Here is a 42809-nt window from a genome sequence, read left to right as displayed (position 1 = left end):
CAAAAGCTTCCAGAGAAGCTATCAAACTCAACAACACCTGACTCGCCCCGAAGCGTTGATCGCTGCGAGGTGGCGAATAATACGCGGTTTAAATTGGGAGTCAACACCTTGATCTGAAAAAACTTTTGCAGTGCCCGGGCACTTGCGCGGCAACTAAATGAGGGCCCGGTGGATCTGTAGAGAAACCCACCACGGAGCGTAGCGGCGATGAGCGACGCGCACAGCGATAAAACCCCGGGCTTGTCTGCGGATGAACAGCAGGAAGTCAGCGTAAACCAGCCGCCCAGGGCGGCGGTGCTGCACGAAACCATACGCCTTCAGGGCGACCAGGAGCTGGAACGGACCTTGGCTGCGCTTTGGTGGTCTGCCCTGGCAGCCGGGTTGTCCATGGGCTTGTCGCTGATGGCCATGGGGCTGCTGTATTCCCGCCTACCCGACGGCGAAAGCGCCCAGGTCATTGCAAGCATCGGTTACAGCGCCGGGTTCCTGGCCGTCATCCTGGCGCGGCAGCAGTTGTTCACCGAAAACACCCTTACCGCCGTCCTGCCGGTAATGACCACGCCCACCCTGGCGAACTTCGGTCGCCTGCTGCGCCTGTGGGGGGTGGTACTGGTGGGCAACCTCGCCGGCACGCTGCTGGTGGCATGGGTAATGCTGGAGCTGCCGATCTTCGACACCAAGACCGACCTTGCCTTCCTGGAGGTGGGGCACAAGGTGATGGAGAACGACATCGGCCAGATGTTCGCCAAGGGCATTGTGTCGGGCTGGATGATCGCCACCATGGTATGGATGATCCCCTCCATGGAAAATGCCAAGATCTGGATCATCCTGCTTATTACCTACCTGATGGCCCTAGGCGACTTCACCCACATCGTGGTGGGTTCGGTGGAGGTGTCCTACCTGGTGTGGGCCGGTGAAGAAACCTGGAGCAGCTTCTGGCTCCATTTTGCACTGCCTACATTGGCAGGCAACATCATAGGTGGCAGTTTTATCTTCGCCCTCATCAGCCACGCGCAAGTACGCAGCGACAGCGGCAAGCCGCCGTCGAAACTGCTCGAGGACGAAAAAGCGTCAGAACAGGACCGCGCCACTCACTAGCGCTGACCATCGCCCACCTGGCCCTGCCCCACATCAGGACCAGGTGGCCCCCCTCCTCCCGAATCCCCCGCGCCCCAAACCCTTGCACTTGGCAGCCGTTGCCGACAGCCCAGCCCTGCACCGCCCGGCCAGTGATCGCATCAACCTTGAATTGGCCTGTAAGGCCAGTGTTCGGAGGCGAGACACTGTTTCACAATATTCATGCGATTTATGCGATAAACGGTTACCTGACAGGGATTCCACAGCATGAACACACGCTCCGGCAAGGGCCTTTCATTCGCCAAGCGCATCTACCTGCCGCGTGTTTTTGGCATGGGCATCGGCTTATTGTGTGTGATGGCAGGCACGGCGCCGCTCTCGCCCCCTCCCTGGGTGTGGGCTTTCATGCTGTTCAATGGCCTGGTATGGCCCCACCTTGCCTACCAGTGGGCTGCACGCTCCGAGGCGCCGTACCAGGCAGAACAGCGCAACCTTGTGCTCGACTCGCTGATGGGCGGGTTCTGGGCCGCAGCCATGCATTTCAACCCACTGCCGACAGTTACCGTGCTGTCGATGATGACCATGAACAACGTGTCGGCCGGCGGGAAACGCCTGGTGTTGCGCGGCGCACTGGCGCAATTGGGCGGCATGGCCGTTGCTGTACTGTTGCTCGGCCCCGGGCTGGAGCTTGAGGCCACCACGCTGCAAGTCTACGCCAGCCTGCCCATGCTCACCCTCTATCCAATGGCGCTGGGCTGGGTCTGCTATCAGTTGGCAATCAAGCTTGCCGAGCACAAGCGAAGGCTTGGCGCGCTGAGCCTTACCGACAGCCTGACCGGGCTGCTCAACCATGGCGCCTGGAAGGACCTGCTGATGCTGAATTTTCAGAAATGCAGGAAACACCGCAGCGACGCAGTCATTGCACTGATCGACATCGACCACTTCAAGGCAATCAACGATACCTTTGGCCACGTCATCGGCGACTGCGTACTGCGTCAATTGAGCGCCGAGCTGCGTCGCACCCTGCGCGAAGGCGACCAGGCCGGGCGTTACGGGGGCGATGAGTTCTGCGTGATCCTGCCAGACACCAGCGAGGCGCAGGCCTGCCAGGCGATGGAACGCTTGCGCGAGCGGGTTGGCAGCTACCGCAACCCGCAGCTGCCCACCCTGCGCATCAGCCTCAGCATTGGCCTGTGCCCGTTCGGCGCCCACCTTGATACCTCCGACACCTGGCTGGAACAGGCAGACCGGGCGCTGTACACGGCCAAAGGCGCCGGCCGCGATCAAGTCATGGTCGCGCACCGGTTGCATGCCGGCACGCAAGGGCTGCACGAAATGCCAGACCTCATGTCCCTTGCCCGCTGACCTGGGCAGCCACCTGCAACTTGCGCTCAGCCACAATCTCGGGCAGGTCACTGCGGCGCAGGTAGGCCCGTAGTGGCTCACTGATATTCAGGCGGTCATCCACATGCTGCGCCAACAGCAGGGCAAGCCGTTCACGGCAAAGCGCCATGCGCTGCCCCTGCTCGTGGCGCCAGATGAACTCGTTGCACGGCGTGATACTGGCGTCGGCGACATCCATGCCGAACGAATCCTCGGAAAAGCGCACAATGTGGCAGCCGCGCTTGCCATGGAACCCGACAAAACCCTTGAGCTGTTCGGCAGCGCTGCAGATGTCCTGCGATGTGATGGCCATCACCTAACCTCCCGATGAAGTTGAAAGACACGTACGCCAAGCGACGCTGAGCGCGCGCTCTTGAATACAAAGCGTCAAGGCAAAAAAAATGGGCGACCGAAGTCGCCCTAAATGCCTTGCGTGCTCGTGTACCTGAAAGGTCAGCGCCCTTTGCGCTTGTTCGAGTCCTTCCAGATGAAAATGCCCAGACCGGCAAAGAAAGCCACCATCAACCCAACCGTTACCACGCCTGCGATAACCACGTTGTCGAAGAACATGCTGGCCTCCATTCGTGTGCCGTTGTCCGATGGGGCTAAGTTAACCAATCTGCGGGCGGGGAAAATTGACCGGTGTCAATGGGTATGGAGGGTGCCCGGGGGCGGGCACACGAGGCGGGCGCAGGCTTGACCTGCGTCAAGTTTCAGCGCTTCTTGGGCTTGCGCTTGGGCTTCTTCTTGGAGGCATTCAACGGCAAGGCCTGCTCGAACGCGTTGCGCATCTCGTTCAGGCGCTTTTCTTTGAGGTCATGCACGCGCTTGGCGCGCTCGGCATCGAAATCGATGAGGTTGTCTTGGCTCATGCTCGGGCTCGACGATCTACGGAGATTGCATGATGACGCCAGGGGCAGGCGCTGACCAGCCCTGCCTCAGACTTCGATATCAACCAGCAGGCCCTGACGCACGGGCTCCCCCATCAACGGTGCTACAGGCACCGTGTTGTCGGCATTGACCTCGTCACCCGGCAGCGCACTGAAACGCTGCTGATCGCCCTGACGCTGGCGCTGTTGCTGCCGGCGCTGCTCTTCACGCAGCAGCAGCTCCTGCTCCTGGGGGTCGCGCTGCTGCTTGAGATCGATGGCGCTTTCGCCGGAAGCCGGCTGCGCCGGCACCACCGGCTTGATATCCGGGGTAGGTTTTACCGGGTCCTGTTGCGAGGTCACCGGTACGGCACTGAGCGGGATGATCGGTGGCAGCATGGACGTTCTCCTATGCTCCTGTATCGGCAGGCGCGAATTGACCTTGATGTCATGGACAACAATTATTCGGCTTCGTCATCCGGGTCGTCGTCGGCTGGGGGGCTGACTTCGCTCCAAGGCCGCTTGTACACCTGCTGCCACACCGCATCCATATGGGCTCGAACCTGCGCCGATGCGGCCTTGAGCGAAGCGCTGTCCACGCGTTCGCCGCCTATCGGCTCCTCGCCGGCCGGGGTAATCAGCGACTGCCCGGTGATGGTGTACACGGCCTGCCCCTCGCGCATCTCGATGGCGATGTCATGGGGGTCGATCCCCCCGCCGCAGTATGCATGGCTGGCGACGGTCACTTCGGCAACGCCATCGCCATTGAGGTCGCCGACATCGCTGACGTCGGCGTAGAAGTCCACATCCAGGTCGAGGCCTGGGCAGGTGGTTTCCTGTTCGATCTGCCAGCGGGGCTTGAATGCCTCGCGCTCTGCACTGCGCCCGTACAGGGTGGCTTTCAGCACCACCTTGTCCACTTCCTGTTCGCTGTCCGGGTCGCTGGCCTGGCCATCGCTGCGGCTCAGCACCAGCAAGCCTTCGCCATCACGGTCGCGAAAGTGCACGCTCTTGATCGGCGCCTGCACCCCCAACACCTCCAACTGCTCGACGGGGATGGCAGGCAGTGTCTCGAAGTTCTTCTGCTGGCACGCGGCCAACAACAGGCAGCCAGCCACCAGGCCAGTGCTTGTCCAGTGATGCTTGGCAGACATGTTGATGAACGACCCTCGAGCAGCACGGCATGAGGCGATGAAACGGCTAGAATGACGCATTTGCCATCACCGTTCGGCGCCAGAAGGTGCACTCGGCACTTTGGTCTGGCCGGCCGATCCGTTAACATAATCGGCTTTTTCATCGCGGGAGTTCAGGCAGTATGGCGCAGCAGTATCAACCGGGGCAACGCTGGATCAGCGACAGCGAAGCAGAGCTCGGCCTGGGTACCATCCTGGCGCAGGATGGCCGCCTCTTGACCGTGCTCTACCCGGCCACTGGCGATACCCGTCAGTACTCCCTGCGCAACGCGCCGCTGACCCGCGTGCGCTTTTCTCCGGGCGACCAGATCACCCATTTCGAAGGCTGGAAGCTGACCGTTCGGGAAGTCGAGGACATCGACGGCCTGATGGTCTACCACGGCCTGGACGGCCAGAACCAGCCGCGGACGCTGCCAGAAACCCAGCTGTCCAACTTCATCCAGTTCCGCCTGGCCAGCGACCGCCTGTTCGCCGGGCAGATCGACCCGCTGCCCTGGTTCAGCCTGCGCTACAACACGCTGCACCACACCAGCAAGCAGATGCAGTCAGCGTTGTGGGGCCTGGGCGGTTGCCGCGCGCAACCGATTGCGCACCAATTGCACATTGCCCGCGAGGTCGCCGACCGCAGCGCCCCTCGGGTTCTGCTGGCCGACGAAGTGGGCCTGGGTAAAACCATCGAGGCCGGCCTGGTGATTCATCGCCAGTTGCTGTCTGGCCGTGCCAGCCGCGTGCTCATCCTGGTGCCGGAAAACCTCCAGCACCAGTGGCTGGTGGAAATGCGCCGCCGCTTCAACCTGCAAGTCGCCCTGTTCGATGCCGAGCGCTTCATTGAAAGCGATGCCAGCAACCCCTTCGAGGACGCGCAGCTGGCATTGGTTGCCCTGGAATGGCTGGTGGAAGATGAAAAGGCCCAGGACGCGATGTTCGCTGCCGGTTGGGACCTGATGGTAGTCGACGAGGCTCACCACCTGGTCTGGCACGAAGAACAGGCCAGTGCCGAATATGCCTTGGTCGAACAACTGTCCCAGGTGATCCCGGGTGTGTTGCTGCTCACCGCCACGCCGGAACAGCTGGGCCAGGACAGCCACTTTGCCCGCCTGCGCCTGCTGGACCCTGACCGCTTCCATGACCTGGCCGCCTTCCGCGCCGAAAGCGAGCACTATCGGCCCGTGGCCGAGGCCGTTCAGGAATTGCTGGACGAAGGCCGCCTGTCGCCCAAGGCCCATGCCACCATCCAGGGCTTTCTCGGGGCCGAAGGCGAAGCGTTGCTGGCTGCCGTCAGCGATGGCGACACCCAGGCCAGCGCCCGCCTGATCCGCGAACTGCTGGACCGCCACGGCACCGGTCGCGTCCTGTTCCGCAACACCCGTGCGGCAATCCAGGGCTTCCCGGAGCGGCAGTTGCATGCCTACCCGCTGCCCGCCCCAGAACAGTACGGCAACCTGCCGGTCGGCGAGCACGCCGAGCTGTACCCCGAAGTGGCCTTCCAGGCCCAGGGAGAGGTGGCAGACGATGAGCGCTGGTGGCGCTTCGACCCGCGGGTCGACTGGCTGATCGACACCCTGAAAATGCTCAAGCGCACCAAGGTGCTGGTGATCTGCGCCCACGCCGAAACCGCGATGGACCTGGAAGATGCCCTGCGCGTGCGCTCTGGCATACCGGCATCGGTGTTCCACGAAGGCATGAGTATCCTTGAGCGTGACCGCGCCGCTGCGTACTTCGCCGACGAAGAGTTCGGCGCCCAGGTGCTGGTATGTTCGGAAATCGGCAGCGAGGGGCGCAACTTCCAGTTCGCCCATCACCTGGTGATGTTCGACCTGCCAGCGCACCCTGACTTGCTGGAGCAGCGCATCGGGCGCCTGGACCGGATCGGCCAGAAGCACACCATCGAGCTGCATATTCCCTACCTGCAGGGCACGCCGCAGGAGCGCCTGTTCCAGTGGTACCACGAAGGCCTCAATGCCTTCCTCAACACCTGCCCCACTGGCAACGCCCTGCAACACCAGTTTGGCCCGCGCCTGTTGCCGTTGCTGCAAGGCCAGGACAACAAGCCCTGGGATGCCCTGGTGGCAGAAGCGAGCACAGAACGCCAGCGCCTGGAAGCCGAGCTGCACACCGGGCGTGACCGCCTGCTGGAACTCAACTCCGGGGGTGCCGGCGAAGGCGAAGCACTGGTCGAAGCAATTCTGGAACAGGACGACCAGTTCGCCCTGCCTATCTACATGGAAACCTTGTTCGATGCGTTCGGCATCGACAGCGAAGACCATTCCGAAAATGCACTGATTCTCAAGCCGAGCGAAAAAATGCTCGACGCCAGCTTCCCGCTGGGGGACGACGAGGGTGTCACCATCACCTACGACCGCGCCCAGGCCCTGTCGCGCGAAGACATGCAGTTTCTTACCTGGGAGCACCCGATGGTACAGGGCGGCATGGACCTGGTGCTGTCCGGCTCGATGGGCAACACCGCCGTGGCGCTGATCAAGAACAAGGCCCTCAAGCCCGGCACGGTGTTGCTCGAACTGCTGTTCGTCAGCGAGGTGGTGGCTCCGCGCAGCCTGCAGTTGGGCCGCTACCTGCCACCCGCCGCCCTGCGCTGCCTGCTGGACGCCAATGGCAACGACCTGGCCACCCGCGTGGCCTTCGAAACCCTGAACGATCAGCTCGAGAGCGTGCCGCGCGCCAGCGCCAACAAGTTCGTGCAAGCGCAACGTGACGTACTGGCCAAACGCATCAGCAGCGGCGAAGAGAAAGTGCTACCCAGCCACGTTGAGCGCGTAGCCGAAGCCCAACGCCGTCTGGCGGCTGAGGCAGATGAGGAACTGGCGCGCCTGGTAGCACTGCAGGCGGTCAACCCGAGCGTGCGCGAAAGCGAAGTCGAAGCCCTTCGCAAGCAACGGGAACAAGGCCTGGCCATGCTGGAAAAGGCGGCCTTGCGTCTTGAGGCAATTCGCGTACTGGTAGCCGGCTAGCCTAAGTTGAAACAGGAGCGGCCCGTGGCTGGCCGCTCCTGAACCTTTCCATACCCCGCATATTCCCCCGTGCTATACCTCCGATATCCAAATCGTTGTAGTCAATGTGCCATTACTCGATGATGGCCTGAGCCCCGTTCCCTATACTCCTCGGATGGTCTGCACCGATCGTGCGTGCGGATACACGATAACGGGGCGTTCCATGGAGTGGATTGAGCTAAGACTGTTTGCTGACCTTCCCGCCACTGGCCATGTGGTGATGGACTGCCGACACGAACCCGTTCTGGTGCTACTGGCTTACCTGGTGGCCTGGGCCGGCTGCTTTGCCACCCTGGACATGGCCGAACGCCAGTGCAGCAGCGAAAACACCGCAGCCTATCGACGCTGGGCGTTACTGGGCGCCTGTTGCCTGGCAGGCGGCATCTGGGCCATGCACTTCATCAGCATGCTCGCCTTCCAGGTGCCGCTGGAAGTTCATTACGACGTGACACTCACCGCGCTTTCGTTGCTGATTGCGCTGATAGTTGCCTGCTGGGCAATGTACAGTTTTGGCCGGCACCAAATGCACACCCGGCACTACGTGCAGAGCGCAGCGCTGATCGGCCTGGGCATCGTGATCATGCATTTTGTAGGCATGGCGGCCATGCAAACCGGCGCTGTTCAGTATTACCGCACCGACTTGCTGCTGGTATGCGCCGTGATCGCATTGTTCACAAGCCTGTCGGCCTTGTGGCTGGCCCGCTACTTCCGCAAAGGCAGCGGCAGGCTGCACCAGTCGATGAAATACGCTGCCAGCCTGGTGATGGCGGGGGGCATCGTTGCTACCCATTTCACCGCCATGTCGGCCATGACACTGGTGATCCCAACGGACATGGCAATCCGCCTGCCGTCTGCTGACAACAGCCTGCAACTGGGGCTGGGCGTGGGCTTCATTACCCTGCTGATCAGCGGCGCCAGCATCAGTGCGGCGCTGGCTGACAAAAAGCTGCAGAGCAAGGAGCATGACCTGCGCCGGGTCAGTGTGCTACTTGGCCAACTGGACCAGGCCCGCGCCTCCCTGCAACAGGCTGCGCACTACGACGCACTGACCAGCTTGGTCAACCGACGAGGCTTCAACCAGGTCTTTGCCGAGCGCCTTGCCGAGCATCAGGCTTGCGAAGGCCGCATGGCGGTCATGTGCCTGGATGTCGACCATTTCAAACGTATCAATGACAGCTTAGGTCACCCGGCCGGCGACCGGTTGCTGACCGTGATCGCCAGCCACATCAAGGCCGCCACCCGTAGCCAGGACCTGGTCGCGCGCCTGGGGGGCGACGAGTTCTGCGTGGTCACCAGTCTGAGCGGGCGCGAGGAGGCACAACACCTGGCACAGCGTATCCTGCAGCGCATGAAGGACCCCATCGACCTCGGTGGCCGGCGCATGGTGATGACCACCAGCATTGGCATCAGCCTGTTTCCAGACGATGGCACCAGCGCCGAAGAACTGATGAAAAATGCCGACCTGGCCCTTTACCAGTGCAAGGCCAATGGCCGCAACGGCTGGCATTTTTTCGACGACAGCCTCAAGACCCAGGCCACCCTCGCGCTGCAGCTGGAAGAGGAACTGCGCCTGGCGTTGCTCGAAGAGCGCGGGCTGACTGTGCACTACCAACCCATTTTTGATGCCCGTACTGGCCTGGTGGCCAAACTTGAAGCCCTGGTTCGCTGGCAACACCCGCAACACGGGTGGCTGGGGCCTGACCGTTTCATCGGCATTGCCGAAACCAACGGCCTGATCATCGACCTGGACCTGTGGGTGCTGCGCCGTGCCTGCACCGACCTTGCCCTGCTGCAGCGCCAGGGGGTTAGTGGCTTCAAGGTCACGGTCAACTGCTCGGCCGTGACCCTCAGCCACGATGCCCTGCCCAATGAAGTGGAGCGGGTGCTGGCCGAAACAGGCCTTGCTGCCACACTGCTCGAGCTGGAAGTAACTGAAAACGCCCTGATGGGCGACATGCAGCGCACCGTCAACGTGCTCAAGTGTATACGCGCACTGGGCGTGACGCTTTCCATTGACGACTTCGGCACCGGCTACTCGTCATTGGCCTACCTCAAGCGCCTGCCGCTGGATGTGCTGAAGATCGACCGAACATTCCTGCAAGACGTACCGCACAGCCTCAAAGATTGCCAGATCGTCCAGGCGATTATCGCGATGGCCCACACCCTGCACCTGCAGGTGGTAAGCGAGGGGGTGGAAAAGGCCGAACAGCAGGCGTTTCTACAGGATCACGGCTGTGACTGCCTGCAGGGTTACCTGCTCGGCCGGCCGGCTGCACTGGCCGAGCTGCGCCCGCTGTTGCTACGCCTGCGCCCACCGGCGGTGACCCTTACGGCTTGCTCCGGTACTGCTCCACCAAGGTCGACGGATCCTGGTCCAGAAAACCCTGGCTTGCGTGCAGGCGCATCAACTGCGCGGCGAGGCCACTGATCGGGGTTGCAGCGCCCTGCTCGCGGGACAGCTTCACCGCGTTGTCCAGGTCCTTGAGCAATGTGCGAACGTGCCATTTAACCGGTTGGTAGGTGCTCGCTGCCATCTGCGGGGCGAGTATCTGCAGCGGCTTGGAGTCGGCGAAACCACCCGCCAGTGCTTCAGCCAATAACCGGGTATCAACACCTGAACGTTCAGCCAGAGCAATTACCTCGGCAATCACCAGGGCGTTGCAGGCCACGATCATCTGGTTGCAGGCCTTGGTGACCTGCCCAGCCCCCACTGCGCCCATATGCGTGACCCGCTGCCCCAATACCTGCAGCACCGGCTGGGCGCGGTGCAGGTCGTGCACGTCACCGCCCACCATGATCGCCAACGTACCGGCTTCGGCACCAGGGGTGCCGCCGGATACGGGGGCATCCAGCCAGGCCATGCCGCACAGCGCTGCCAGCTCGGCAGCCATCTCACGCGTGGCACCGGGTTCCAGGCTGGAAAGGTCGATCAGCAACTGGCCACTGCGCCCGCCCAGCGCGATACCGGCCTCGCCAAACACCACCTCGCGTACCACCGTGGTGTCCGCCAGGCACAGCAGTACCATATCGGCATCACGGCTCAGCTCGGCAGGGCTGGCGGCGCGCCGTGCCCCGGCGGCGACCAGCGCGTCGCACTTGTCGGGGCTGCGGTTCCACACCGTCAACGGGTACCCGGCAGCCAGCAGGCGCCGGCACATGGGCAGCCCCATCAAACCGATACCGGCAAAGGCCAACGAGGGAAGATCAGTGCTCATCATGACTCCTGGCAGTGGCTTACATCTCGGCAGCCTATCTCGAATGCCCAATCCCGGGCCAGCCACCGCCGCTTTACGCATGCCGTAAACTGTTACCGCCACGCCGAATTGTTACTTACCTCTACCCACCTTGAGCATAAACGAGCACTGCAACGGTGCGACTGCGAATTTGCGCGCACCAAAAACGATCACGCGTACGCTGCGCCTTTGACCTGTATCACGATGAACGGCGACACCACCACCGCCCAGATCTCTGGGTCGCGGGTTTGCAGGTCAAGCGCTTGGTCGGCAGAGACTGGCCCCACAGTGCCATCACTGCGCCATTTGGCGAACAGATCGCTGCGGTTTTCAGCCATTGCTTCGGCCACAGCGATCAGGTCGAGAGCAGGGTCGACCCAAATCAGGTCACCCTTGGCCCAGAAGCGCTCCAGCGCTTTCCACTCAATGATTGCCGTCTCACCCAGCAATTTGGCATAGAGGGTGCTTGTTTCATCCGTCATGGGTGGTATCCGCAAAAATAGCCAATAACAAAGGCCGGCATTTTTGCAGAAAAACCCGGTTTCAAATATGCAATTTGGTCGATTGGCCCCGCATGGGTGGGGCCTGGCTGCAGAATCAGGCTTTTTAATGGCGCCTTTCTGTACTTTTGTGTCAACCAAGCGACAACCCGCGAAATAGGCACTTTTCGACCGCTTTTCAAGCGCTCGGGCAGCGCTCTACACTGTACCGGTACAGTTCCGGGACATGTTCCGGGGAAGGTGGGCTTGCGCGTTGGCATGACCGCGCCGCAAATCCCGCCCGGTCTGTAGCCCTGGCCGCCAGGACTATAAGAATTACAACAGAATGAGTGGAGCACTATGATCAAGATTTCCAAGCTGTTCGCCGCAATGGTTCTGGCCGGGGTAGCCAGCCATTCGTTTGCCGCCGATACCATCAAGATCGGGATCGCCGGGCCCAAGACTGGCCCTGTGACCCAGTACGGCGACATGCAGTTCATCGGCGCCAAGCAGGCCATCAAGGACATCAACGCTGCAGGCGGTGTCGACGGCAAGATGCTCGAAGCCAAGGAATACGACGATGCGTGCGACCCTAAACAGGCCGTGGCGGTCGCCAACCGTGTGGTAAACGATGGTGTCAAGTTCGTCATCGGCCACCTGTGCTCCAGCTCTACCCAGCCAGCCTCCGACGTTTATGAAGACGAAGGCATCATCATGATCACCCCGGCCGCAACGTCGCCGGAAATTACCGCTCGCGGTTACAAGATGATTTTCCGCACCATCGGCCTGGACAGCGCTCAGGGCCCGGCGGCAGGCAACTACATCGCCGACCACGTCAAGCCCAAGGTCGTGGCCGTGCTGCACGACAAACAGCAATACGGTGAAGGCATCGCCACTGCGGTCAAGCAAACCCTGGAAGGCAAAGGCGTCAAAGTTGCCGTGTTTGAGGGCCTGAACGCCGGTGACAAGGACTTCTCGTCCATCATCCAGAAACTCAAGCAGAACAATGTCGACTTCGTCTACTACGGTGGCTACCACCCAGAGCTGGGCCTGATCCTGCGCCAAGCGCAGGAAAAAGGCCTGAAAGCCAAGTTCATGGGCCCGGAAGGCGTGGGCAACGACTCCATCTCGCAGATCGCCCAGAATGCCTCCGAAGGCCTGCTGGTCACCCTGCCGAAGTCGTTCGACGCCGACCCGGAGAACAAGAAGATCGTCGACGCCATCAAGGCTGACGGCAAAGACCCAAGCGGCCCGTTCGTGTTCCCGTCCTACTCCGCAGTTGAGCTGATCGCCCAGGGCATCAAGAAAGCCGGCTCCGAAGATACCGACAAGGTGGCAGCCGCCATCCACGCCGGTACCTTCAAGACCCCGACTGGCGAGCTGTCCTACGACGCCAAAGGCGACCTCAAAGACTTCAAGTTCGTGGTCTACGAATGGCACTTCGGCAAACCGAAGACCGAAGTCTCCCCTCAGTAACACGCGTGACTAATAGCTGACCGTAGAAGCCCACTGTGCGAGCAGTGGGCTTTGTTTTACGAGGTTCATGGGCCCGCCCCCGCGATCCGGGGGCGGGCTCACCTGAAAATCTTAAAACCGTCACCCGCGGTTTCCTGGCCATACCCCGGCCAGCGAAATGCAAATCAGGTTTTTAGGAGCGCTGTAATGCCTGAGATCTACCATTTCTTCCAACAACTGGTTAATGGATTGACCATCGGCAGCACCTATGCCTTGATCGCCATCGGCTACACGATGGTGTACGGCATCATTGGCATGATCAACTTCGCCCACGGCGAGGTTTACATGATTGGTTCCTACGTGGCCTTCATGGCCCTGGCGGGCCTGGCCATGATGGGTATCCATTCGCTGCCGATCCTGATGACCGTGGCCTTCGTCGCGACGATCTGCGTCACCAGTGCCTATGGCTACAGCATCGAACGGGTTGCCTACCGCCCATTGCGCAACAGCAACCGGCTGATCCCGCTGATTTCTGCCATCGGTATGTCGATTTTCCTGCAGAACACCGTGTTGCTTTCGCAAGACTCCAAGGACAAGTCCATCCCCAACCTGATCCCCGGCAGCTTCTCGTTCGGGCCAGGGGGCGCGGAAGAAGTCCTGGTGTCCTACATGCAGATCCTGGTGTTCGTGGTTACCCTCGTGGCCATGACCTGCCTGACCCTGTTCATCTCCCGTTCCCGCCTGGGCCGCGCCTGCCGCGCCTGTGCCGAGGACATCAAGATGGCCAACTTGCTGGGCATCAACACCAACAACATCATCGCCCTCACCTTCGTCATTGGCGCCGCCCTGGCCGCCGTGGCGGCTGTACTGCTGAGCATGCAGTATGGGGTGATCAACCCCAACGCCGGTTTCCTGGTGGGCCTGAAGGCCTTCACGGCAGCGGTACTGGGCGGCATCGGCAGCATTCCGGGCGCCATGCTCGGTGGGCTGGTGCTGGGTGTGGCCGAAGCGTTCGGCGCCGACATCTTCGGCGACCAATACAAGGACGTGGTTGCGTTCGGCCTGTTGGTTCTTGTCCTGTTGTTCCGGCCGACCGGCATTCTGGGCCGCCCGGAGGTTGAAAAAGTATGAGCAGAAATCTCAAACAGGCGTTCTTCAGCGCCTTGCTGGTGTGGGCCGTGGCCTTCCCGGTACTGGGCCTGAAACTGAGCATCGACGGCATCAGCCTGGCCGTGCACAGCCAGGGCTCGTTCACCCTCACCATCATTGCCGTGTGTTCGGTGCTGATGTTCCTACGGGTGCTGTTCGACAAGCAGTGGAGCTCGGTGATGGGCCGCCGCTCGGATCGCAAGCTGATCCCGCCGGCCGTCAGCAACTACCTGACGCTGCCCAAGACCCAACGTTGGGTGATCATGGGCCTGATCGTGGCTGCGCTGGTGTGGCCCTTCTTCGGCTCCCGCGGTGCGGTGGACATCGCCACGCTCATCCTCATCTACGTGTTGCTGGGCCTGGGCCTGAACATCGTGGTGGGCCTTGCCGGGCTGCTCGACCTGGGGTATGTCGGCTTCTATGCCGTAGGCGCCTACACCTATGCCATGCTGTCGCACTACATGGGCTGGGGCTTCTGGGTATGCCTGCCGATCGCCGGCCTGATGGCCGCCACGTTCGGTTTCCTGCTCGGTTTCCCGGTGCTGCGCCTGCGCGGTGACTACCTGGCGATCGTGACCCTGGGCTTTGGCGAGATCATCCGCCTGTTCCTGCGTAACCTCACCGACTGGACAGGCGGCCCCAACGGCATCAGCAACATCCCCAAACCCGAGTTCTTCGGTTTGACCTTCGAACGCCGCGCGGCTGAAGGCATGCAGACCTTCCACGAATTCTTCGGGTTGCAATACAACTCCATCAACAAGGTGATCTTCCTGTACCTGGTGGCGCTGTTGCTTGCCTTGCTGGCACTGTTCGTCATCAACCGCCTGCTGCGCATGCCCATCGGCCGTGCGTGGGAAGCGCTGCGCGAAGACGAGATTGCCTGCCGCGCACTGGGGCTCAACCCAACCGTGATCAAACTCTCGGCCTTCACCCTGGGCGCCTGCTTCGCGGGCTTTGCCGGCAGCTTCTTCGCCGCCCGCCAAGGCCTGGTCACCCCGGAGTCCTTCACCTTCATCGAGTCGGCGATCATCCTCGCCATCGTGGTGCTGGGCGGCATGGGCTCGCAACTGGGTGTGATCCTGGCGGCCATCGTGATGATCCTGCTGCCCGAGCTGATGCGTGAGTTCAGTGAGTACCGCATGCTGATGTTCGGTGCCCTGATGGTGTTGATGATGATCTGGCGTCCGCAAGGCTTGCTGCCGATGCAACGCCCCCACATGGAGCTGCGTCGATGAGCCGCGAAATTCTGCAAGTCAGCGGCCTGAGCATGCGCTTCGGCGGCTTGTTGGCGGTGAACGGCGTAGCCCTGACCGTCAAAGAAAAACAAGTGGTGGCGCTGATCGGCCCGAACGGTGCCGGCAAGACCACGGTATTCAACTGCCTCACCGGTTTCTACCGGCCCAGTGGCGGTAGCATCCTGCTCGACGGCCAGCCGATCCAGGGCCTTGCCGGTCACCTGATCGCCCGCAGGGGCGTGGTGCGCACGTTCCAGAACGTGCGCCTGTTCAAGGAAATGACCGCGCTGGAAAACCTGCTGATTGCCCAGCACCGGCACTTGAACACCAACTTTTTTGCGGGGTTGTTCAAAACGCCGGGCTTCCGTCGCAGCGAAAAGGAAGCCATGGAGCGCGCGCAGTATTGGCTGGAGAAGGTCAACCTGACCGAGTTCGCCAACCGTACCGCCGGCACCCTCGCCTATGGCCAGCAACGCCGCCTGGAAATCGCCCGCTGCATGATGACCCGCCCGCGCATCATCATGCTCGACGAACCGGCCGCGGGGCTCAACCCCAAGGAAACCGAAGACCTCAAAGCGCTGATCGCCTACCTGCGCGAGTCGCACAACGTGACCGTGCTGTTGATCGAGCACGACATGAAGCTGGTGATGAGCATCTCCGACCATATCGTGGTGATCAACCAGGGCACCCCCCTGGCCCACGGCACCCCCCAGGAAATCCGCGACAACCCTGAAGTGATCAAAGCCTACCTGGGGGAAGCGTAAATGCTGAAGTTTGAAAACGTCTCCACCTTCTACGGCAAGATCCAGGCCCTGCACAGCGTGAACGTAGAGATCAACCAGGGCGAAATCGTGACCTTGATCGGCGCCAACGGCGCCGGCAAGTCGACCCTGTTGATGACCCTCTGCGGCTCGCCCCAGGCGCACAGCGGCAGCATCAAGTACCTGGGAGAGGAACTGGTGGGTCAGCCCTCTTCGCAGATCATGCGCAAGAGCATTGCGGTGGTGCCGGAAGGCCGCCGCGTGTTCGCGCGCCTGACTGTCGAGGAAAACCTGGCGATGGGCGGCTTTTTCACCGACAAGGGCGACTACCAGGCGCAACTGGACAAGGTGCTGCAGCTGTTTCCGCGCCTGAAAGAACGCTACACCCAACGCGGTGGCACCATGTCCGGTGGCGAGCAGCAAATGCTGGCCATTGGCAGGGCCTTGATGAGCAAGCCCAAGCTGTTGTTGCTGGACGAACCCTCGCTGGGCCTGGCACCGATCATCATCCAGCAGATTTTCGACATCATCGAACAGTTGCGCCGCGATGGCGTCACCGTGTTCCTGGTGGAGCAGAACGCCAACCAGGCGCTGAAGATCGCTGACCGCGCCTATGTGCTGGAAAACGGCCGGGTGGTGATGCAAGGCACCGGCGAAGGCCTGTTGACCGACCCGAAAGTGCGCGACGCCTACCTGGGCGGTTGATTAAACGTTGGGGGCTGCGCTGCGGCCCCCAATCCCCTGACACCCAACCATTAACTTGAGATCCACCACCAGCCTGGGTAACGTGACCGGCTCTTTGGCCACGATTCTGCGGAGCCCGCACCATGCGCCTCACCCCCACCCTGCTCATCACGGCACTGCTGCCCCTGTTCGCCGGCTGCCAACTCATGGGTGAAGCCCCTGCCGACCCCAATGTAGGCACTACCCGCATGCAAGGTGAACTGCGCGCCGCCGGCGGCCACCTGCTGTTCAAGCCGTGCAACGAAAGCCGTTCGTTCATCGTCAACGATGCCGCGGCTACCGGTATCCTGCAAGAAGCCGCCAACCTTGCCAAAAGCGCCAACGACACCTTGTTCGCCGACGTGCGGGGGCGCCTGACCGGCAGCAAGCAGGCCAATACCGATGGCCAACTGGATGTACGACGCCTGTACCGAGTGGAGTCCACTGCCGGCGCCTGTGCAGACCCGAATTTCAAGCAACTCACCTTGCGCGCCAGCGGGCACACACCTGACTGGGACCTTAAGGCCAGCGGCCGTGGCATGGTGCTGAACCGCGCGGGCCAGCCCCCCCTGCCCTTGCCCTTTCTGGAAGAACAGGTACCCGGCGGCGGCCTGACCCTGACCAGCGAGGCCAATGGGCAACAGGTAGAACTGTGGGTTGCGCCACAGCGCTGCGTAGACCCGGCCACCGGCACCGTCAACCATCTGCGGGCCGAACTGCGTGTCGATGGCACCACCCTGCAAGGCTGCGGTTACTATGGCGGCGCGCGCGACGACTGATGACCGGGTGCTTTAAACCTGCCAGTCAGGGCGGCTAACAGCTTATACTTGGCGGTTTGTGTTAAGCCGCCGGCCGCCCAATGGCCGGGATACTGGACCCTGCCATGCTACGAATCACCGAACTGAAGCTGCCCCTGGACCACCCCGACGAAGCGCTGCGCGAGGCCATTGTCCAGCGCCTGGGCATTGCCGACGCGCAGTTGCTCAGCTTCAACCTGTTCAAGCGCAGCTACGATGCACGTAAGAAGAACAGCGAGCTGCTGTTCATCTACACCATCGACCTGCACGCCAGCAACGAAGACGAACTGCTGGCCAGGTTCGCTGACGATCGCAACATCACTGTCGCACCCGACGTCACCTACAAGTACGTGGGCCAGGCGCCGGCCAACCTGCCGCAACGCCCAATCGTGGTCGGGTTTGGCCCCTGCGGCATTTTCGCGGGCCTGCTGCTGGCACAGATGGGCTTCAAGCCGATCATTCTCGAGCGTGGCAAGGAAGTGCGCCAGCGCACCAAGGACACCTGGGGCCTTTGGCGTAAAAGTGTGCTCAACCCGGAGTCCAACGTGCAATTCGGCGAAGGCGGCGCCGGTACCTTCTCCGACGGCAAGCTGTACAGCCAGATCAAAGACCCGCAGCACCACGGCCGCAAGGTGCTGGAAGAGTTCGTCAAAGCCGGTGCACCGGACGAGATCCTGTACATCAACAAGCCCCACATCGGCACGTTCCGGCTCACCGGCATGGTCGAGCAGATGCGTCAGGAAATGATCGCGCTGGGTGCCGAAGTACGCTTCGAACAGAAGGTCACCGACCTGCTTAGCGAAGGCGACCAGCTGACCGGCGTGGTACTGGAAAGCGGTGAGCAGCTGCACGCCCGCCATGTCGTTCTGGCACTGGGCCACAGTGCGCGCGACACGTTCCGCATGCTGCACGCCAAGGGCGTGTTCATGGAAGCCAAGCCGTTCTCGGTAGGCTTTCGTATCGAGCACCCGCAAACCCTGATCGACAAGGCTCGGTTGGGCAAGTATGCCGGCCACCCGAAGCTGGGCGCAGCCGACTACAAGCTGGTGTACCACGCCAAGAATGGCCGTTCTGTCTACAGCTTCTGCATGTGCCCGGGCGGCACCGTGGTAGCGGCCACCAGCGAACCGGGCCGCGTGGTCACCAACGGCATGAGCCAGTACTCGCGTAACGAGCGCAATGCCAACTCGGGTATCGTCGTGGGCATCGACCCCGAGCGCGATTACCCGGGCGGCCCCCTGGCCGGTATCGAACTGCAGGAGCGCCTGGAAGCCCACGCCTATGTGATGGGCGGCAGCAACTACCAGGCCCCGGCGCAGTTGGTGGGTGACTTTGTCGCAGGCCGCCCATCGACCGCGTTGGGCAGCGTAGAGCCGTCCTATAAGCCGGGTGTCACATTGGGCGACCTTGCCCCCAGCCTGCCAGCGTTTGCCATCGAGGCTATCCGCGAGGCGTTGCCGGCGTTCGACCGGCAGATCAAAGGCTACAACCTGCACGACGCCGTGCTCACCGGTATCGAGACGCGGACCTCATCACCGCTGCGCATCACCCGTGACGAACGCTTCCAGAGCCTGAACATGAAGGGGCTGTTCCCGGCAGGTGAAGGCGCAGGTTACGCGGGCGGCATTCTGTCGGCAGGCGTCGACGGGATTCGTATTGCCGAGGCAGTTGCCCGGGATATGCTTGGCCTCTAACAAGGTTTCGCGCGCGGCTGCCCTCTAGCAGGCATAAAAAAACCCCGACTGGCTCATGCCAGTTCGGGGTTTTTATTACGTGCCGCTCGTCAGTGGGATACGCGGCTGGTGCCATCAACGGTCATGATGCGTACCCGGTCACCCACACGGAAGATTTCGTTTTCCTGCACGGCCTGTACATAGGCACGCATGCTGCCGTCGTCTTCACGCACGGTGATTTCGACACCCTGGGTGCGCGTGATGCCTTCTTCAGCGGCAGAGCCCGCAAGGCCACCCGCCACAGCACCGATAACGGCCGCTACGATACTGCCGCGCCCGCCGCCCACGGCGCTGCCGGCCAGGCCACCGACAACCGCGCCGGCGCCGCCGCCGATTGGGGTCTTGGTGCCTTCGATCTTGACGGGGCGCAGCGATTCGATGGTGCCTAAACGTACGGTTTGAACACGGCGGGCTTCGTCGCGCGAATAGCTGTCACCGCTCAGGCTTGAGGCACAGCCACCCAGCAGCAACGACATGGTGGTAAAGGTCGCCAACAGCAAAGCGGATTTACGCATGGGTACAATCTCCAGAGGTCAGGTGTTCATTAGACGCTGCACGTTGACGGCTGTCACGACGCAAACGTCATAAAATTGTTTTCATTCAGCTGGCGTACAGACGCGCCGCTGCATGCAGCCTTCAATTCAGACCAAGGATAGCCATGGATTACTTCATCGTCGTGGTCGCCACCGTTGCGGGGCTGTATTTCCATGGGTGGTTGTACGTGCGCATGCGCCGCTGGATGGACCGCGACCTGGCGTTGTCGCTGGCCGGCACGGACCCGCAAAAGCAGGCGTACATGCTGCAAAGGTTGCAGCAGGCACGCGTGGAGAAGGTGAAGCGCAAGCAGCTGGCCGGGTGGCTGGAACGTGAGGCGGCCGCCTACCCCGGCTGAGCTGACGAGGGGCCGCCATGCAGCCCTGGGCATCAGGGGGCCAGGCGCTCCCGCAGCCATTGCCCGTCGACACTGCGGTAGTTCAAGCGGTCGTGCAATCGGCTTGCACGCCCTTGCCAGAACTCGATTCGCTCCGGCAGAAGGCGGTACCCGCCCCAGTGTTCCGGGCAATGGGGCTGGGTGTCGGAAAAGCGCGCTTCGGTGGCCTTGACCAGGGCCTCCAGAGCCTCACGGCCAGCAATGACCTGGCTCTGAGGCGAGGCCCAGGCGCCCAGGCGACTGCCCAGCGGGCGCACCTGGTAATAGTCGTCGGACTCCTTGGCCGTTACCTTCTCCACCCGGCCTTCAATACGCACCTGGCGCTCCAGCGCCGGCCAGAAGAAGGTCATCGCGGCAAAGGGGTTTTGCCGCAGTTGCTGCCCCTTGGCACTGTCGTAGTTGGTGAAGAAGGTAAAACCGCGCTCGTCCAGCCCTTTCAACAGCAACACCCGGCAATGCGGGCGCCCCTCACCGTCCACCGTGGCCAGGGTCATGGCATTGGCCTCGACAGGCGCCTGTTCGGTCTTTACCGCATCGCCGAACCATTGGTGAAACAAGGCAAAAGGCTCCGCGGGGGCCTGGGCCTCGGCCAGGCCATCACGGGTGTAGTCGCGGCGCATATCGGCCAGGGTTTGGGTCATTGCTGCGTTCCTTGACGATCAGTTGGTCTTCGCAGGGCTGTTGGCAGCTACTTTCTTGTCGGTGGTAGCTTTTTTGGCCACCGGCTTGGCCGGGGCGGCTTTTTTCTTGGCGGGTGCTTTGGCAGACGCCTTGGCCTTGGCTGCTGGCTTCTTGGCCGCGGCCTTGGTTGCGCTCTTGGCCGCAGGCTTGCTCTCGGCCGCCTTGCTAACCGGGGCCTTGGCATCCTGCGCCGCGACCATGGACGCCGGCGCCGGTGCCGGGGTTGCCTGCTGATATTTGGTCAGCAGTGCGACCATGGTGTTTTGCGGGGTAAGCAGCATTTCCACACGGCGGTTGAGGGCGCGGCCTTCTGCACTGTCGTTGGCGGCACGCGGCATCACCGAACCCATGCCCTTGAGAATCAACCGATCACGCTGCAACCCGCTGAGGCGGAAGATGGCAGACACGGAAGCAGCGCGTTCCAGGCTGAGCTTCTGGTTGGCTACTGGCACACCGCTGGTATCGGCATGGCCCAGGACCAGTACGGCTGTCTTGGGGTCACCTTCCACCGTCTTGGCCACGCGGGTGATCGGCCCCAGGGTCATAGGCAGCAGCATGTTCGGGCGGTCCGGGTTGTAGGAGCCGTCCACCGGCAGCGTCACGGCCAGCACGTTGTCGCGCCGCTCCAGCTCCAGCTTGCTGTCCTTGATCGCCTCGCGCAGTTTGGGCTCGTACTCGTCCAGCCAGGCCTGGGTGGCCTTCTGGTCGATCTTCGGCACCACCGGGCCCTCTGCCTGTTTTTCTTCGTTGCCAAACGGCCACCACCAACGGCTGCCGCTGCTGGACTTGGCGTCAGCCTTGGCCACATTCTCGGTGACCGCCTGCTTCACTTCCTGGTCGGCGACCTTGTCCGAACCGAACGGCCACCAGCTCGAACTGGCACTTTTGGCGGTGCCCTGGGATTGGCTGGCGCAGCCGGTAACAGCGGCCAGGCACAGGGCGAGTGCTAAGGTTTTATGTGAAGACATCAGCGATACACCATGAATTAGAAAGAAATTTTGCCCACACTCTTCAGGCATTGGCATTGAGGATAGTCAAAGAGCCTGGGCAATACTCGCATTACCCGATCAAAGGCATTGCGCAAGTACCCGCACCAGTTTCTGCGCCCGCGGGTCCATCAACACGTAGGGCCCCAGGGTGTTGACGACGAACCCGAAGGCTACATCATATTCAGGGTCGGCAAACCCCACCGAGCCGCCGGCACCCGGGTGGCCAAAGGCGCGGGCACCCAGGCCGAAGGTGGCGTTGGCCACCTGGGGCTGATCGAGCATGCAGCCCAGGCCAAAGCGCGTCTGGGTCAGCAGGGTGCGGTCCTGGCCCAGGCTGTGCTGGCGGGTAAGCTCGTCAAGCAACTCGGACTCCAGCAGGCTGCTGTCCAGCAAGCCTGCATAGAACCCGGCAAGGCTTCGTGCGTTACCGTGGCCGTTGGCGGCCGGCTGCTGCATGCGCCGCCATTCCGGCTTGTTGGTACTGGTAAGGATGGCCGGGGGGTTGGTAAAGGCGCGGGTCGACAACGCGTGGGGTTCGCGCAGGGTCACCTGCAGCAGCCGCTGCGCCGCTTCGTCGCCCGGGTTGCCCTTGCCTCGGGCGATGTGGGCCACCCGCTCGAATTCCTGGTCATCCAGGCCAACATGGAAATCCAGGCCCAGGGGGCGAGCCGTGCGCGCCACGATCGAATCACCCGGTGCGCGCCCGTCTGCGCGGCGGATCAGTTCACCGATCAGCCACCCGTAGGTAATGGCCGCATAGCCATGCTCAGTACCCGGCACCCACCAGGGCTCCTCTCTGGCCAGCACATCGACCATGGCCTGCCAGTCGTACAGCGCCTCGGCAGGCAGCACCTCACGGATAGCAGGCAGCCCGGCCCGGTGGCTGAGCAATTGGCGCAGGGTAATCGCCTGCTTGCCAGCCTGGGCAAATTCAGGCCAGTAATGGGCGACCGGTGCATCCAGGTCGAGCTTGCCCTCGCCCACCAACTGCAAGGCCGTGACAGCGGTGAAGGCCTTGGTGCATGAAAACAGGTTGGCGATGGTGTCGCTGTGCCAGGCCTGCTGCCCGTCCCGGTCGGCAGTGCCCGCCCACAGGTCCACGACCGTCTCGCCACCCACCTGGATGCACAGCGCGGCGCCCCGCTCCTGGGGGTCGTCGAACAGGGCGGCGAACGCCTCGCGTACCGCTTCGAACTTCAGTTCATAGTGACCCTGGATCTGCACCCGCTGTTCTCCGTACGGCACATTGCGAAAATGGCGTGCATTGTTTCAGTAGTTGGGCGTTTTGCAAACCGGTCACTGCGCCTTGGGTTTCTCCAGGTACCCGCGCAACTGGGCCAAGGCCTCCAGGTTGCTCCTGCGCGCCGCCTCGACAAAGCCCGGGTAGGCCACGTCGGTAATGGCGACCAGCCCCAGATGACCGTTCTCACCATCAAGCAGCCGCCCGCTGGCGGGCTGGTCCAGGTACTGGAACCAGTGTGCGCCCACGATCATCGGCTGGCTGAGGGCGGCCTTGAGGAAACGACCGTAGGCGGGACCGCGGTCCTCTTCGCGTACCACCTCCAGCGGGCCTGGCCAGAATGGGCCGCGATCACGCGAGCCGAACTGGAATTCCGAGACCAGTACCGGCTTGTCCAGCTCGGCCAGGCGGGCGAAGTCGTAACCATCCTGCGGCTGGAGCGTATAGAAATTGAAGCTGAGCACGTCGCAAAACTCGGCACAGGCTTTCACCGCCTCGGGTGTACTCACCGCAAAACGGCCGCCCAGCAACAGGTGGTTGGGCGCGTGCCATTTCAACGAGTCGGAAATGGTCTTGAAGTAGGTTTCGGCAAATACCTGCTGGAAGTACTGGTAGTCACGCTCGATTTCCGGGTGCTCCGGGCTGGGCAACGGCCCCTCGAAACCCGGGTCTTCCATCAGTTCCCAGGCGCTCAACTCAATGCCCCATGCCTTGGACAGGCCCTCCTGGTTGCGGTACTTGTCGCGCAACTGCTTGAGAAACGCACGCTTGGCCGGCACGTCGGTGGTCAGGCGCAAGGTGCCGTAGGCCAGCCCATAGCGTGCTTTGGGGTCGGCGCCGGGGGCTGCCCAGGCCAGCTCGTTGTCGGCGAAGTAGCCGACCAGCCAAGGGTCGTCGCGGTGATCCCGCGCAGCGATGGCGACCGCACGCTCGGTGGCCATGGCGAAACGGGGGTCGAACGGGTCCGGCATGCTGCCCCACCAGTCCATGCCGGTGCTGATGCTGGCGTAATCCCCGACGATCGACAGCGGCAGGGTATAAGGCATGCGCTCGGCCTCGATCAACGCCGGGTCGCTCCAGTTGCCCAGGGTGTTGAAGCCCCATGCCTGGAGCCGGTCCAGTGCATGGCCCTGCCAGCGGGCAGCATCCAGTGCGGCGGGTGGGCAGTTGGCCGGTTGCTCAGGCCCGGTGGGCGGGCACGGCTTGCCATAAGTGCGTTGCAGGTTGGCCGCGTAAAAGTCGAACCAGCGCCCTTTCTTGAAGTTGCGCCCCGCTGAAGATGCATTGCCATCGTCGTTGTTGCCTTCGCCATAGAAGGCGGCAAGCATGCTGCCGGCCTCAGGCAAGCCCTTGAACATGCCCTCACGGCCCTGCACATAGGTTCGCCCGCCGTCCGCAGCCACGGCGTTGACGCCCAGCGAATAGAACGGGTGGCCTTGCGGCGTTACCAGGTACCAGCGCCCATCGCGTTTTTCAGTGCGGAAAAAACCTTTGGCCTCAAACGCCTGCCCCGCCATCAGCCCGCCGAAATCATCCAGTGGCTGCTTGCCACGCTCTGCCAGCCATGCCTTCAACTGCTGCTGTTCACGGCCATCGGCTGCCTTGAGCTGGTCGTCGTTGGCGACCTTTTCTGGCCAGTTGGCGCGGGTGGACTGCCCATAGCTGTCGATCAGGTCACGGTAGGCTGCCTGATACGCCTGGTCGTCATCCTGAATGCCGACGCGCTCGATCAACAGGCTCTGGGCCACCTTGGGGCCGGGAATGCTCAGGCTGACCGACGCCACCTGCTTGAGGTCGAGTGCGCCAGCACTGCTGGCCAGCAGCAGGCGCTGGCCGCCAAAGCTCCACGGCATGGGCGGGCCGGCGCGCATACCCTGGCTCGATGGCGAGCTGGCGGCCAGCGGCACCATCACGGTTTGCGCAGGCCCTGCGGGCAGGTCAACCCTGCTCGTGAGCGTACGGCCATCGCTGCCCTGCACGGTCACATCCACAGTCAGCGCCCAATCCATGCCACTTTGCAGGCGCAACGTCAGCCAGCGCCCGGCGGACCAGTCCCACACGCCGCTCTGCGGGCTCAAGCGCAGGGTCGGCCGCTCGGCCGGGTTGAATACCACCCGCCGCAACACCTCACCGCCCGCCGTCTGCTCGGCGTTGTACTGCGGCAGGCCGGCGTCCACCGTCGCAACATTCACCACCGAGGCCGGGCGCACGAAACTGAACAGCGTCTGCTGCCCCGCCAATAAAGGCGAACTGAACAACAGGGCGAAAACAGCAGGCAGGGTGCGGCGGACCATAGGGATGGGGCTCTCCTTCAGGGCCCTCATGGCCCACGACTGAGTAAATGGACAACGTGCCGGCGCAAGTGCTCCAGCTGTCAGCAAATCTCCCGCCTGAACGGCGGCAGCGCATTGAGAATAGCCTTGCCATAGCGCTGGGTAACCAGGCGCCGGTCAAGCAAGGTGATGATGCCGCGGTCCTGTTCAGTGCGCAGCAACCGGCCGCAGGCCTGGATCAGGCGCAACGACGCATCGGGTACGGCGATTTCCATGAACGGGTTGCCGCCACGGGCCTCGATCCACTCCGCCAGGGCAGCCTCGACCGGGTCATCCGGTACAGCGAACGGGATCTTGGCAATAACCACGTGCTCGCAATAGGCGCCCGGCAAGTCCACCCCTTCGGCGAAGCTGGCCAGGCCGAATAGCACGCTGTGCTGGCCGTCGTCGACCCGCGCCTTGTGCTTGTTGAGGGTTTCCTGCTTGGACAGGTTGCCCTGGATGAGTACCAGCTTGCGCCAGTCCCGGTCCAGGCCATCGAACACGTCCTGCATCTGTTTGCGGGAAGAGAACAGCACCAGCGCCCCACGCGCGTCTTCGACGATGTTGGGCAGTTCACGGATGATGGCGGCGGTGTGGGCCGCGGCATCCCGGGGGTCGGCCTTGAGGTCCGGCACCCGCAGCAGGCCGGCATCGCCATGCACGAACGGGCTGGGCACCACGCAACTGACGGCGTCGCGTGGCAACCCGGAACGCATGCGGAAGCGGTCGAACTTGCCCAGCGCAGTCAGCGTCGCCGAAGTGACCAGTGCGCCATGGGCGACGTTCCACAGGTTGCGGCGCAGCATCTCGGCCGCCAGGATGGGGCTGGCGTTGACCTCGATATCGAACAGCGCACCGGTTTCGGCCAGGGTCAGCCAGCGCGCCATCGGCGGGCTGTCCTCCGGGTCTTCGGCGGTGAACGCCGTCCACAGTTCCCAGTTGCCCTGGGCACGAGTTTGCAGGCTGCCGAACAGCGGGTACCACTCTTCGGCCTGGTGACTGGCAATGCCGATGCTCACCTCCCCCCCCATGCCTTCCTTGAGCAGGTCAGTCAGGCGAGTGAACAGGTCGTTGAGGCGGCTGAAGCCCTTTTTCAGCTCCACCCCCACCTCACGGATCTGCTCCGGCACCACCCCACCCGGGAACCGATAACGCGGGCGCTCGCGCCCTTCGTTATCTTCGCCTGGGCGGAAGTCGGCAACCTGTTCGCACAGGGTGAACATGAACTGCTGCTGGGTGCGGATTTCCCGGGCAAGCTCGGGCACCTGCTCGATCAACTTGCCCAGGTCGCCCGGCAGCGGGTGCTGGGCCAGCAGCTTGGTCAGGTTCTTGGCCGTCTGTTCCAGCCAGTCGGCGGTGGAGCGCAGGCGCGAATAATGGGCAAAGTGGCCAATGGCCTTATCGGGCAGGTGGTGGCCTTCGTCGAACACGTACAGGGTGTCGCGCGGGGCAGGTAGCACCGCTCCGCCGCCCAGCGCCAGGTCGGCCAGGACCATGTCATGGTTGGTGACGATGACATCCACCTTGCCCATGCCCTCGCGCGCCTTGTAGAAGACGCACTGCTGGAAATTGGGGCAGTGGCGGCCGGTGCACTGGCTGTGGTCGGTGGTCAGCCGCGCCCAGTCTTCGTCTTCCAAGGTTTCGGGCCAGCTGTCGCGGTCGCCATCCCAGCGGTTGCCGGCCAGCTTCTCGATCATGCTGTTGAACAGCTTCAGACTGCGCTCATCAACGTCGATACGAAAGCCTTCTTCTTCGAGCAACTGGGCCTGGGATGTCTGTGCGTGGCCCTCTTGCACCAGGATGTCCAGCTTGGACAGGCACAGGTAGCGACCACGCCCCTTGGCCAGGGCGAAGCTGAAGTTCAGCCCGCTGTTGCGCATGAGGTCGGGCAGGTCCTTGAAGACGATCTGCTCCTGCAGCGCCACGGTGGCGGTAGCGATGACCAGGCGCTTGCCGGCCGCCTTGGCTGCCGGAATGGCCGCGAGGCTATAGGCAACTGTTTTGCCGGTACCGGTACCCGCTTCCACGGCCACGACGGCAGGCTCGCCGGCACGGCGACCTTCATCGTCGCAGGCGATGTCGCCGAGGACCTTGGCCACTTCGGCGATCATCAGGCGCTGACCGTAGCGTGGCTTGAGGCTCTTGGCTTCGAGAAAACGCGTATAGGCGCCCTGGATGGTGGCTTTGAGTTCGTTGCTGATCATGGTCTGCAGGCGCCCGGAGGGCTGGATATATTTTCAGTGTTGCGCATTGGGCGGCTATCATACCCCGCTCTTGCCCTTTATGCCGCATGGAGATCCGGATGGCCGCCTTTGCCCTGCCCTACACATTGCATGTTCTGGCTGCCCTGATATGGGTCGGTGGCATGTTCTTCGCCTGGCTGGTGCTGCGCCCCGCAACGGTTGCAGCCCTGGAAGGGCCTGCGCGGCTGCGCCTGTGGGTGGAAGTTTTCCGACGCTTCTTCGGCTGGGTCTGGGTGGCTGTGGTGGTTTTGGCGATAACAGGTGTCGGCATGTTGCACATGCGCTTCAACGGCTTCGAAACTGCCCCTCGCTACATTCAAGCGATGATGGGCGGCGGCATCGTCATGTTCGCCCTGTTTCTGCGTATACAGGCCCTGCTGCTGCCAGAGCTCAAAACCGCTGTGCAAGCCCAGGACTGGGCCACCGGTGCAGCGGTGCTGGGGCGGATCAGGCGGATGGTGGGCGTGAACCTGTTGCTGGGCCTCGCCGTTGTGGCAGTGGCCAGCGCCCGCCTGATGCCCTGAGCGCGGCGCCGGTTACAGCCGCTGCAGGATCAGCTCCCCGGCGGCGCCAGCCAGGCCCGGCTGGCCCGCTTGCCCAGCCCGCCCGCTGGCGCCCGCCGCGGTGCGGTAGACCAGGCAACCTTTGCTGGCACCGCCTTTGCCCGCCTTGCCAGCGTCACCGGCCTTGCCCGGTGCACCGCCATCGAGCCGCACCACGATGCGCTCCTGGGGGAAGCTTTGCGGCACGCTCAGGCGCACACGCCCGCCAGGCGCCCCGTCATGCCCGTTACCGCCATCGTCGCCGTTGAAACCGCGGCTGGCCTGCCCCCATGTGCAACCACCCGCTTGCCCATTGGCACCATCGAGCCCCGCATAACCAGGCGCACCTGCGCCACCGCGGGCGTCGATGGCCAACTGCTCTGCTTCCACCTCGGCCAGTTTCAGGTCCAGGCCACGGCCAGAACGTGCCGCACGCTGGTAGCTGCCCGCAGCCCCCGGCGCACTGAACTCGCTGCCGGCCCCAAGGCTTGCATTGGCAGCCTCGATCAGCAACGGGCTGTCTGACGGCGCAATGGCGATGCGTGCGTCACGCCCGAGCTCCAGCCTGTCCACTTTCAACTCGGCCAGGGTCGCGGGCAACATCAGGGTAGCGCCGTCGCCCACCCGTAGCTGGTCCAGGTGAACGCTGGCCGATTTGGTCGGCAGGCGCAGCATGGAATTGGCGCCCACCTCCAGGCTCTGGGCCTGCGCCAAAGGGGTAGCCAGCAGGGCAAGCAACATCAGATTACGCATTTCGTGGCGTCTCCTGCGCACGGGGAATGGACATGACGTGGAATATACCGGTCAACAGGATTTGCAGGCGGTCGAACCAGCGGTGGCTGCGCCCGCGCAGGCTACCGTTGAAAAAGAGGACCTCAAGCACGTGCAGGCACAGCAGCAGGCCGCCCGCCGCGTTGATCAAGAGGTTCAGCGGCAAGGGCTGCGGTGCCATCTGATTGAACAGCACCACACCCCAGAAGGCGATTGTGAGGACCTTGCCCAGGCCCAGGAAGAACTTCATGCCTTGCCCCCATCGATGAGCGTCAGCCCCGGACGGCTGACTCGACCGCGCCAGGGCTCTACCTTAACTGCAACCCCCAATGCCGCGCCAGCAGGCGCAACACCGGGCACCCATGCCACGGAACGCGGCACGGGTGCCTACGGGCTAGCGCTCGATCTTGATTTCGGTACGGCGGTTCATGGCACGCCCTTCGGCAGTGGCGTTGTCCGCAACCGGCTGCGACTCACCGGCCCCCACGATCGACACGAAGCTGCTGCGCGGTATGCCGCTTTCAACCAGGTAGTCAGTCACCGAATGGGCCCGGCGTTCCGACAGTTTCTGGTTGTAGCTGTCCCTGCCCACGCTGTCGGTGTGGCCGCTGACGCTCAGGCGAGCGGAAGGCGCTTCCTGCTTCAGGCGGGTGGCGATGGTGTTGAGGCGTTGCTTGTCGGCCGGCGTCAGGCGCGCAGAATCAAATTCGAAGTGCACGTCGCGGATGACGATGACCTCTTCCTTGGCCACCACCTCTTCCACCACCACCGCCTCAGGCTGCGGCGGCGGTGGGGGGCAGCCGTTGGCGTCCACCTGCACGCCACGCGGTGTGCCTGGGCACTTGTCGCGGCTGTCAGGCACACCATCACCGTCTTCGTCACCGTCACCATGAGCCCAGCAATAGCCGGCTGCCAGGCCACCGCCCAGCAGTGCCCCCCAGCCGGCCCAGCTGGAGCTTTCGATGGCGCCCAGCGCTGCGCCGCCCACGCCTCCGACGGCCGCACACTTGGGCCAGTCGGTCTTCTGCAACCCTGCGCAACCCGTCAGCACGCTGGTGAGCAGGATCAAGGGTACCGCTGTGCGTACTATGCTCATCTCATCGCCTCTCCTTAGTGGGAACCGGCATAACGCCGACCTGTGGGAGTAAAGACGGTGCATGCCAACCCTGCCACCAATCCGCCATCGCGCTTGCATGCAACCCTTTGCCGACGCGCCCTGGCCCGCTAGTCTTGGCCAACATGAAAGAGGATTGGCAATGACCGACGGTTTCTCGCAACGTACGCCGCAACAGGCCCTGGCCGCACTGCTCGAGCGCTTTACCCCGCAACGCCTGCTGCTGGTGGGCACCCGGTTCCCTGCCCTGGACGCCTTTCTTCAGGCGCACCCGGAGGTCACCCTGGCCACGGCCACGCCCGGCCAACTGCCTGCCGCACTGGCCGCCCAGCGTTTCGACCTGGCGCTGCTGGTCGATTGCCTGGAGCACCTGCCCAAGCGAACCGGGCTGGAACTGCTGGGCGGCATCCGCAATCTCAACGCCAACCGTGTGGCGGTACTGGCAGACCTTGCCGCCTGCGGCTGGCAAGATACCGACTTCTTCGCCCTGGCCCTGTCGGCCAGCGAGAAATTCTGCCGCGAGCAACAGGTGCTGAGCCTGTTCACCTATGATCTACACGATTACAAGCAGGTACCGGACTGGCTCAATGCACGGTTCTGGGCCAACCCTGAAAATTTCGGCAAGTACTGGTGGTGATAATGAGTGTTTCGGTCTGCCCATGCGGCAGTGGCAACCTGCTTGATGCCTGCTGCGGTCATTACCATGCTGGCACGCCGGCACCGGATGCCCAGGCGCTGATGCGCTCGCGCTATAGCGCTTATGTGCTGGGCCTGGTCGAGTACCTGGTGGCCACCACCCTGCCCGCCCAGCAGGCCGGGCTGGACCGTGCGGCCATGGCAGCCTGGAGCGCACAAAGCACCTGGCTGGGGCTGGAAGTGGAAAGCGCCGAGGTGCTGGGTGGCCAACCCGAGCATGCGTTCGTCACCTTCACCGCGCGCTGGCACGACCAGGCCGGCGACCACCAGCACCGTGAATGCTCCGCCTTCGTTCAGCACGACGGCCGCTGGTACTTCATCGACCCCACGGTGGGGCTCAAGGCCGGGCGCAACGACCCCTGCCCGTGCGCCAGCGGGCAGAAGTTCAAGAAGTGCTGCGCCAGTTACGTGGGTAGCTGAACATGATGACGCGCATCCGCTTCATGCTGCTCTGCGGCCTGCTCTTGCTAGTGGGGGGCTGCGCCAGCTGGGGCGGCGCAGACTGGCGCGAACCTCAGGTGCACCTGGTCAGGGTGGAAACGGTAAAAGCCCGCCTGCTGCAACAGGAATTCGTGTTGCATGTACGGGTGGAAAACCCCAACGACAGCCGCCTGTTCATCCGCTCCGTCGAATACGCACTGCGCCTGAACGATGTTGTGCTCGCCCAGGATGAAGCCAGCCTATGGCGCAGCGTGGGGCCCCATGAACGGCGTACATTCAAGATCACTGCCCGGACCAACCTGTGGCAGCACCTCAAGCCCCTGGCGAAAATGCTGAAAAGCGGGCGGCCCCTGCACTACAGCCTGCAGGCAGAACTGGCCACCGGCCTGCTCATCCATCGGGACCTGCACTTGTCGCGCAGTGGTGAGATAATGCCCGGCGATCACTACCCGGAGTAACCCAGCAATGTCCCAACAACCCCACGTTCATGGCCCCGACTGCAACCACGATCATGACCATCATCACGATCACGGCCATGTGCACGGCCCACACTGCAACCACGGCCACCAGGAGCCGGTGCGCAACGCGCTGAAGGACGTCGGCCGCAACGACCCATGCCCCTGCGGCAGCGAGAAGAAATTCAAGAAGTGCCACGGCGCCTGATACAAGGCGCCGCGCAGGGCTTCGCTAGCGGTAGTGGAGCCCGGCCACCTTGCGCGGCAACAGCAGTGCAGTGGCCAGCAGCAAACCCAGGCACAGTGCCATGCACAGCACGTTCGTGCCCCCCCAACCCACCGAGTCCAGCAGCAACGATGGGCTGAAGGCACCTACAGTCGCGCACACCGCTATCGCCAAATCGTTCCTGCCCTGCATCTGCATGGCACCCGGGCTGTTCTGCAGCGTCTGCGCCAGCAGCGCCCCGCCCCCCACATAGGTCAGGTTCCAGCCAAGGCCCAGGGCAATCAGTGAAACCGTCATCACCGCATAGCTGCTTGAACCCATGTTCAGAGCAGTGCACGCGATCAGCAGCATCAGCCCCCCACAGATCGTGGCCCTGATACCCAAACGCTCGATGATCGCCCCGGTGAAAAACGACGGCGCGAACATGGCGACCACATGCCACTGGATGGCCAGGCGAACGTCGGAAAAATCCTCATGCATATGCTTCATGTGCAGGGATGCCTGGATCATCAACAGGTTCATGATGCCGTACCCCAAGGCCGCAACCCCCATCGCCACGGCAATGCCCGGCGTGATGCCGTGCCCGGAAGGGCTCAGCGGTGCCTGGGGCGCGGTAGCGGGCGCAACCTGGCCATCACCGGGCAAGCAAATGGCGATCACCAGCGACACCAGGGCCAGGGCGGTGAAGGCGGCGTAGCACAATGAAAACAGTGGGAACCCACCGGCATCGCGCAGCCATTCGGTAAGGGCAGGCCCGACAACGGCGGCAATCACCCCACCCGCCACCACCAGTGAAAGCGCCTTGGGTTTGAGGTGCTGCGCCAGGTTGTCAGTGGCAGCAAAGCGGTTGAAGTTGGCAAAGGCGATGTACACGCCCAACGCCGAGTGGCTGGCCACCAACGCGCCAAACTGCTGATGCTCCACCGCCAGGAAGCCGCAGACGCCGGACACGGCCAGCGGCAATGCCCCCAGCATGAACGCGCGTTTGCGGCCAATACGCGCCATGAGCCGGGACACCGGGTAGGTCGCCAGCATCACGAACAGAAACTGGAACCCGTACGGCACAGTCGACCAGGCCGCTGCCGGGGCCAGCGCAGCCCCCGCAATGGCAGCCATGGTCACCGACATCACGGCAGTGGTGAGGTTGACCGACTGGGCCAGAAAATACAGGTACGTGCGTGCGGGAAGGGTTGTGCTCATGGTGGCTCGCTGAGGGTAAAAGGGGTGACAGCAACAGCGTCGCACCGTTGACGACATTTTCGGCAAACAGTCGACGTGCTTTACGGCTAACTGTTAGGGTGTTTTTTCTAACGCCCGCAGGAAAGCCCCGTGCCGCAACCCGACCTACTCACACAGTTGAAGCAGCGCCTGACAGCCGGTGAATGGCTACCCGGGCAACGCATGCCGTCCATTCGCAAACTCACCGTGGCAACGGGTGCCACCTACCACGAGGTGGTCTCCAGCTATGCCCGCCTGGTCAGCGAAGGGCTGCTCACGGCGGTGCTCGGGCGTGGCTACTTTGTGGCCACTGGCACCCGCCCCGCCGAAACGGACGAGCCCACTGGCGACATGGCGCAAGACCCGCTTTTCAAGCTGTTGCAAGGTGGGCAGCACTTCACCAAGCTGGGCAGCGGCTGGCTGCCCCCTGCCTGGCGTGATACCGAATTGCTGGCCAAGGCGATCCGCCGTACCGCCCGGCTGGAACAAAGCTCGCTGGCTGAATACGGGGATATCCAGGGTTACCTGCCGATGCGCAAGCAGCTGTGCATGCACCTCGGTCGGCTGACCCGCATCGAGGCACACCCTCATCAGCTTCTCACCACCCTGGGGGCCACCCAGGCGCTGGACCTGGTGGCACGCCTGCTGATCAGCCCCGGGGACCACGTGTTCGTGGACGAGCCGGGCAATGGCAACCTGATCAAGCTGATCCAGCTGGCCGGCGGCCACGTGGTAGGCATCCGCCGCACAGCCGACGGGCCAGACCTGGAAGACATGAAACAGCACCTGGCCAGGCACACGGTGAAGGCGTTCTTCTGCAACAGCACCTTCCACAACCCGACCGGCGGCACCATCAGCCCCCACAATGCGTTCGGCGTGCTGCGCCTGGCCGTGGAACACGATTTCTTCGTGGTCGAGGACGATGTGTACGGCGACTTCAGCCCGGGGGTGCGGCAAACCTTTGCCGAGTTGGACAACCTGCAGCGGGTCATCTACATCGGCAGTTTTTCCAAATGCCTTTCGGCATCGCTGCGGGTGGGTTACATCGCCTGCCCGCCGCACCTGGTAGCGCCGCTGATGCGCCTGAAGCTGTTGACGTGCGTCGCAGTGCCGGCGTTTTGCGAACGCTTCGTCAACACCATTCTCAGCGACGGTACCTACGCCCGACACATGAATGATGTGCAACAGCGCCTGATCCACCAGCAGGCGCACACCCAACGCGTGCTGCTCAACCACGGCTGGCATTTCGACATAAGCGCCCAAGGCGGAATGTTCCTCTGGGTATCGCACCCTGATATTGCCGACCTGCAAGCCTTCATGCGCCGGCTGGAACAGCAACGGGTACTGCTGATGCCAGGCAAAGCATTTGCGGTGACACGTGACTACCAGCGTTATACGCGCATCAACTGCACGCACTTTTCAGACGGCGTAGCCGAGCTTTTCAGGGTGTAGGTGGACGCCGGCAAATAAACCGCCCGCTGACCTTGCACGACGCCTGCGCGCTCACTACCTTTAGCGCCTTTCCAAACCCGCAATGCCTTGCAGGAGCCCTTGCCATGGCCGCCCCCGCCTTCCCCCCTTTCCGCCTGCGCTTCGCAACGGCTTTGACGCTGCTCGGCACCCTGGGCCTGGCCGGTTGCCAGACCGGCGCCCAGCAAGGCAGCGTGCCATCGGCCACGGGCGTGCAACCGCTCAAGGGCCTGGCGCAGAACGTCTCGGTACGGCGCAACCCCATGGGCGCGGCGCTGATTGAAAGCAGCAGCTTCCACGACGCCTTGTTCAGCCTGGGTTACGTGCATGCCGGTGACCGGATCGAGCAGATGGTTGCCATGCGCCTGTTAGCCCAAGGGCGGCTGGCTGAACTTGCCGGTGCGGACGCGCTGGACATCGACCGCCTGATGCGGGCGGCCAACCTCAAGCAGAGCGCGGCCCAGCAATACGCCGACGCTTCGCCGCGCCTGAAGCGGTTTTTCGAGGTGTATGCGCGGGGGGTAAACGCCTACCTGTTCCGCTATCGCGACAAGCTGCCCGCTGGCCTGGCCGACAGTGGCTACCGCCCGGAGTACTGGAAGCCTGAGGATTCGGCGCTGATTTTCAGCCTGTACGCATTCAGCCAGTCGGTGAACCTGCAAGAAGAGCTCAGCGCCTTGACGTTGGCGCAAAAAGTGGGCAGCGACAACGTGGCCTGGCTGCTGCCCGGCGCACCCGACGAACCCCTGGCCACCGGGGAAACCGACAAGCTCAAGGGCCTCAACCTGGCCAGCCAGCTGCCCGGCCTGCAAGCCCTGGCGGCGGCCAGCCAGAAGCTGGCGGACCTGGACCTGCTCGGCAGCCCGGGTTCGGCCAACCTGGCCATCGGCCCGCAACACAGCCGCAGCGGCAAGAGCCTGCTGGCCAGTGACAGCCGTGCCATCTGGGCCCTGAGCCCGGTCCAGATCCAAACCGGCAAGTACCAGGTGGCAGGCTTGTCGCTGCCCGGCCTGCCCATCGTGCTGTCGGGTTACAACGGCCAACTGGCCTGGAGCAGCAGCGCGGTGATGGCTGACAACCAGGACCTGTTCCTCGAGCAATTGCGCCGCCAGGGCAACCAGCTCAGCTACCTGGCCGATGGCAAGTGGCTGCCCGCCCGCGCCCGCACCGAAACATTCCTGGTGCGCGGCCAGCGCCCTCAACGCGAAGTGATGTACGAAACCCGCCACGGCACCCTGCTGGCCCAACCGCCCGGCGCCAGCCTTGGCCTTGCCCTGAACCTGCCGCAATCCAAGGGTGATCGCAGCCTGGATGCGCTGTTCGACCTGACCCGTGCCAAGACCGTGGAGCGTGCCTTCGACAGTACACGCGAGGTCACGGCGGCTGCGCTGAATTTCGTGTTCGCCGAGCCCGGCCATATCGCCTGGCAAGTCAGCGGGCGTTACCCCAACCGCCGCGAAGGCCAGGGCCTGCTGCCCTCGCCGGGCTGGGACGGGCGCTACGACTGGGACGGCTATGCCGATACCATGCTGCACCCCTACGACCAGGACCCGACCGCCGGCTGGATCGGCCATGCCAACCAGCGCAGCCTGCCCAAAGGCTACGGCATGCAGCTGTCCAGCACCTGGTACTACCCGGAACGGGCCGAGCGCCTGGGCCAACTGGCGGGCAACGGCCGCCACGACAGCCGCAGCCTGATGGCCCTGCAGAACGACCAGGTGACCTTGTTGGCCGGCAAACTCAAGCAGATGTTCGAAGCCCCCGGCATGGCCCAGCCCCTGAAACAGGCCATCGACGCCCTGCCCGCCGCACAGCGTGACAAGGCACGCGATGCGCTGGCCCGGCTCAAGGCCTTCGACGAGCGCATGAGCCCGGTGTCCGCCGATGCGGCGCTGTATGCGCTGTTCCTGCAGGCATTTGCCCGTGAAACCTTCCTGGACGAACTGGGGCCAGAGTCCGGCGCTGCCTGGCAAGCCTTTGTCAGCAATGCCCGCCTGTCGTACTCGGCCCAGGCCGACCACTTGCTTGGCCGCGATGACAGCCCATTCTGGGACGACCGCACCACGCCACAGAAAGAAGACAAACCCACCATCCTTGCCCGCAGCCTCGCGGCGGCGGTGGATGCAGGCACCGCGCAACTGGGCGCAGACCGCCGCGCCTGGCAGTGGGGCAAGCTGCACCAGTACCGCTGGCCTGCGCCTGCCTACCATGGCCTGGGGGATGCCATCAGCCGCCCACCACAAGCCGCCGGTGGCGACTTCAGCACCCTGGCGCTGACCCCGTACGCTTGGGGCAGCGGTTTCGACACCCACCTGCCCGCTTCAGCGCGCATGGTGGTCGACTTCGGCCAGGCCGAACCCCTCCAGGTACTGACCAGCAGCGGGCAGTCTGGCAACCCGGCCAGCGCCCATTACAGTGACGGCCTGGACGCCTGGTTCAAGGGGCGCTTCATGGTGTTGCCGCTGCAGCAGCAGAACTTCGCCCGGGCCTACGGCAACCAGCGCCTCACCTTGGTGCCGGGCAAATAAGCGGTACGGCGCGCGTGCGGGCTGTGCAGCGGGGGCGGTGATACCACCGGTCGAACTTCCCTTCGCTGCCGTGGCTCCTAACTGGTAACTCCCAACCAGCGTACGTGCCATGGACCTTGTCATTGCCCGCCCAGAAGGCCTGTATTGCCCGCCCGGTGATTTCTATATCGACCCGTGGCGGCCGGTGGACAGAGCCGTCATCACCCATGGCCATGGCGACCATTCCCGCTCCGGCAACCTCCACTACCTTACCGCCGAACCTGGCGCCGGCATTCTGCGAAGCCGCCTGGGCAAGGACATCAACCTGCAGACCCTGCCCTACGGCGAACGCCTGCTACACCACGGCGTAACCCTGAGCCTGCACCCGGCAGGGCATGTGCTGGGGTCGGCGCAGGTACGCCTGGAGTACCAGGGCGAGGTATGGGTAGCGTCCGGTGACTACAAGGTCGAACCCGACGGCACCTGCACGCCGTTCGAGCCGGTGCGTTGCCATACCTTCATCACCGAGTCCACCTTTGGCCTGCCCATCTACCGCTGGCCCACCCAGGCCGATATCTTTGCCGGCATCAATACCTGGTGGCGGGCCAACAGCGAACAGGGCAAGGCCAGTGTGTTGTTCTGCTATGCCTTCGGCAAAGCCCAACGGATTCTCCATGGGCTAGACCCCAGCATCGGCCCTATCCTGGTGCACGGCGCCGTCGAGCCGCTCAACCGCGTGTACCGCGAAGCCGGCGTGTACCTGCCCGAAACCCGCTACGCCGGTGACATTGCGCGCAACGACCCGTTGCTGCGCAAAGCGCTGGTGCTGGCCCCCCCTTCAGCCGGGGGCAGCAGCTGGATGCGCCGTTTCGGCGACTACAGCGATGCCTTTGCCAGTGGCTGGATGCTGCTGCGGGGCACACGGCGCCGGCGCGGCGTCGACCGCGGCTTCGTGTTGTCTGACCATGCCGACTGGCCAGGGCTGCTGTGGGCCATCGGGCAGACAGGGGCCGAGCGGGTGATGGTGACCCACGGCTCGGTCAGCGTGCTGGTGCGCTACCTGATGGAACAGGGCCTGGACGCCCGCGCCTTCGTCACCGAGTACGGCGAGGAAGACGATGCAGCCACCACGGAGACCGGCACATGAAAGCGTTCGCCGAACTGTATCTGCGCCTGGACAGCACCACCTCGAGCAATGCCAAGCTCGAGGCCTTGCGGGGCTATTTCGCCACCGCACCCGCCGAGGATGCCGCCTGGGCTGTGTATTTTCTGGCAGGCGGCCGGCCGCGTCAGCTGGTGCCCACCCGGGTGCTGCGCGAGCTGGCCAGGGCCTTGGCCGGGTTGCCTGACTGGCTGTTCGAAGAAAGCTACCAGGCAGTGGGCGACCTTGCCGAAACCATCTCCCTGCTATTGCCAGAAAGCCACCAGCAAGACCAGGAAGGCCTGGCTCACTGGGTTGAAAACCACCTGCTGCCATTGCGCGGCCTGCCACCTGAAGACATCCAGCAGCGCCTGCCGCCGCTCTGGGCACGCCTGGACCGCCCCAGCCTGATGCTGTGCCTGAAGCTCATTACGGGCAGTTTTCGTGTGGGCGTCTCGAAGCTGCTGGTCACCCGTGCCCTGGCGCAACTGGCGGAGCTGGATGCCAAACGGGTGGCCCAGCGGCTGGTAGGCTACACCGACATCAGCCACCGCCCGACCGCTGCCAGCTACCAGCAGTTGATTGCCCCCGAGTCTGCCGACGAGCACAGCCAGCGCGGTGGCCAGCCGTATCCGTTCTTCCTGGCGCACCCGCTGCAAGCCCCTACCGAGCAGTTCGAGGCGCTGCTCGGGCCGCCAGGCGACTGGCAGATCGAGTGGAAGTGGGACGGTATCCGCGCCCAAGTGGTCAAGCGTGACGGCCAGCTGTGGGTGTGGTCGCGGGGCGAGGAACTGGTCACCGAGCGCTTCCCCGAACTGCAAAGCCTGGCACAGACCCTGCCCGACGGTGTGGTGCTCGATGGCGAGATTCTGGTGTGGAAGCCCGGCACTACGGATGCCGACCTGGCGGTGCAACCCTTCGCCCTGTTGCAACAGCGGCTGGGCCGCAAGACGCTGGGCAAGAAGCTGCTGAGCGAGGCCCCGGTAGTGCTACAGGCCTACGACCTGCTGGAATGGCAAGGCGAAGACTGGCGCAGCCGCCCGCAGCATGAACGGCGCAAGCAGCTGGAAAACGTGCTGGAGGCCTGCCCACTGGCCCCGGTGCTGCTTTCGCCACTGCTTGAGGGCCCTGACTGGGCCGACCTCGCCCGCCAGCGCGAGCAGTCGCGCAGCCTGGGGGTCGAGGGGCTGATGCTCAAGCAGCGTGAAGCCCTGTATGGCGTGGGCCGCACCAAGGACATGGGCACCTGGTGGAAATGGAAGATCGACCCTTTCAGCGTGGATGCCGTGCTGATCTATGCCCAGCGCGGCCATGGCCGCCGGGCAAGCCTTTACAGCGACTACACCTTCGCCGTCTGGGATGCCCCGGCCGGCACACCCGGCCGTAGCCTGATCCCCTTCGCCAAGGCCTACTCGGGCCTTACCGACGAAGAAATGCGCAAGGTCGACGCGATCGTGCGCAAGACTACCCAGGAAACCTTCGGCCCGGTACGCAGCGTCACCCCAACCCTGGTATTCGAGCTGGGTTTTGAGGGGATCGCCTTGTCCAAGCGCCATAAAAGCGGTATTGCCGTGCGCTTCCCGCGCATGCTGCGCTGGCGCCAGGACAAGCCCGTGGACGAAGCGGATGACCTGGCCACCCTGCAAGCCTTGTTGGTCTGAACCGCCGCGTCTGCGCTACGCGTCGCGTAAAACCGATAAGCACATGCCGTGAAACTGTGCTTCTATCTGTAAGCCGACCCGTGTCGCAGCACGTTCTCGCCATGCACTCAGGACCAACATGCACCACTCTACCCACGACTTGCTCTCACCCGTTCCGGGTATCACTCGCCAGATCCACAGCTTCCATTTCGGCCCCCGCGGTGGGCGCAAGGTGTATATACAGGCCTCGCTCCACGCCGATGAATTACCCGGCATGCTGGTGGCGTGGCACCTCAAGCAGCGCCTTGTGGAACTGGAACAGCAAGGCCGCCTGCAGTGCGAAATCATCCTGGTGCCGGTGGCCAACCCGGTAGGCCTTGAACAGGTGCTGCTGGACGCCCCCTTGGGGCGCTTCGAGCTGCAGAGCGGGCAGAACTTCAACCGCAATTTCGTCGACCTGTCCGACAGCATCGGTGACCAGATCGAAGCGCACCTGAACCAGGACCCGGCGCACAACACTGCACTGATACGCGAGTACCTGCGCCGTGGCCTGGACGTTCACCCCGCGCATACACCTCTGCAGGCCCAGCGGCTTATCCTGCAGCGCCTGGCCTGCGATGCCGAGCTGGTCATCGACCTGCACTGCGATTTCGAAGCCGTCGAACACCTGTACACCACGCCGGATGCCTGGCCGCAGATTGAGCCGCTTGCCCGCTACCTGGGCACCCAGGCCAGCTTGCTGGCCACCGACTCGGGCGGGCAGTCGTTCGACGAGTGCTTCAGCCTGGTGTGGTGGCAACTGCAGCAACGCTTCGGCAAGCGCTTCCCAATCGCGCTGGGGTGTTGCGCAGTGACCGTGGAGCTGCGCGGCCAGGCCGACGTCAGCCACGACCTGGCGCGTCAGGATGCCCAGGCGATCCTTAACTACCTCACCCATGCAGCCGTGATCGAAGGGGCCGCTCCCGCCCTGCCTGCCCTGCCCAGGCCTGCCACGCCGCTGGCAGCGGTGGAGCCGGTTACCGCTGCACTGGGCGGGTTGCTGGTGTACCACGCCAAACCAGGCGATTACCTGGCAGCTGACCAGTTGATTGCCGAGGTGATCGACCCGCTCAGCGACCGGGTAACCGCGCTGCGTAATACCCAGCCGGGGCTGATGTATGCGCGCAGCACTCGGCGCATGGCTACCGCCGGTATGGTCATCGCCCATGTGGCCGGTGAGCAGGTATGCCGCAGCGGCTACCTGCTGGGTAACTGACCGGGTAAAACCAATGCACCTTGCGGGTGGTCTGTAGAAACACAGCCTTCGAGGGGCCACCTGTACGATGCCCGCCACCACCGATCTTGCCAACGCCTGGTTTGCCCAACGCGGCTGGAAGCCGTTCGCGTTCCAGCGGCGGGTCTGGGCCGCCGTCGAGCGGGGCGAATCGGGGCTGCTCCATGCCAACACGGGCGCGGGCAAGACGTACGCCGTGTGGCTGGCCGCACTGCGGGCGTTCAAAGCCCAGGGCCAGGGGCGCCATGCTGCACCGTTGCAGGTGATCTGGGTCACCCCCATGCGGGCCCTGGCGGCAGACACCGCCCGCGCCCTGCAGGCGCCCCTGGATGAAATGGGCCTGCCTTGGAGCGTAGGCGTGCGTAGCGGCGACACGGGCAGTGCCGAGCGCGCCCGCCAAGCCCGGCGTATGCCCAGTGTGCTGGTGACCACCCCCGAGAGCCTGACACTGCTGCTGACCCGCGCGCAGGCCAGCGCCGACTTCGCCACCCTGCGCATGGTGGTGGTGGACGAATGGCATGAGCTGCTGGGCAACAAGCGCGGTGTGCAGTTGCAACTGGCCTTGGCGCGCCTGCGTCACTGGCACCCTGGGCTGCCCACCTGGGGGCTGTCGGCCACCCTGGGCAACCTGCAGCACGCGCTGGATGTGCTGCTGCCCCAGGGCGGCCAGCTGGTACGCGGGCGCCAGGACAAGGCCTTGCTGGTCGATACCCTGCTGCCCGCCTCGATCGAGCGCTTTCCGTGGGCCGGGCACATGGGCCTGAAGATGCTCGGCCAAGTGGCCGAGGAGATCGACACCAGCAGCAGTTGCCTGGTGTTCACCAATACCCGTGCACAGGCCGAAATCTGGTACCAGGCCCTGCTCGAATTGCGCCCCGACTGGGCCGGCCTGATCGCCCTGCACCACGCCAGCATGGCCCGTGAAACCCGCGACTGGGTAGAACGCAGCCTCAAGCAGGGTGGCCTGAAAGCGGTGATCTGCACGTCCAGCCTGGACCTGGGGGTGGATTTTCTGCCGGTCGAGCGGGTGCTGCAAATCGGCTCGGCCAAAGGCATTGCCCGCCTCATGCAACGGGCCGGGCGCTCGGGGCATGCGCCAGGGCGCCGTTCACGGATTACCCTGGTGCCCACCCATAGCCTGGAGCTGGTCGAAGCCGCCGCCGCTCGCCAGGCATTGGCCGAAGGCCATATCGAAGCCCGCCGTTCGCCGCGGTTGTGCATGGACGTTCTGGTGCAGCATTTGGTCAGCATGGCCCTGGGCAGTGGCTTCGATGCCCAGGCACTGTTGGCGGAAGTACGCAGTACCTGGGCGTTTGCCGAACTGCGTGACAGCCAGTGGCAGTGGGCACTGGACTTCGTCTGCCATGGCGGCAGCTCGCTCACGGCCTACCCTGATTATCAGCGGGTCGAAGCACAGCCAGACGGTGTGTACAAGGTTGCCAGCGAACGGCTGGCGCGTCGCCATCGCATGAGTATCGGCACCATCGTCAGCGATGCCAGCCTGCACCTCAAATACTGGAGCAAAGGCGGCGGTGGCAAGGGGCTGGGCAGCGTCGAGGAAGCCTTCATTGCACGCTTGCGGCCAGGTGACACCTTCGTGTTCGCCGGGCGCGTGCTGGAACTGGTGCGCGTCGAGAACATGACAGCGTATGTACGGCGCAGCACGGCGCGCAAGGCTGCAGTGGCACGCTGGAATGGCGGGCGCATGCCGCTTTCGAGCGAGCTGGCCGACGCACTGGTGCAACAGCTGGATGCCGCCGCCCATGGCCGCTACGACGGCCCAGAGATGCGCGCAGTACGGCCATTGCTGGCGCTGCAAGC

General features: G+C 63.6%; 40 protein-coding genes (1 of these 40 only partly in view). 23 read left to right on the top strand and 17 right to left on the bottom strand.

Annotated elements, in window-relative coordinates; all coding sequences use genetic code 11:
- Window positions 1-207 precede the first annotated feature (207 nt).
- Both APH25_RS17395 and APH25_RS17390 read left to right on the top strand, forming a co-directional pair.
- Window positions 208-1098 (top strand): formate/nitrite transporter family protein, encoded by an 891-nt coding sequence (locus APH25_RS17395; protein ID WP_060482795.1) that lies wholly within the window; start codon window positions 208-210, stop codon window positions 1096-1098.
- Between the two features lie 246 nt (window positions 1099-1344).
- Complete coding sequence (locus tag APH25_RS17390; RefSeq protein WP_060482794.1) at window positions 1345-2442, top strand: diguanylate cyclase; 1098 nt, start codon at window positions 1345-1347, stop codon at window positions 2440-2442.
- Here APH25_RS17390 and APH25_RS17385 read toward each other — a convergent pair.
- The 5 genes from APH25_RS17385 to APH25_RS17370 form a co-directional block, all read right to left on the bottom strand.
- A complete protein-coding gene (locus tag APH25_RS17385; RefSeq protein ID WP_060482793.1) occupies window positions 2423-2773 on the bottom strand; it encodes a DUF2025 family protein in 351 nt (116 codons plus the stop codon). The genes APH25_RS17390 and APH25_RS17385 overlap by 20 nt on opposite strands.
- A gap of 140 nt (window positions 2774-2913) precedes the next feature.
- Window positions 2914-3030, bottom strand: a complete 117-nt coding sequence (gene ccoM / locus APH25_RS26110; protein WP_028633197.1) for a cytochrome c oxidase subunit CcoM — start codon at window positions 3028-3030, stop codon at window positions 2914-2916.
- 143 nt (window positions 3031-3173) lie between these two features.
- Window positions 3174-3332, bottom strand: coding sequence for a hypothetical protein (locus APH25_RS25725; RefSeq protein WP_169338811.1), 159 nt, complete (start codon window positions 3330-3332; stop codon window positions 3174-3176).
- Window positions 3333-3398: 66 nt separating this feature from the next.
- Window positions 3399-3728, bottom strand: a complete 330-nt coding sequence (locus APH25_RS17375) for a hypothetical protein (RefSeq protein ID WP_060482792.1) — start codon at window positions 3726-3728, stop codon at window positions 3399-3401.
- Window positions 3729-3790: 62 nt separating this feature from the next.
- Window positions 3791-4483, bottom strand: coding sequence for a M949_RS01915 family surface polysaccharide biosynthesis protein (locus tag APH25_RS17370; RefSeq protein ID WP_028633199.1), 693 nt, complete (start codon window positions 4481-4483; stop codon window positions 3791-3793).
- 161 nt (window positions 4484-4644) lie between these two features.
- Between APH25_RS17370 and rapA the strand changes: the two genes are divergently transcribed.
- Both rapA and APH25_RS17360 read left to right on the top strand, forming a co-directional pair.
- Window positions 4645-7491 (top strand): RNA polymerase-associated protein RapA, encoded by a 2847-nt coding sequence (rapA, locus tag APH25_RS17365; protein ID WP_060482791.1) that lies wholly within the window; start codon window positions 4645-4647, stop codon window positions 7489-7491.
- A gap of 202 nt (window positions 7492-7693) precedes the next feature.
- Window positions 7694-9958, top strand: a complete 2265-nt coding sequence (locus APH25_RS17360) for a bifunctional diguanylate cyclase/phosphodiesterase (protein ID WP_060482790.1) — start codon at window positions 7694-7696, stop codon at window positions 9956-9958.
- Here the strand turns inward: APH25_RS17360 and APH25_RS17355 are convergent.
- Window positions 9858-10745 (bottom strand): NAD(P)-dependent oxidoreductase, encoded by an 888-nt coding sequence (locus APH25_RS17355; RefSeq protein WP_060482789.1) that lies wholly within the window; start codon window positions 10743-10745, stop codon window positions 9858-9860. The genes APH25_RS17360 and APH25_RS17355 overlap by 101 nt on opposite strands.
- 188 nt (window positions 10746-10933) lie before the next feature.
- A complete protein-coding gene (locus tag APH25_RS17350) occupies window positions 10934-11245 on the bottom strand; it encodes a DUF2288 domain-containing protein (protein WP_060482788.1) in 312 nt (103 codons plus the stop codon).
- A 357-nt stretch (window positions 11246-11602) separates the two neighbouring features.
- On the opposite strand from APH25_RS17350, the gene APH25_RS17345 reads away from it, so the two are divergent.
- From APH25_RS17345 to APH25_RS17315, 7 genes are all read left to right on the top strand, one after another.
- The gene (locus tag APH25_RS17345; RefSeq protein ID WP_028633203.1) at window positions 11603-12718 is read left to right on the top strand and encodes a branched-chain amino acid ABC transporter substrate-binding protein; all 1116 of its coding nucleotides are present in this window, start codon (window positions 11603-11605) and stop codon (window positions 12716-12718) included.
- Window positions 12719-12904: 186 nt separating this feature from the next.
- On the top strand, window positions 12905-13828 hold the full coding sequence (livH, locus tag APH25_RS17340) for a high-affinity branched-chain amino acid ABC transporter permease LivH (RefSeq protein ID WP_028633204.1): 924 nt from the start codon (window positions 12905-12907) through the stop codon (window positions 13826-13828).
- Window positions 13825-15081 carry a high-affinity branched-chain amino acid ABC transporter permease LivM gene (locus tag APH25_RS17335; RefSeq protein ID WP_028633205.1) on the top strand — a complete coding sequence of 419 codons (1257 nt, stop codon included), beginning with the start codon at window positions 13825-13827 and terminating at the stop codon, window positions 15079-15081. Before livH ends, APH25_RS17335 begins: the two co-directional genes overlap by 4 nt.
- The gene (gene livG, locus APH25_RS17330; protein WP_060482787.1) at window positions 15078-15845 is read left to right on the top strand and encodes a high-affinity branched-chain amino acid ABC transporter ATP-binding protein LivG; all 768 of its coding nucleotides are present in this window, start codon (window positions 15078-15080) and stop codon (window positions 15843-15845) included. The genes APH25_RS17335 and livG overlap by 4 nt, the downstream gene beginning before the upstream one ends.
- Entirely contained in the window at window positions 15846-16547 is a 702-nt protein-coding gene (locus APH25_RS17325) for an ABC transporter ATP-binding protein (protein WP_028633207.1), read from the top strand. It abuts the gene before it with no gap.
- Window positions 16548-16669: 122 nt separating this feature from the next.
- On the top strand, window positions 16670-17344 hold the full coding sequence (locus tag APH25_RS17320) for a COG3650 family protein (RefSeq protein WP_028633208.1): 675 nt from the start codon (window positions 16670-16672) through the stop codon (window positions 17342-17344).
- 104 nt (window positions 17345-17448) lie between these two features.
- A complete protein-coding gene (locus APH25_RS17315) occupies window positions 17449-19056 on the top strand; it encodes an NAD(P)/FAD-dependent oxidoreductase (protein WP_028633209.1) in 1608 nt (535 codons plus the stop codon).
- A gap of 89 nt (window positions 19057-19145) precedes the next feature.
- On the opposite strand, the gene APH25_RS17310 is transcribed toward APH25_RS17315, so the two are convergent.
- Entirely contained in the window at window positions 19146-19610 is a 465-nt protein-coding gene (locus tag APH25_RS17310) for a glycine zipper 2TM domain-containing protein (RefSeq protein WP_060482786.1), read from the bottom strand.
- Window positions 19611-19753: 143 nt separating this feature from the next.
- Here APH25_RS17310 and APH25_RS17305 point away from each other — a divergent pair, with 143 nt between their 5' ends.
- Entirely contained in the window at window positions 19754-19987 is a 234-nt protein-coding gene (locus APH25_RS17305; protein WP_060482785.1) for a hypothetical protein, read from the top strand.
- A 32-nt stretch (window positions 19988-20019) separates the two neighbouring features.
- On the opposite strand, the gene pdxH is transcribed toward APH25_RS17305, so the two are convergent.
- From pdxH to dinG, 5 genes are all read right to left on the bottom strand, one after another.
- On the bottom strand, window positions 20020-20667 hold the full coding sequence (pdxH, locus tag APH25_RS17300; RefSeq protein WP_060482784.1) for a pyridoxamine 5'-phosphate oxidase: 648 nt from the start codon (window positions 20665-20667) through the stop codon (window positions 20020-20022).
- 18 nt (window positions 20668-20685) lie between these two features.
- Window positions 20686-21675 carry an OmpA family protein gene (locus tag APH25_RS17295; RefSeq protein ID WP_060482783.1) on the bottom strand — a complete coding sequence of 330 codons (990 nt, stop codon included), beginning with the start codon at window positions 21673-21675 and terminating at the stop codon, window positions 20686-20688.
- Between the two features lie 99 nt (window positions 21676-21774).
- Window positions 21775-22920 carry a serine hydrolase domain-containing protein gene (locus APH25_RS17290; RefSeq protein ID WP_060482782.1) on the bottom strand — a complete coding sequence of 382 codons (1146 nt, stop codon included), beginning with the start codon at window positions 22918-22920 and terminating at the stop codon, window positions 21775-21777.
- 72 nt (window positions 22921-22992) lie between these two features.
- Window positions 22993-25230, bottom strand: a complete 2238-nt coding sequence (locus APH25_RS17285; protein WP_060482781.1) for a beta-galactosidase — start codon at window positions 25228-25230, stop codon at window positions 22993-22995.
- Window positions 25231-25310: 80 nt separating this feature from the next.
- A complete protein-coding gene (gene dinG / locus APH25_RS17280; RefSeq protein WP_028633216.1) occupies window positions 25311-27455 on the bottom strand; it encodes an ATP-dependent DNA helicase DinG in 2145 nt (714 codons plus the stop codon).
- Window positions 27456-27553: 98 nt separating this feature from the next.
- Between dinG and APH25_RS17275 the strand changes: the two genes are divergently transcribed.
- Complete coding sequence (locus APH25_RS17275; RefSeq protein WP_060482780.1) at window positions 27554-28018, top strand: CopD family protein; 465 nt, start codon at window positions 27554-27556, stop codon at window positions 28016-28018.
- Between the two features lie 12 nt (window positions 28019-28030).
- Here the strand turns inward: APH25_RS17275 and APH25_RS17270 are convergent, their stop codons facing one another.
- The 3 genes from APH25_RS17270 to APH25_RS17260 all read right to left on the bottom strand — a co-directional run bounded on the left by APH25_RS17270 (window position 28031) and on the right by APH25_RS17260 (window position 29903).
- The gene (locus tag APH25_RS17270; protein ID WP_028633218.1) at window positions 28031-28789 is read right to left on the bottom strand and encodes a hypothetical protein; all 759 of its coding nucleotides are present in this window, start codon (window positions 28787-28789) and stop codon (window positions 28031-28033) included.
- A complete protein-coding gene (locus APH25_RS17265) occupies window positions 28782-29057 on the bottom strand; it encodes a DUF1145 domain-containing protein (protein ID WP_028633219.1) in 276 nt (91 codons plus the stop codon). The genes APH25_RS17270 and APH25_RS17265 overlap by 8 nt, the downstream gene beginning before the upstream one ends.
- A 144-nt stretch (window positions 29058-29201) precedes the next feature.
- Entirely contained in the window at window positions 29202-29903 is a 702-nt protein-coding gene (locus tag APH25_RS17260) for an OmpA family protein (protein WP_060482779.1), read from the bottom strand.
- A gap of 160 nt (window positions 29904-30063) precedes the next feature.
- On the opposite strand from APH25_RS17260, the gene APH25_RS17255 reads away from it, so the two are divergent.
- The 4 genes from APH25_RS17255 to APH25_RS17240 are packed head-to-tail and all read left to right on the top strand — an operon-like array spanning window position 30064 to window position 31721.
- Entirely contained in the window at window positions 30064-30558 is a 495-nt protein-coding gene (locus APH25_RS17255) for a DUF6231 family protein (RefSeq protein ID WP_060482778.1), read from the top strand.
- 2 nt (window positions 30559-30560) lie between these two features.
- On the top strand, window positions 30561-31037 hold the full coding sequence (locus APH25_RS17250) for a YchJ family protein (RefSeq protein ID WP_028633222.1): 477 nt from the start codon (window positions 30561-30563) through the stop codon (window positions 31035-31037).
- Between the two features lie 2 nt (window positions 31038-31039).
- A complete protein-coding gene (locus APH25_RS17245) occupies window positions 31040-31516 on the top strand; it encodes an LEA type 2 family protein (RefSeq protein WP_028633223.1) in 477 nt (158 codons plus the stop codon).
- Window positions 31517-31523: 7 nt separating this feature from the next.
- On the top strand, window positions 31524-31721 hold the full coding sequence (locus APH25_RS17240; RefSeq protein WP_009684590.1) for an SEC-C metal-binding domain-containing protein: 198 nt from the start codon (window positions 31524-31526) through the stop codon (window positions 31719-31721).
- 24 nt (window positions 31722-31745) lie between these two features.
- Here APH25_RS17240 and APH25_RS17235 read toward each other — a convergent pair whose 3' ends face one another.
- Window positions 31746-32939 carry an MFS transporter gene (locus APH25_RS17235; protein ID WP_060482777.1) on the bottom strand — a complete coding sequence of 398 codons (1194 nt, stop codon included), beginning with the start codon at window positions 32937-32939 and terminating at the stop codon, window positions 31746-31748.
- 129 nt (window positions 32940-33068) lie between these two features.
- Between APH25_RS17235 and APH25_RS17230 the strand changes: the two genes are divergently transcribed.
- The 6 genes from APH25_RS17230 to APH25_RS17205 all read left to right on the top strand — a co-directional run.
- Entirely contained in the window at window positions 33069-34409 is a 1341-nt protein-coding gene (locus tag APH25_RS17230) for a PLP-dependent aminotransferase family protein (protein ID WP_060482776.1), read from the top strand.
- A 104-nt stretch (window positions 34410-34513) separates the two neighbouring features.
- Window positions 34514-36955, top strand: coding sequence for a penicillin acylase family protein (locus APH25_RS17225; RefSeq protein ID WP_060482775.1), 2442 nt, complete (start codon window positions 34514-34516; stop codon window positions 36953-36955).
- Window positions 36956-37064: 109 nt separating this feature from the next.
- Window positions 37065-38081, top strand: coding sequence for a ligase-associated DNA damage response exonuclease (locus tag APH25_RS17220; protein ID WP_060482774.1), 1017 nt, complete (start codon window positions 37065-37067; stop codon window positions 38079-38081).
- Window positions 38078-39736, top strand: coding sequence for an ATP-dependent DNA ligase (locus APH25_RS17215; RefSeq protein ID WP_060482773.1), 1659 nt, complete (start codon window positions 38078-38080; stop codon window positions 39734-39736). The genes APH25_RS17220 and APH25_RS17215 overlap by 4 nt, the downstream gene beginning before the upstream one ends.
- Before the next feature lie 118 nt (window positions 39737-39854).
- Window positions 39855-40970, top strand: coding sequence for a succinylglutamate desuccinylase/aspartoacylase family protein (locus APH25_RS17210; protein WP_060482772.1), 1116 nt, complete (start codon window positions 39855-39857; stop codon window positions 40968-40970).
- A gap of 67 nt (window positions 40971-41037) precedes the next feature.
- Window positions 41038-42809, top strand: partial view of a ligase-associated DNA damage response DEXH box helicase gene (locus APH25_RS17205; protein WP_028633230.1) — the 5' portion only. It continues 673 nt past the right edge of the window; the window shows 1772 of its 2445 coding nt (coding positions 1-1772); it begins with the start codon at window positions 41038-41040; its stop codon lies off the right edge, out of view.

It is taken from the genome of Pseudomonas sp. NBRC 111119 (genome assembly GCF_001320125.1).
Lineage (GTDB): Bacteria > Pseudomonadota > Gammaproteobacteria > Pseudomonadales > Pseudomonadaceae > Aquipseudomonas > Aquipseudomonas parafulva.
The sequence above is the reverse complement of the archived record's forward strand: the minus strand, read 5'-3'. Positions and strand labels throughout refer to the sequence as shown.

Coding starts and splice junctions, on each gene's coding strand:
- livG (WP_060482787.1), top strand. CDS start 15,078: ATGAGCCGCGAAATTCTGCAAGTCAGCGGCCTGAGCATGCGCTTCGGC.
- APH25_RS17240 (WP_009684590.1), top strand. CDS start 31,524: ATGTCCCAACAACCCCACGTTCATGGCCCCGACTGCAACCACGATCAT.
- APH25_RS17345 (WP_028633203.1), top strand. CDS start 11,603: ATGATCAAGATTTCCAAGCTGTTCGCCGCAATGGTTCTGGCCGGGGTA.
- APH25_RS17270 (WP_028633218.1), bottom strand. CDS start 28,789: ATGCGTAATCTGATGTTGCTTGCCCTGCTGGCTACCCCTTTGGCGCAG.
- APH25_RS17360 (WP_060482790.1), top strand. CDS start 7,694: ATGGAGTGGATTGAGCTAAGACTGTTTGCTGACCTTCCCGCCACTGGC.
- APH25_RS17315 (WP_028633209.1), top strand. CDS start 17,449: ATGCTACGAATCACCGAACTGAAGCTGCCCCTGGACCACCCCGACGAA.
- APH25_RS17385 (WP_060482793.1), bottom strand. CDS start 2,773: ATGGCCATCACATCGCAGGACATCTGCAGCGCTGCCGAACAGCTCAAG.
- APH25_RS17305 (WP_060482785.1), top strand. CDS start 19,754: ATGGATTACTTCATCGTCGTGGTCGCCACCGTTGCGGGGCTGTATTTC.
- APH25_RS17395 (WP_060482795.1), top strand. CDS start 208: ATGAGCGACGCGCACAGCGATAAAACCCCGGGCTTGTCTGCGGATGAA.
- APH25_RS17370 (WP_028633199.1), bottom strand. CDS start 4,483: ATGTCTGCCAAGCATCACTGGACAAGCACTGGCCTGGTGGCTGGCTGC.
- APH25_RS17250 (WP_028633222.1), top strand. CDS start 30,561: ATGAGTGTTTCGGTCTGCCCATGCGGCAGTGGCAACCTGCTTGATGCC.
- APH25_RS17215 (WP_060482773.1), top strand. CDS start 38,078: ATGAAAGCGTTCGCCGAACTGTATCTGCGCCTGGACAGCACCACCTCG.
- APH25_RS17210 (WP_060482772.1), top strand. CDS start 39,855: ATGCACCACTCTACCCACGACTTGCTCTCACCCGTTCCGGGTATCACT.
- APH25_RS17220 (WP_060482774.1), top strand. CDS start 37,065: ATGGACCTTGTCATTGCCCGCCCAGAAGGCCTGTATTGCCCGCCCGGT.
- APH25_RS17225 (WP_060482775.1), top strand. CDS start 34,514: ATGGCCGCCCCCGCCTTCCCCCCTTTCCGCCTGCGCTTCGCAACGGCT.
- APH25_RS17335 (WP_028633205.1), top strand. CDS start 13,825: ATGAGCAGAAATCTCAAACAGGCGTTCTTCAGCGCCTTGCTGGTGTGG.
- APH25_RS17255 (WP_060482778.1), top strand. CDS start 30,064: ATGACCGACGGTTTCTCGCAACGTACGCCGCAACAGGCCCTGGCCGCA.
- livH (WP_028633204.1), top strand. CDS start 12,905: ATGCCTGAGATCTACCATTTCTTCCAACAACTGGTTAATGGATTGACC.
- APH25_RS17235 (WP_060482777.1), bottom strand. CDS start 32,939: ATGAGCACAACCCTTCCCGCACGCACGTACCTGTATTTTCTGGCCCAG.
- APH25_RS17260 (WP_060482779.1), bottom strand. CDS start 29,903: ATGAGCATAGTACGCACAGCGGTACCCTTGATCCTGCTCACCAGCGTG.
- APH25_RS17295 (WP_060482783.1), bottom strand. CDS start 21,675: ATGTCTTCACATAAAACCTTAGCACTCGCCCTGTGCCTGGCCGCTGTT.
- APH25_RS17375 (WP_060482792.1), bottom strand. CDS start 3,728: ATGCTGCCACCGATCATCCCGCTCAGTGCCGTACCGGTGACCTCGCAA.
- APH25_RS17390 (WP_060482794.1), top strand. CDS start 1,345: ATGAACACACGCTCCGGCAAGGGCCTTTCATTCGCCAAGCGCATCTAC.
- APH25_RS17320 (WP_028633208.1), top strand. CDS start 16,670: ATGCGCCTCACCCCCACCCTGCTCATCACGGCACTGCTGCCCCTGTTC.
- APH25_RS17285 (WP_060482781.1), bottom strand. CDS start 25,230: ATGGTCCGCCGCACCCTGCCTGCTGTTTTCGCCCTGTTGTTCAGTTCG.
- ccoM (WP_028633197.1), bottom strand. CDS start 3,030: ATGTTCTTCGACAACGTGGTTATCGCAGGCGTGGTAACGGTTGGGTTG.
- rapA (WP_060482791.1), top strand. CDS start 4,645: ATGGCGCAGCAGTATCAACCGGGGCAACGCTGGATCAGCGACAGCGAA.
- APH25_RS17325 (WP_028633207.1), top strand. CDS start 15,846: ATGCTGAAGTTTGAAAACGTCTCCACCTTCTACGGCAAGATCCAGGCC.
- pdxH (WP_060482784.1), bottom strand. CDS start 20,667: ATGACCCAAACCCTGGCCGATATGCGCCGCGACTACACCCGTGATGGC.
- APH25_RS17355 (WP_060482789.1), bottom strand. CDS start 10,745: ATGAGCACTGATCTTCCCTCGTTGGCCTTTGCCGGTATCGGTTTGATG.
- APH25_RS17310 (WP_060482786.1), bottom strand. CDS start 19,610: ATGCGTAAATCCGCTTTGCTGTTGGCGACCTTTACCACCATGTCGTTG.
- dinG (WP_028633216.1), bottom strand. CDS start 27,455: ATGATCAGCAACGAACTCAAAGCCACCATCCAGGGCGCCTATACGCGT.
- APH25_RS17265 (WP_028633219.1), bottom strand. CDS start 29,057: ATGAAGTTCTTCCTGGGCCTGGGCAAGGTCCTCACAATCGCCTTCTGG.
- APH25_RS25725 (WP_169338811.1), bottom strand. CDS start 3,332: ATGAGCCAAGACAACCTCATCGATTTCGATGCCGAGCGCGCCAAGCGC.
- APH25_RS17245 (WP_028633223.1), top strand. CDS start 31,040: ATGATGACGCGCATCCGCTTCATGCTGCTCTGCGGCCTGCTCTTGCTA.
- APH25_RS17275 (WP_060482780.1), top strand. CDS start 27,554: ATGGCCGCCTTTGCCCTGCCCTACACATTGCATGTTCTGGCTGCCCTG.
- APH25_RS17350 (WP_060482788.1), bottom strand. CDS start 11,245: ATGACGGATGAAACAAGCACCCTCTATGCCAAATTGCTGGGTGAGACG.